The sequence below is a fragment of the Streptosporangium carneum genome (assembly GCF_027922005.1).
GTDB classification, from domain to species: domain Bacteria; phylum Actinomycetota; class Actinomycetes; order Streptosporangiales; family Streptosporangiaceae; genus Streptosporangium; species Streptosporangium carneum.
In genome coordinates this window covers 1-57,671 of record NZ_BSEV01000012.1, presented here as the reverse complement: position 1 = coordinate 57,671, position 57,671 = coordinate 1, and the positions used below count along the sequence as shown (strand labels likewise).

General features: G+C 70.9%; 45 protein-coding genes, 1 tRNA gene and 1 pseudogene. 20 read left to right on the top strand and 27 right to left on the bottom strand.

Annotated elements, in window-relative coordinates; translation table 11 throughout:
• Positions 1-78: 78 nt before the first annotated feature.
• Positions 79-1,356 carry a phosphopyruvate hydratase gene (eno, locus tag PKF00_RS24455; RefSeq protein ID WP_271219965.1) on the bottom strand — a complete coding sequence of 426 codons (1,278 nt, stop codon included), beginning with the start codon at positions 1,354-1,356 and terminating at the stop codon, positions 79-81.
• A 112-nt stretch (positions 1,357-1,468) separates the two neighbouring features.
• On the opposite strand from eno, the gene PKF00_RS24450 reads away from it, so the two are divergent.
• Complete coding sequence (locus tag PKF00_RS24450; protein WP_271219964.1) at positions 1,469-2,227, top strand: methyltransferase domain-containing protein; 759 nt, start codon at positions 1,469-1,471, stop codon at positions 2,225-2,227.
• Positions 2,228-2,259: 32 nt separating this feature from the next.
• Here the strand turns inward: PKF00_RS24450 and PKF00_RS24445 are convergent, their stop codons facing one another.
• Genes PKF00_RS24445 through mfd form a run of 3 tightly spaced genes read right to left on the bottom strand, consistent with a single transcriptional unit; the run spans position 2,260 to position 7,419 of the window.
• Positions 2,260-3,231, bottom strand: a complete 972-nt coding sequence (locus PKF00_RS24445) for a nucleoside triphosphate pyrophosphohydrolase (protein WP_271219963.1) — start codon at positions 3,229-3,231, stop codon at positions 2,260-2,262.
• A gap of 10 nt (positions 3,232-3,241) precedes the next feature.
• Entirely contained in the window at positions 3,242-3,862 is a 621-nt protein-coding gene (locus PKF00_RS24440) for a SurA N-terminal domain-containing protein (protein ID WP_271219962.1), read from the bottom strand.
• A gap of 26 nt (positions 3,863-3,888) precedes the next feature.
• Positions 3,889-7,419 carry a transcription-repair coupling factor gene (mfd, locus tag PKF00_RS24435; protein ID WP_271219961.1) on the bottom strand — a complete coding sequence of 1,177 codons (3,531 nt, stop codon included), beginning with the start codon at positions 7,417-7,419 and terminating at the stop codon, positions 3,889-3,891.
• 151 nt (positions 7,420-7,570) lie between these two features.
• Here mfd and PKF00_RS24430 point away from each other — a divergent pair, with 151 nt between their 5' ends.
• The 3 genes from PKF00_RS24430 to PKF00_RS24420 all read left to right on the top strand — a co-directional run bounded on the left by PKF00_RS24430 (position 7,571) and on the right by PKF00_RS24420 (position 10,690).
• The gene (locus PKF00_RS24430) at positions 7,571-8,299 is read left to right on the top strand and encodes a methyltransferase domain-containing protein (RefSeq protein ID WP_271219960.1); all 729 of its coding nucleotides are present in this window, start codon (positions 7,571-7,573) and stop codon (positions 8,297-8,299) included.
• 78 nt (positions 8,300-8,377) lie between these two features.
• A complete protein-coding gene (gene cysC / locus PKF00_RS24425) occupies positions 8,378-9,607 on the top strand; it encodes an adenylyl-sulfate kinase (RefSeq protein ID WP_271219959.1) in 1,230 nt (409 codons plus the stop codon).
• 111 nt (positions 9,608-9,718) lie between these two features.
• Complete coding sequence (locus PKF00_RS24420) at positions 9,719-10,690, top strand: sulfite exporter TauE/SafE family protein (protein WP_271219958.1); 972 nt, start codon at positions 9,719-9,721, stop codon at positions 10,688-10,690.
• On the opposite strand, the gene PKF00_RS24415 is transcribed toward PKF00_RS24420, so the two are convergent.
• Positions 10,574-11,515: a glycoside hydrolase family 26 protein gene (locus PKF00_RS24415; protein WP_271219957.1), complete on the bottom strand. Its 942-nt coding sequence runs from the start codon at positions 11,513-11,515 to the stop codon at positions 10,574-10,576. The two genes, PKF00_RS24420 and PKF00_RS24415, sit on opposite strands and share 117 nt — an antisense overlap.
• Before the next feature lie 539 nt (positions 11,516-12,054).
• Here PKF00_RS24415 and PKF00_RS24410 point away from each other — a divergent pair.
• The 6 genes from PKF00_RS24410 to PKF00_RS24385 all read left to right on the top strand — a co-directional run bounded on the left by PKF00_RS24410 (position 12,055) and on the right by PKF00_RS24385 (position 19,720).
• A complete protein-coding gene (locus PKF00_RS24410) occupies positions 12,055-13,287 on the top strand; it encodes a Wzz/FepE/Etk N-terminal domain-containing protein (protein WP_271219956.1) in 1,233 nt (410 codons plus the stop codon).
• On the top strand, positions 13,284-14,576 hold the full coding sequence (locus PKF00_RS24405) for an O-antigen ligase family protein (RefSeq protein WP_271219955.1): 1,293 nt from the start codon (positions 13,284-13,286) through the stop codon (positions 14,574-14,576). Before PKF00_RS24410 ends, PKF00_RS24405 begins: the two co-directional genes overlap by 4 nt.
• Complete coding sequence (locus tag PKF00_RS24400; protein WP_271219954.1) at positions 14,573-15,637, top strand: hypothetical protein; 1,065 nt, start codon at positions 14,573-14,575, stop codon at positions 15,635-15,637. Before PKF00_RS24405 ends, PKF00_RS24400 begins: the two co-directional genes overlap by 4 nt.
• A 265-nt stretch (positions 15,638-15,902) precedes the next feature.
• A complete protein-coding gene (locus PKF00_RS24395; protein WP_271219953.1) occupies positions 15,903-16,751 on the top strand; it encodes a sulfotransferase domain-containing protein in 849 nt (282 codons plus the stop codon).
• Between the two features lie 373 nt (positions 16,752-17,124).
• Positions 17,125-18,735, top strand: coding sequence for a lipopolysaccharide biosynthesis protein (locus PKF00_RS24390; RefSeq protein ID WP_271219952.1), 1,611 nt, complete (start codon positions 17,125-17,127; stop codon positions 18,733-18,735).
• A 31-nt stretch (positions 18,736-18,766) separates the two neighbouring features.
• Positions 18,767-19,720 (top strand): sulfotransferase, encoded by a 954-nt coding sequence (locus PKF00_RS24385; RefSeq protein WP_271219951.1) that lies wholly within the window; start codon positions 18,767-18,769, stop codon positions 19,718-19,720.
• Between the two features lie 71 nt (positions 19,721-19,791).
• Here PKF00_RS24385 and PKF00_RS24380 read toward each other — a convergent pair whose 3' ends face one another.
• The 7 genes from PKF00_RS24380 to PKF00_RS24350 all read right to left on the bottom strand — a co-directional run bounded on the left by PKF00_RS24380 (position 19,792) and on the right by PKF00_RS24350 (position 27,398).
• Positions 19,792-20,655, bottom strand: coding sequence for a WecB/TagA/CpsF family glycosyltransferase (locus tag PKF00_RS24380; RefSeq protein WP_271219950.1), 864 nt, complete (start codon positions 20,653-20,655; stop codon positions 19,792-19,794).
• Positions 20,655-21,596 (bottom strand): glycosyltransferase family 2 protein, encoded by a 942-nt coding sequence (locus PKF00_RS24375; RefSeq protein ID WP_271219949.1) that lies wholly within the window; start codon positions 21,594-21,596, stop codon positions 20,655-20,657. The genes PKF00_RS24380 and PKF00_RS24375 overlap by 1 nt, the downstream gene beginning before the upstream one ends.
• Entirely contained in the window at positions 21,593-22,552 is a 960-nt protein-coding gene (locus PKF00_RS24370; RefSeq protein ID WP_271219948.1) for a sulfotransferase family protein, read from the bottom strand. Before PKF00_RS24370 ends, PKF00_RS24375 begins: the two co-directional genes overlap by 4 nt.
• A 252-nt stretch (positions 22,553-22,804) precedes the next feature.
• Positions 22,805-24,067: a sulfate adenylyltransferase subunit CysN gene (cysN, locus tag PKF00_RS24365; protein WP_271219947.1), complete on the bottom strand. Its 1,263-nt coding sequence runs from the start codon at positions 24,065-24,067 to the stop codon at positions 22,805-22,807.
• Positions 24,068-24,260: 193 nt separating this feature from the next.
• On the bottom strand, positions 24,261-25,175 hold the full coding sequence (cysD, locus tag PKF00_RS24360; RefSeq protein ID WP_271219946.1) for a sulfate adenylyltransferase subunit CysD: 915 nt from the start codon (positions 25,173-25,175) through the stop codon (positions 24,261-24,263).
• A gap of 19 nt (positions 25,176-25,194) precedes the next feature.
• Positions 25,195-25,962: a 3'(2'),5'-bisphosphate nucleotidase CysQ gene (locus tag PKF00_RS24355; RefSeq protein ID WP_271219945.1), complete on the bottom strand. Its 768-nt coding sequence runs from the start codon at positions 25,960-25,962 to the stop codon at positions 25,195-25,197.
• Entirely contained in the window at positions 25,962-27,398 is a 1,437-nt protein-coding gene (locus PKF00_RS24350) for a sugar transferase (RefSeq protein ID WP_271220131.1), read from the bottom strand. The genes PKF00_RS24355 and PKF00_RS24350 overlap by 1 nt, the downstream gene beginning before the upstream one ends.
• Positions 27,399-27,479: 81 nt before the next feature.
• Between PKF00_RS24350 and PKF00_RS24345 the strand changes: the two genes are divergently transcribed.
• Positions 27,480-28,055 carry a 3'-5' exonuclease gene (locus PKF00_RS24345; RefSeq protein WP_271219944.1) on the top strand — a complete coding sequence of 192 codons (576 nt, stop codon included), beginning with the start codon at positions 27,480-27,482 and terminating at the stop codon, positions 28,053-28,055.
• Between the two features lie 75 nt (positions 28,056-28,130).
• Here the strand turns inward: PKF00_RS24345 and pth are convergent, their stop codons facing one another.
• From pth to PKF00_RS24320, 5 genes are all read right to left on the bottom strand, one after another.
• Entirely contained in the window at positions 28,131-28,727 is a 597-nt protein-coding gene (gene pth / locus PKF00_RS24340) for an aminoacyl-tRNA hydrolase (RefSeq protein WP_271219943.1), read from the bottom strand.
• A gap of 316 nt (positions 28,728-29,043) precedes the next feature.
• Complete coding sequence (locus tag PKF00_RS24335; RefSeq protein ID WP_271219942.1) at positions 29,044-29,661, bottom strand: 50S ribosomal protein L25/general stress protein Ctc; 618 nt, start codon at positions 29,659-29,661, stop codon at positions 29,044-29,046.
• Positions 29,662-29,828: 167 nt separating this feature from the next.
• Entirely contained in the window at positions 29,829-30,806 is a 978-nt protein-coding gene (locus PKF00_RS24330; protein WP_271219941.1) for a ribose-phosphate diphosphokinase, read from the bottom strand.
• 76 nt (positions 30,807-30,882) lie between these two features.
• The gene (gene glmU, locus PKF00_RS24325; protein WP_271219940.1) at positions 30,883-32,334 is read right to left on the bottom strand and encodes a bifunctional UDP-N-acetylglucosamine diphosphorylase/glucosamine-1-phosphate N-acetyltransferase GlmU; all 1,452 of its coding nucleotides are present in this window, start codon (positions 32,332-32,334) and stop codon (positions 30,883-30,885) included.
• Positions 32,335-32,500: 166 nt separating this feature from the next.
• Positions 32,501-32,572: transfer RNA gene (locus PKF00_RS24320), tRNA-Gln, on the bottom strand.
• Between the two features lie 322 nt (positions 32,573-32,894).
• Here PKF00_RS24320 and PKF00_RS24315 point away from each other — a divergent pair.
• Entirely contained in the window at positions 32,895-33,836 is a 942-nt protein-coding gene (locus PKF00_RS24315) for an acyl-CoA desaturase (protein WP_271219939.1), read from the top strand.
• Positions 33,837-33,839: 3 nt separating this feature from the next.
• Here the strand turns inward: PKF00_RS24315 and PKF00_RS24310 are convergent, their stop codons facing one another.
• Positions 33,840-34,049 carry a hypothetical protein gene (locus tag PKF00_RS24310; RefSeq protein WP_271219938.1) on the bottom strand — a complete coding sequence of 70 codons (210 nt, stop codon included), beginning with the start codon at positions 34,047-34,049 and terminating at the stop codon, positions 33,840-33,842.
• A gap of 58 nt (positions 34,050-34,107) precedes the next feature.
• On the opposite strand from PKF00_RS24310, the gene PKF00_RS24305 reads away from it, so the two are divergent.
• The 3 genes from PKF00_RS24305 to PKF00_RS24295 all read left to right on the top strand — a co-directional run bounded on the left by PKF00_RS24305 (position 34,108) and on the right by PKF00_RS24295 (position 38,178).
• A complete protein-coding gene (locus PKF00_RS24305; RefSeq protein WP_271219937.1) occupies positions 34,108-35,181 on the top strand; it encodes a TetR family transcriptional regulator in 1,074 nt (357 codons plus the stop codon).
• Between the two features lie 62 nt (positions 35,182-35,243).
• Complete coding sequence (locus tag PKF00_RS24300; protein WP_271219936.1) at positions 35,244-37,307, top strand: RNA degradosome polyphosphate kinase; 2,064 nt, start codon at positions 35,244-35,246, stop codon at positions 37,305-37,307.
• Positions 37,300-38,178, top strand: a complete 879-nt coding sequence (locus PKF00_RS24295; RefSeq protein WP_271219935.1) for an NUDIX hydrolase — start codon at positions 37,300-37,302, stop codon at positions 38,176-38,178. Before PKF00_RS24300 ends, PKF00_RS24295 begins: the two co-directional genes overlap by 8 nt.
• 41 nt (positions 38,179-38,219) lie before the next feature.
• Here PKF00_RS24295 and PKF00_RS24290 read toward each other — a convergent pair whose 3' ends face one another.
• Together PKF00_RS24290 and PKF00_RS24285 are read right to left on the bottom strand one after the other, a co-directional pair.
• Positions 38,220-39,695: a CYTH and CHAD domain-containing protein gene (locus PKF00_RS24290; RefSeq protein ID WP_271219934.1), complete on the bottom strand. Its 1,476-nt coding sequence runs from the start codon at positions 39,693-39,695 to the stop codon at positions 38,220-38,222.
• A gap of 154 nt (positions 39,696-39,849) precedes the next feature.
• Positions 39,850-40,629 (bottom strand): trans-aconitate 2-methyltransferase, encoded by a 780-nt coding sequence (locus tag PKF00_RS24285; RefSeq protein ID WP_271219933.1) that lies wholly within the window; start codon positions 40,627-40,629, stop codon positions 39,850-39,852.
• A gap of 237 nt (positions 40,630-40,866) precedes the next feature.
• Between PKF00_RS24285 and PKF00_RS24280 the strand changes: the two genes are divergently transcribed.
• A complete protein-coding gene (locus PKF00_RS24280; RefSeq protein ID WP_271219932.1) occupies positions 40,867-41,409 on the top strand; it encodes a MarR family winged helix-turn-helix transcriptional regulator in 543 nt (180 codons plus the stop codon).
• Positions 41,410-41,456: 47 nt separating this feature from the next.
• On the opposite strand, the gene PKF00_RS24275 is transcribed toward PKF00_RS24280, so the two are convergent.
• The 3 genes from PKF00_RS24275 to rsmA form a co-directional block, all read right to left on the bottom strand.
• The gene (locus PKF00_RS24275; protein ID WP_271219931.1) at positions 41,457-43,265 is read right to left on the bottom strand and encodes an ABC-F family ATP-binding cassette domain-containing protein; all 1,809 of its coding nucleotides are present in this window, start codon (positions 43,263-43,265) and stop codon (positions 41,457-41,459) included.
• 27 nt (positions 43,266-43,292) lie between these two features.
• The gene (locus PKF00_RS24270) at positions 43,293-44,195 is read right to left on the bottom strand and encodes a 4-(cytidine 5'-diphospho)-2-C-methyl-D-erythritol kinase (RefSeq protein WP_271219930.1); all 903 of its coding nucleotides are present in this window, start codon (positions 44,193-44,195) and stop codon (positions 43,293-43,295) included.
• Between the two features lie 91 nt (positions 44,196-44,286).
• Positions 44,287-45,132 (bottom strand): 16S rRNA (adenine(1518)-N(6)/adenine(1519)-N(6))-dimethyltransferase RsmA, encoded by an 846-nt coding sequence (gene rsmA / locus PKF00_RS24265; protein WP_271219929.1) that lies wholly within the window; start codon positions 45,130-45,132, stop codon positions 44,287-44,289.
• Between the two features lie 2,789 nt (positions 45,133-47,921).
• Here rsmA and PKF00_RS24260 point away from each other — a divergent pair.
• The 3 genes from PKF00_RS24260 to PKF00_RS24250 all read left to right on the top strand — a co-directional run bounded on the left by PKF00_RS24260 (position 47,922) and on the right by PKF00_RS24250 (position 51,504).
• Positions 47,922-48,068, top strand: a complete 147-nt coding sequence (locus PKF00_RS24260) for a hypothetical protein (protein WP_271219928.1) — start codon at positions 47,922-47,924, stop codon at positions 48,066-48,068.
• Positions 48,069-48,559: 491 nt separating this feature from the next.
• Positions 48,560-50,119: a serine/threonine-protein kinase gene (locus PKF00_RS24255; protein WP_271219927.1), complete on the top strand. Its 1,560-nt coding sequence runs from the start codon at positions 48,560-48,562 to the stop codon at positions 50,117-50,119.
• Complete coding sequence (locus PKF00_RS24250) at positions 50,119-51,504, top strand: FG-GAP repeat protein (RefSeq protein ID WP_271219926.1); 1,386 nt, start codon at positions 50,119-50,121, stop codon at positions 51,502-51,504. Before PKF00_RS24255 ends, PKF00_RS24250 begins: the two co-directional genes overlap by 1 nt.
• A 139-nt stretch (positions 51,505-51,643) precedes the next feature.
• On the opposite strand, the gene PKF00_RS24245 is transcribed toward PKF00_RS24250, so the two are convergent.
• The 3 genes from PKF00_RS24245 to PKF00_RS24235 form a co-directional block, all read right to left on the bottom strand.
• Complete coding sequence (locus tag PKF00_RS24245; protein ID WP_271219925.1) at positions 51,644-52,504, bottom strand: TatD family hydrolase; 861 nt, start codon at positions 52,502-52,504, stop codon at positions 51,644-51,646.
• A 105-nt stretch (positions 52,505-52,609) separates the two neighbouring features.
• Positions 52,610-54,391, bottom strand: a complete 1,782-nt coding sequence (metG, locus tag PKF00_RS24240) for a methionine--tRNA ligase (protein ID WP_271219924.1) — start codon at positions 54,389-54,391, stop codon at positions 52,610-52,612.
• A 35-nt stretch (positions 54,392-54,426) separates the two neighbouring features.
• Complete coding sequence (locus PKF00_RS24235; RefSeq protein WP_271219923.1) at positions 54,427-55,683, bottom strand: glycosyltransferase; 1,257 nt, start codon at positions 55,681-55,683, stop codon at positions 54,427-54,429.
• 101 nt (positions 55,684-55,784) lie between these two features.
• On the opposite strand from PKF00_RS24235, the gene PKF00_RS24230 reads away from it, so the two are divergent.
• A complete protein-coding gene (locus PKF00_RS24230; protein ID WP_271219922.1) occupies positions 55,785-57,347 on the top strand; it encodes a hypothetical protein in 1,563 nt (520 codons plus the stop codon).
• Here the strand turns inward: PKF00_RS24230 and PKF00_RS24225 are convergent.
• Positions 57,295-57,671, bottom strand: a pseudogene (locus PKF00_RS24225) (phospholipid carrier-dependent glycosyltransferase); the annotation flags it as partial. The gene PKF00_RS24230 and the pseudogene PKF00_RS24225 sit on opposite strands and share 53 nt — an antisense overlap.

The following is a 57,671-nucleotide window of genomic DNA, read 5'->3' as shown; positions in this document are numbered from 1 at the left end:
CCCCGGCGGTCCCGGTTCGCCTGCCCCGCGGTGCGGCCCGCGCCCGATTTGGCCGGGCGCGAGCCGTACCGTGCGAAACTACCGCTGGAAGCGCGGGAAGGCCGCACGACCCGCGTAGCGGGCGGCGTCGTCGAGAAGCTCCTCGATGCGGAGCAGCTGGTTGTACTTGGCCACGCGGTCGGAGCGGGCCGGGGCGCCGGTCTTGATCTGACCGCAGTTGGTGGCCACGGCGAGGTCGGCGATCGTGGTGTCCTCGGTCTCGCCGGAACGGTGGCTCATCATGCAGCGGTAGCCGTTGCGGTGCGCCAGGTCGACCGCGTCGAGGGTCTCGGTCAGGGTGCCGATCTGGTTGACCTTGACCAGCAGCGCGTTCGCGGTGCCCTCGGCGATGCCGCGGGCCAGACGCTCGGGGTTGGTCACGAACAGGTCGTCGCCGACGAGCTGGACCTTGTCGCCGAGCGCCCTGGTGATGGCGTTCCAGCCCTCCCAGTCGTCCTCGTTCAGCGGGTCCTCGATGGAGACCAGCGGGTAGTTCGCGACCAGGTCCTCGTAGAAGGCGACCAGCTCGGCGGAGGACAGGCCCTTGCCGTCGATGGTGTAGACGCCGTCGGAGTGGAACTCGGAGGCCGCCACGTCGAGCGCCAGCGCGACGTCCTCGCCCGGCACGTAACCGGCCTTCTCGATGGCGATCAGGATCAGGTCGAGCGCGTCACGGTTGGACGGCAGGTTGGGCGCGAAACCGCCCTCGTCGCCCAGGCCCGTGGCGTAGCCCTTCTCCTTCAGCACGGCCTTGAGCGCGTGGTAGACCTCGGTCCCCATCCGCACGGCCTCACGGAACGACTCGGCGCCGATCGGCGCGATCATGAACTCCTGGATGTCCACGTTGGTGTCGGCGTGCGCGCCACCGTTGAGGATGTTCATCATCGGGACGGGCAGCACGTGGGCGTTCGGCCCGCCGAGGTAACGGAACAGCGGCAGCTCGGCGCTCGCGGCCGCGGCCTTGGCCACGGCGAGAGAGACGCCCAGGATGGCGTTGGCGCCCAGGCGGGCCTTGTTCGGCGTGCCGTCCAGATCGATCATGACCTGGTCGATGCTGCGCTGCTCGGCCGCGTCGAACCCCAGGATCTCGTCGGCGATCTCGTCGGTCACGCCGAGAACCGCCTTCTCGACGCCCTTGCCGCCGTAACGCTCGTCGCCGTCACGCAGCTCCACGGCCTCGAACTGGCCGGTGGACGCGCCGCTCGGAACCGCTGCCCGACCCTCGCTGCCGTCGTCCAACAGGATGTCGACCTCGACCGTCGGGTTGCCCCTGGAGTCAAGGATCTCGCGGGCGGTGACGCCCTCGATGGAAGCCACGAAGCGCTCCTAAAGTCACAGGACAGTTTGCCTCAGAAGCCTATCGAGGCCCACCACCCGGTACGGCGGGCGGCTTCCTCTTCGGTGTCACGCGTGTGTTCAAATCGAAGACATGAGTGATGCCGCGGCCCTCGAACGGGTCCGTGAGCTACTGGATCCCGCCCTGCTCGACCTGGCGGGACGGAGGCCTCCGGGAGACGGTTACCTGGACCTCCTCGACGACGAGCCCGTCGAGGAGTCTCCCGTGCAGTGGCTCATGCGTTCGTCGTTCCTGCCGAGGATCTACGAGCGGGTGTGGCGGCCCGCGGTGCTCGGCACGCTGAAGGGCCCCTTCGGGCCGAGCACCGCGCAGGAGACCGCGCTGGTCCGGCGGATGCTCGAACTCGGCCCCGGCGACCTGGTGCTGGACGTGGCCTGCGGGCCGGGCAACGTGACGCGGACACTGGCCCAGGCGATCGGCGAGGACGGGCTTGCGGTCGGGATCGACGCGTCGGCGACGATGCTCACCCGCGCGGTGCGCGACACCGCGTCGGGAAACGTCGTGTACGTTCGGGGCGACGCCGTGAACCTGCCCTTCCTGCCCGGCCTGTTCGACGCGGTGTGCTGCCTGGCGGCGCTCTACCTCTTCGACCGCCCCTTCGACGCCCTGGCGGGGATGGCGCGGGCGCTCAGGCCCGGCGGCCGAATCGCCGTCATGACGACCCGGCGACTGCCTCTCGGCGGCCCGCTCAACGACCTCGTCGGCACCGCCTCGGGAGTCCGCCTCTTCGGCGACGAGGAGGTCACCGAAGCCCTCGCCCGCCTCGGCTTCTCCGGAATCCGCCACCGTGCCTACGGCCTCGTGCAGTTCATCGGCGGCCGTCTGGTCTGAGGCGTGTTCCCTTGTGGACCAGGCAGCCGCCCTCAGGAGCCGTGACCGCCGGACTCCCAGGCGCGGACCCGGTCGCGGTAGCGGCGGGCGGCGGCGCGCAGTTCCGCTTCGGGGTCGAGGCCGGCCTCGTGCGCCTGCCGTACGAGAGCGAGCAGCCGGACGCCCAGATCGGCGGTGTCCTCAGGGTCGGGCAGGAGCTCCGCGGGTGCGCCGACGCGTTCGGCCCGCCTGATGAGCTGGGCGGCGAGGGAGAGGGCCGGCTGGCCCATCGGGACCCCGTCGACGACGGAGCCCGAGTCGCCGCCGTTCTTGGCCGCGCGCTCGGCGGCCTTGATCGTCTCCCAGTTGTCGCTGACCTCCTCCGCGCCCTCGACCCTGGTGTCGGCGAACACGTGCGGGTGGCGGCGGACGAGCTTCGCGACGATCCCCTCGGCCACGTCGTCGATGTCGAAGCCGCCCGCGTCCTCGGGGCGGTCGTGGGCGACGCGGGCGTGGAAGGCGACCTGGAGGAGCAGGTCGCCGAGCTCCTCGCGCAGGGCGGCGTGGTCGCCCTCCTCGATGGTCTCCAGCACCTCGTAGGCCTCTTCGATGAGGTACGGCGCCAGCGACTCGTGGGTCTGCCGGGCGTCCCACGGGCAGTTCACCCTGAGACGGTCCATCACCGCGACGAGGTCGAGCACCCGCGCTCCCGGCAGGTCGTACGAGCCCGGCACGACCTCGATCACCGGCGGGTCGTCCAGCGCGAGCGCGGCGTGGCCGACGGCGCGCATCAGCGCCTCGTCGGCCTCGAACCACACGACGGTCCCGTCGCGGGCCTCGCGGACCAGGGCGGCCGGGTCCGGTGTGACGACCTCGACGGCCACCCCCGCCTCCGCGAGGTAGGGCAGGTGCGGATGGTCCGCGGACCCGGTGCGCACCGGCCCTTCCTCGAGGACCCGCCACGCGTGACGGCTGAGCAGCCCCGGGGCGACCCGGGGCGAGGTGGTGACGACGATCAGGGGCATGCCCCCGAGGTTACTGGGCCTGCGCGGCGGCGGGGATCGCGCCGAAACGGCCCGCGTCGACGAACAGGCTCGGCGCCTGCTCGCTCCGCTGCGTGTTGAGCGTGCCGTAACGCGGGTTCCAGGTGACCTTCACGGCCTGCAGGTCCTTGATCGCCTGCGCCTGGCCGCGCTGGAGGGCGGCCTCGTCGCTGCCGCCGCCGTACTGGGCCATGAGCTTGGTGAGCAGCAGGCCCGCCTTGGTGAACTCGCGTGCGTGCGACGGTGCGACGGCCTGCTGGAGCATCTGCTGCTCGTGCTGGGCCTCACCGCCGGAGGCGGCGATCACCTGGTCGATCTCACCGTCGGTGACCGTGATGCCCTTGCGCTCGGCCGCCTGGGTGTACTGCTTGGCGGTGGCGAGCTGGAACAGCACGACCTGCGGGACGCTGCCGGGGAACTGCAGCTGCGAGGCCGAGACGTTGGCCTTGGCCAGCGCGCCTTCGTACTCCCGCACGCTGCTCTCCAGCTCGCTGGAACTGATCCGGTCGCCGCCGACGATGGCGGCGGTCCCTGCCTGCCCCGGAGAGCAGGCGGTCAGCGCGGCCCCGGCGGCGGCGACCGCCAGGATGACACGCAGTCGAGTCGACTTCACTTGCGATCCCTTCACGACAGACGCGCCTACTTTACCGGCACGTTCTCGAGGAACATCGCCTGAACCAGATCTCCGCACCACCTGAGCAGGTCCAGGTCGCGCAGCGGCTGGCCGCCGAGCGGCCTGGTCTTCGGCACGGGCACCAGCAACGTACCGGCCGCCTGCTTCAGCAGCGCCTTCGGGTACAGCCTCTGCAGCCTGACCTGCTGGGAGTCTCTGAGCTCCACGGGGGCGAACCTGATGTTCTGGCCCTGGAGGGTGACGTCGGTCAGCCCCGCCCTGCGGGCGCTGATGCGGAAGCGGGCGACCTCCAGCAGGTTCTCGACCGGCTGGGGCGGCCTGCCGTACCGGTCGACGAGTTCCTCGCGCACCGCGGCGACCTGGTCGTCGGAGTCGACCGCCGCGATCCGCTTGTACGCCTCGAGCCGCAGCCGCTCCGAGGTCACGTAGTCGTGCGGGATGTGCGCGTTGATCGGCAGCTCGACCTTGACGTCGGGCCGCTCCTCCGCGACGAGGGCGCCGGACAGCTTCGCCTTCTGCTCCTGCACGGCCTCGGCCATCATCCGCACGTAGAGGTCGAAGCCGACGCCCGCGATGAAGCCCGACTGCTCCGCGCCCAGGATGTTGCCCGCGCCGCGGATCTCCAGGTCCTTCATCGCGACGTACATGCCCGCGCCCATCTCGGTGTGCTGGGAGATGGTGGCCAGGCGCTCGTGGGCGGTCTCGGTGAGCGGCTTCTCCGGCGGATACAGGAAGTAGGCGTACCCGCGCTCGCGACCCCGGCCGACCCGGCCTCGCAGCTGGTGGAGCTGGGACAGGCCGTAGTTGTCCGCCCTGTCCACGATCAACGTGTTGGCGTTCGGCACGTCGAGGCCGGACTCCACGATCGTGGTCGAGACGAGCACGTCGAACTCGCGCTCCCAGAAGCCCACCATGATCTTCTCAAGCTGGTGTTCCTGCATCTGGCCGTGCGCGACGGCGATCCTGGCCTCGGGCACCAGCTCGTGCAGCATGGCCGCGACCTTGTTGATGCTCGCGACGCGGTTGTGGACGAAGAACACCTGGCCGTCGCGCATCAGCTCGCGTCTGATGGCGGCGGCGATCTGCTTGTCGTCGTAGGGGCCGACGAAGGTGAGGATCGGGTGCCGCTCCTCCGGCGGGGTGAGGATCGTCGACATCTCACGGATGCCGGTGAGCCCCATCTCCAGCGTGCGCGGGATCGGCGTGGCGGACATGGCCAGCACGTCGACCTGCGTCCGCAGGTGCTTCATGGCCTCCTTGTGCTCGACGCCGAAACGCTGCTCCTCGTCGATGATGATCAGCCCGAGCTCCTTGAACCTGATCTCCGGCGAGAAGAGCCTGTGCGTGCCGATGACCACGTCGACCGACCCTTCGCGCAGGCCCTCCATCGTCAGCTTGACCTCGGAGTCGCTCTGGAAGCGCGACAGCGGTTTGACGTTCAGCGGGAACCCGGAGAAACGCTCGGCGAAGGTGGACAGGTGCTGCTGGACCAGCAGCGTGGTCGGCACCAGCACCGCGACCTGCTTGCCGTCCTGCACGGCCTTGAACGCCGCCCGCACCGCGATCTCGGTCTTGCCGTAGCCGACGTCGCCGCAGATCAGCCTGTCCATCGGGATCGCGCGCTCCATGTCGCGCTTGACCTCGTCGATGGCCTCGAGCTGGTCGCCGGTCTCGGCGTAGGGGAAGGCGTCCTCCATCTCCCGCTGCCACGGCGTGTCGGCGCCGAAGGCGTGCCCCGGCGAGGCCATCCTGGCCGAGTAGAGGCGGATCAGCTCCCCGGCGATCTCCTTGACCGCCTTCTTCGCCTTGGTCTTCGCCTTGGCCCAGTCGGCGCCGCCCATCCGGTTGAGCGTCGGCGCCTCGCCGCCGACGTAGCGGGTGACCTCGTCGAGCTGGTCGGTCGGCACGTAGAGTCTGTCGCCCTTGGCGTACTCGATCACGAGGTACTCGCGCGTCGCGCCCTGCACGGTCCGCTGCGCCATCTCGACGTAGCGGCCGACGCCGTGCTGCTCGTGCACCACGTGGTCGCCGACCTTGAGCTGGAGGGGGTCGACCATGTTGCGCCGCTTGGAGGGCAGCCTGCGCATGTCCTTGGTCGACGCCTTCTGGCCGACCAGGTCCAGATGGGTGAGCACGGCCAGCCCCTGGCTGACGAAGCCGTGCTCGACCAGGCCCGTGGTGACGTGGACGACCCTGGGGTCGGGCGCCGTCTCGAGGCCGCGTTCGAGGCGCGCGGGCAGGTCGACGCCTTTGAGCAGTTCGACCATCCGCTCAGCCGGGCCGTGGCCCTCGCTGAGCAGCACGACGACCTTGTCCTCCTCGAGCCAGCCCTTGATGTCGCCGAGCGCCCGCTGGGTGTCGCCCCGGTAGGCCTCCGCCTCGCGCGCCTGCAGGATCAGCCCGTCGCCCAGGTCGTCGCCGCCGAACGGCGCGATCGACCACCAGGGCTGGCCGAGCTCCCGCGCGTGGTCGCGGACCTCCTCCAGGGTGCGGAAGGCCGCGGCCCCCAGGTCGATGGGCGCCTCCCCGCCCGCCGCCGCGTTGATCCAGGACGCCTCGAGGAACTCCTGGCTGGTGCGCACCAGCTCGTCGGCACGGCCCCGGATGCGCTCCGGGTCGCACACGAACACCGCCGCCCGCGCGGGCAGGTGGTCGATCAGCAGGTCCATCTCCCCGGCGAGCACCGGCGCGAACGCCTCCATGCCCTCCATCGGGACGCCCTCGGCCAGCTGGTCCAGGATCTCGGCCAGCGCGGGGTGCTGGGCGGCGAGCCGTCTGGCGTTCTCCCTGACCTCGTCGGTCAGCAGCAGCTCGCGGCAGGGGGCCGCGAAGAGCCCGCCCTCGGCCACCTCGAGCGAGCGCTGGTCGGCGACCTTGAACCAGCGGATCTCCTCGACGGTGTCGCCCCAGAACTCAAGGCGCAGCGGGTGCTCCTCCGTGGGCGGGAAGACGTCCAGCAGGCCGCCCCTGACGGCGACCTCGCCGCGCTTCTCCACCATGTCGACCCGGCTGTAGCCGTTCTCGACGAGCCTGGCGACGACGCCTTCGAGCTCGGCGTCGTCTCCGGCGTGCAGCCGTACGGGGCTCAGGTCGCCCAGGCCCCGCACGATCGGCTGGAGCACGGCCCTGACCGGCGCGACGATCACGCGCAGCGGCCCGGCGGCGACGTCGCCCCTGATCGGGTGGGCCAGCCTGCGCAGCACGGCCAGGCGCTGGCCGACGGTGTCGCTGCGCGGGGAGAGGCGCTCGTGCGGCAGCGTCTCCCAGGCGGGGAAGACCGCGACCGAGTTGTCGTCCAGGAGGCTGGTCAGCGCCGCGGCGAGGTCCTCCGCCTCGCGTCCGGTCGCGGTCAGTGCGAGGACGGTCCGCGCTCCGTCCTCCGCGCCGTCCCTGGCCAGCGCGGCCACGGTGAACGGCCGCAGCGCGGGAGGCGCGATCAGTGAGACGTCGGAGAGGTCGCCTCCTCGCACGTCACGCAGAGCGGAGGCCAGTTTCGGCTCTCCAACGACAAGGTCAAGTAGTCCGGAAAGGCTCATCAGATTCGCCCACAGCCCCACGACGGCAACACGACAGGCCCCCGGCCGGCGCGGCACGGGGGTTCCCCCAAGGCTACTTCCACCGCGACCGTCGTCGGCGGCGAGTGGGAAATGCGCGACGAATCGTGCGGACTTGACTACTGTCAGTCACATGTCTGAGGTACGGTCGGTCGTCTCGCGAGACGACATATTCAGCCGACGGGTCCGCGAGCAGTGGACGGGGCAGTCGGGCCGGCGGCTCGACATCCTGGTCGCCGGGTGCGGATGGCCGGATCCGCTGGACCTGGAGCGGATCGAGGCGCGGGTCACCGGCATCGACGAGGACCTCCCCGCGCTGCGGGCGAGCACGTCCGCGCGCAAGGATCTCGACTCCTGGACGCTGGGGGACCTGCGCTCGGTGCCGGTGCCGCCCCGCGCGTTCGACATCGTCCACGTGCCGTTCCTGCTGGAGCGCATCGAGCACGCGGAGCTGGTGCTCGACCGTCTGCTCACCGGGTTGCGCCCCGGCGGTCTGCTGCTGCTGCGGATGCGCGACCGGGCCTCGGCGTACGGCACGTGCGACCGCCTGCTGCCTCCCGCGCTGCGACGGCTGCTGTGGCACGGCTTCGCGCCGGAGGGCGCCGTCGGCCCGCTGACCCCCTTCTACGGGGAGCTCACCTCTCGTGAGGGGATGCACTCCTTCTGCCTGACGCGCGGCCTGATGGTGACCGACGACGTGTCGGCGAGGAGCGGGCCCGCGCTGCACGGACCGAGGGGCGGGCTCGCCCGCCTCGCCTGCCTGGCGGTCGAGACGGCCTCGAGGGGACGACGGTCCGCCTCGCATGACGAGATCATCATGGTGGTGCGCAAGCCGCAGAGCCATTTCGCCCGTCTGATATGAGGCCCCGGGGTTGGTGTGGGAGAACTGGAGTAGGTAAGGTAATGAAATCCGACTAAGTCGATCGGGATTGTGGAGCAGATGACGGCCTCTTTCGAGTGGACCCCCGACGCCCGTGAGCTGGCCGACCTCGAGTTGCTGCTCTCCGGCGCCTTCCAGCCGCTGACCGGCTTCCTGAGTTCGGCCGACGCGCACGCCGTCGACGCGCACGGCGCCCTGGCCGACGGCACGCGCTGGCCGGCGCCCGTCACCTTCACGCTGCCCGACGACCACCCCGCCGTCCCCGGCGACCGGATCACCCTGCGCGACCCCGAGGGCGCCGCGCTGGCCGTGCTCACGGTCACCGATCGGCGCGACGGTTTCGTCGCCGGTCCCGTCGAGGGGCTCGACGCCCCCGAGCACGGTCCCTTCGCCCGGCTCCGTCTCACCCCCGCCGAGATCCGCAAGGAGCTTGCGGGCCGCGACACCCTGGCGGTCACCATGCGCGGGCCGCTGGACGACCTCGACGAGGTCAGGGCGACCGCCGAGGAGCTGGACGCCGCGATCCTGCTGCTGCCGCTGGCGTTCGGGGAGGAGGGTCCCGCGGTGGTGCGCGCCGCGCTCAGGGCGCGTGAGCGGCTGCCCGAGGGCACGCTCGTGGCGGTGGTCCCGCTCGCGCCGCGAGAGGACCCCAGCATCGACCTGGAGTTGCGCGAGCACGTGGCCGGGGCCTACGGCGCGACGGAGCACCTGGCGGGCCCCGAGCCCGTGACGCTTCCCGGGCCGCCGCACCGGCGCGGCCTCGTGGTCTTCTTCACCGGCCTGTCCGGCTCGGGCAAGTCGACCGTCGCCAGGGGGCTGCGCGACGCGCTGCTCGAGCGCGGCAGCCGTACGGTCACCTATCTCGACGGCGACGTCGTCCGGCGGCTGCTGTCGGCGGGGCTGACCTTCTCCAAGGAGGACCGCGACCTCAACATCCGGCGGATCGGGTTCGTCGCCGCCGAGGCCGCCAGACACGGCGGGCTGGCGATCTGCGCGCCGATCGCGCCGTACGCCGCGACCCGCGACGAGGTCAGGGCGATGGTCGAGGCCGTCGGAGCCGACTTCCTGCTCGTCCACGTGGCCACACCGCTCGAGGAGTGCGAGCGCCGCGACCGCAAGGGGCTCTACGCCAAGGCGCGGGCGGGCCTCATCCCCGAGTTCACCGGCGTCTCCGACCCGTACGAGGAGCCGGACGACGCCGACCTGGTCATCGACACCACCTCGATCAGCGTGGACCGGGCGGTCCACCAGGTGCTGGACCCGCTGGTCCAGGGAGGTTGGGTCCGCTGATCCGGAACGGAAGACCGGGTCCGCCGGCGCCGGGAAGGGCCGGCTTTCGTTCGAAGGGGCGTCAAGGCACGTCCGCCGCCCACGCAGTGCTCGAGAAATGGTGAACGACCGATGGCCATCGACATCCCCCTCGCCGCCGGATCCTTCTTCGTCGCGATCATCGTCGGGCTGACCGGCATGGGCGGCGGCGCGCTGATGACGCCGATGATGATGCTGTTCTTCAACGTGCCGCCCCTGGCGGCCGTCTCCAGCGATCTCGTCGCCTCCGCCGTGATGAAGCCCGTCGGCGGGTTCGTGCACCTGCGGCGCGGCACCGTCAACCTGCGGCTGGTCGGCTGGCTGTGCGCGGGGTCGGTGCCTGCGGCCTTCTGCGGGGTGTTCGTCGCCAGGGCGTTCGGGGACGGCGAGCAGGTCCAGGAGACGATCAAGTACGCCCTGGGCGTCGCCCTGCTGCTGGCCGTGGCCGGGCTGGGAGCCAAGGCCTGGATGTCGCGCGGGGACGCGACCGCCGGGCGTCAGGAGGTCGCCGCCGCGGGTCTGGACGACATCGTCGTGCGCCCAATTCCGACCTTACTGGTCGGTATGATCGGCGGCCTGGTCGTCGGCATCTCGTCCGTCGGCTCGGGATCGCTCATCATCGTGGCGCTGCTCGCGCTCTACCCCGCGCTGAAGGCCAACCAGCTCGTCGGCACCGACCTGGTGCAGGCCGTGCCGCTGGTCGCGTCCGCGGCCCTGGGGCACCTGCTGTTCGGCGACTTCCAACTCGCCGTCACCACCTCGCTGCTGGTCGGCTCGATCCCCGGCGTCTACCTGGGCGCCCGGATCTCCGCGTGGGCGCCCGGCGGCGTCATCCGCGTGCTGCTCGCGGTGGTGCTGCTGGCCTCGGCTCTGAAGCTCCTGGGGGTCGGCAACACGGCCATGCTCTGGATCCTCGCCGGAGCGGTCGCGGCGGGCGTGGCGGCGTGGTCACTGCTGTGGAACCGCGGCGGCGCTCAGGTAGGGGTCGCTGGCGAGGTCCCCGAAGGCCTTCAGACCACCGGGAGTGGTGTCGAAACGGGTGTCCCCCCGAGGGGCCCGCGGTGAGTCGAAGTAGACCAGCGCCTTGATGCGGGGGTAGGCGCGCATCTCCCCGCGCACGGCGGAGAAGAACGACTCCTTGAAGCCTGGGCCTTCTGGACGCTCGAACACGCCCCACTCGGCGACCATGACGGGCTTGGCCGGGCGGCGCGACCGCGCCCAGCTGTAGAACCCCGGCCAGTCCGCGAACTCCTCGCGGGTCTTGTCGACCAGGCCGCCGAAGGTCTGGACCCTGTCGTCGACGTAGGGGTCCGCGGCCACCCAGTCGACCACGTCGTCACCGGGATAGAGCCTGTCGAACCAGGGCCTGGCCGCCCAGTTCGGCGCGCCCATGTAGGTCATGACCGTGACCGCGTTGTCCACACCCCCGCGGCGCAGGCGGAGCACCACGTGGCGGAACATCGCGGCGTAGTCGTCCGCGGTCATCCCCGAGCCGGGGCTCTCCCGTACGTCGTCCTCGGGCTCGTGGTGCACGGTGAGGAAGAACCTCTCGGGGAAGCTCCTGACGATGTGGGCGGCCAGCCGGTCGATGCGCCCGTCCAGCGCGCCCCCGGCGATCTCCGCCCAGGTGTGGTCGAAGGACGGCTTCCAGTTGATCAGCAGGAGCCTGCGCCCGCCGGGGTCGCGCGCGATCAGCCGTTCCTCGGAGGTCGGGAAGAGCTCCGATCCCCGGTGGTAGAGGTGCACGATGTCCGCCCTGCGCCCCATGCGCCGCTCCGCGCGCGCCAGCGCCCGCCGGGGAGGCCTGCCCGTGAAGACCTCGGGAGCGATCCCCCACCAGGCTCCGCAGACGGGAACGAGTTTGGCGGCGACCCCGCAGGAGGGGCTCACCGCCCGCCCCCGGGAGCCCGCGGTGTGCCCGGGAGGATCCACACCCCGCCCGGGGGATTCGCCTCCTCCGACCGAGGAGTCCGCGCCGTGCCGGGGAGAGTCAGCGGCAGGCCCGGGGAAATCACGGGAAACGCCGTGAAACCGAGCGCACGCTCCCGTTCCCAGCACCAAGGCGAAACCCGTTACGGCGATTGTCACCTTCCGGGAAATCCACTTTTCTGCGACGTTTATCCGATGCACTGATTCCCCCCAGATGGTCCACTCGCACGCCTGTCCGTCTTCACCGGACTCCACCTTCCCATCGGCTGGACGTGCCGCGTCACGGACTTCGCCGGTTCACCGGGGGACTCCCCGCGAGCGCCGACGCCCCACAGGTGAGATATCGGATAAATGGCAAATATTTCCCCATGATCGCCATCATGGTTCTCATGAAAATCTTGCGTATCGGATGGGGAAAACGGTGAGCAGATCTATAGTTCCTAGGGTTCGGAATCGCCTACTCCCCCACGTCGAAACCGCCCGAAAGGGACCCACAACGCATGAACCCGTCGCCGGACATCCCCGTCCGCCGCTCCGGCGGAGACCTGACGGATTACGCGTCCCTTCTCCGGCGCAGATGGCCGACCGTCCTGCTCCTCATCGCCGCCGGAGTGGGCTCGGGCGCCGCCGCGCTCCGCCTCACCCCGCCCGCCTACACCGCCTCGACCCAGGTGCTGGTGACCTCGACAGGCCTGCAGGAGCAGACCAACCAGGTCACCAACCGGCAGCGTGAGGCGCTCAACCTCGACACGGAGGCCCAGATCGCCCGCTCCGCGATCGTCGCCAGAAAGGCCGGGGTCGCGCTCGGGAGCGCTCCCGGTCCCGCGGAGGTCTCCGTTCCGCCCAACACCTCGGTCCTGGAGATCTCCTACACCGCCGCCGACCCGAGGTCGGCGGCGACGGGCGCCGGCGCCTACGCCCAGGCCTACCTCGCCAACCGGCGCGAGGCCACGACCCGGGCGCTGGACATCCAGCTCAAGACGCTCCTGACCAAGCTGAAGCAGGTCAACGCGAGCCTGGCGACCGTCGTCGCCGCGCTGCCGGGACTGGCCAAAGGCACGGCGGAACGGACCATGGCCCTGCAACGGCAGAACGTTCTCAGCCGCCAGGTCTACAACCTCACCGTCAAGTACGACGCGCTGAGAACCGTCGCCGTCACCCCCGGCTCCGTGATCAGCGAGGCCGCCGTCCCCACCGCGCCGAGTCTCCCCAGCCCGCCCCTCTACCTGGGCAGCGGCCTGATGCTCGGCCTCCTGTCCGGAGTGGGCCTCGCCTGGCTCCGCGACCGCCCCCGCGCGCTCGGCGAGCCCCGGGACAGGAGGTTCGTGACCGCGATCGACGCTCTCGCGGGAGCCGTCCGCGCGATCCCCGGCGGCGAGGGAGCCGGCGCCCTGGCGGGCAGGCAGGGGGCGGTGCTCCTGGTCGGCGTGCCGGGAAGGTCGTCGCGCGGGGTGGCGCGGGCCGTGCGCAAGCTCAAGCGGCAGGGGGTCCCGGTGATCGGCGCGCTTCTCACGCCCCGGGAGGGAGCACAGACCACGGGTGCGCGGGAAGAGGAGAGACAGGGAGACAACCGGCTTCCGGCAGAGCGGGGGTTCCCCGAGCCGCCCTTCGGGGCTCTCCCCGGCTCGGCGCTCACCCCCCAGAACGGCGGGCCCGTCGTGGGCGGAGGCATGACCGCCACGCCGGTCAGCGGGACGTCCCCGGCAGGCGGCAGGAGGGTCTTCCCTCCGTGAGAGGCCTGGACCGGGCTGCCTGGCCGATCGCCGCGCTGCTCGTGGGTTACCCGTTCTGGTGGGCGCTCGGCTTCGGCGGGCTCTCGGTGATCGTGCTGGCCCCGTGGATGGCGCTGGTCCTGTGGCGGCGACGGCCCGTCCGGACCCCCCGAGGCTTCGGGCTCTGGCTGTTGCTGCTGGCGGGCTACCTGGTCAGCGCGTCCATGCTCGGCGAGATGCCGCCGCACACCTACGGCGACTTCGGCGCGGGGCGGGTGATCGGCTACCTGATGCGCCTGTTCCTCTACGTCTCGATGACGATCATGCTGCTCTACCTGGGCAATCTGACCGAGCGAGAGCTTCCCCAGCTCACCCTGACGCGCATGCTCGGCGCGCTGTTCGTCACGACCGTCGCGGGCGGCCTGCTGGGGGTGCTCGCCCCGCACGCCGGTTTCACCTCGCCGGTCGAGCTGCTGCTGCCCCGCTGGGTCAGTGAGAACGCCTTCGTCCACAACCTGATCCACCCGACCTCCGCGCAGGTGCAGAAGGTCCTCGGCCACGCCTCCCCGCGCCCCGAGGCCCCGTTCGAGTGGGCCAACGCCTGGGGCGGCAACCTCTCGGTGCTGCTCGTCTGGTTCGTGGTCGGCTGGTGGGTGTACGGCGGGCGGCGCAGCCGCCTGGCCGTGGCCCCGCTGCTCGCGCTGGCCTCGGTCCCCGTCGTCTACTCCCTGAACAGGGGCCTGTGGATCGGCCTCGGGGTCGCCGCCGTCTATCTCCTGCTGCGCCTGGGCACACGGGCCCGGCTCCTGGCCTGCTCCGCCGTCGCCGCGGGGGCGCTGGTGTTCCTTCTCAGCCCGCTGCGGACCATGGTGGCCCAGCGGCTGGACAACCCACACAGCAACGACATCCGCGCCTTCACGGTGTCGGCGACCGTCGCGGCGGCGCGCACCTCGCCGATCATCGGCTACGGCAACACCCGCAACGCGACGGGCAACCACCGCACGATCACCACCGGCAGGACCGACTGGTGCGACGGCTGCGGCCACCCTCCGCTGGGCAGCGACGGCCAACTCTGGCATCTGATGATCACTCAGGGCTTCGTCGGGGCCGGGCTCTACGTGGCGTTCTTCATCGGGGCGATCCGCCGCCACTGGCGTGACCGGAGCCCGATCGGCATGGCCGGAGTCCTGGTGATGATCCTGACCCTGCTCTACATGTTCGTCTACGACGGGCTGGTCACGCCGCTCAGCCTGTACCTGATCTCATTCGCGCTCCTGTGGAGGAACTCGATGGTGAGCGGGACCGCATGAACGACGCCCGCGCCCGGCTGCGCTACCTCGCCCAGACGGTCGACCTGCTGTTCCCCGGTGACGGCGAGGCCCGCCCCTACTCCCTGCTCCCCCATCCCGCGCTTCCCCGCAGGCTGGCCCCCCGGGCGTGGTGGCATCCCGGCGTGCGGGTCATGGTCCCCTCGGGGGAGGCGACGATCGAGACCTGCCTCAGCGAGGCGCTGGGCGTCCCGATCCGGGTCGTGCTGCACGTCCGCCCCGCGGGGCGCGCCAACCGCAAGCCGATCCTGGAGGCCCACTCCCCCGACGGGCTGACCGCCTTCGTGAAGATCGGCGACACCGCGCGGGTCCGCGAACTCGTCGCGCACGAGGCCCGGACGCTCAACCTGCTCGCCGACACCCCGCTGAAGACCGTCGTCCCGCCCGCCGTGCTCCACCACGGGTCATGGCGCGGCCTGTCCGTGCTCGCGCTGACCCCTCTCCCCGTACGGCGAGGCATCCGGCGGGGCCCCGTCCCCGATCGTCTCCTCACCGACGCGATCGACGAGATCAGCCGGATCCCCGGCCCCCCACCCGCCATCCCCCCTGACGACCCTGACGACGCCCCCACCCCGACGCCCGGCCACCCACCCGTCAGCACCCCCGACCCGACTCCCGGCGCCCACCCCGACGACGGCCCCCACCGGCTCCCCCGCCGGGCGCCCGCCCGCTTCTCCGACTGCGGATTCGCCTGGCACGGGGACTTCTCCCCCTGGAACATCGCGTGCGCGGCCGACGGCAGGCTGCTGGTGTGGGACTGGGAGCGGTTCGCCACCGGGGTGCCGCTGGGCTTCGACGCCGTCCACCACTTCTTCCAGCGCGCCCTGCGTCGCGCCGATCCCGCCGTCGCGGCCAGGGCCTGTCTGGCTCAGGCCCTGAGGACGCTGGCCCCGTTCGGGCTGTCCGCCGCCGAGGCCAGAACGACCGCGATCCGCTACCTGATCGCGCTGGCGGACCGGCACGCCGCCGACGGGCACACTCCCCTCGGGCCGCCCGAGCACTGGCTCAACCCCGTCGTCGACTCCCAGGAGCTCCTGCTTTGACATCCTCCCGGCTCCAAAGGATCGGGATTCCCGGCCGAAGCCGGGTGGTTCGCGGTTCACAGCCCCGCCCAGCGGCTGGAGGGCTCCCCGCGCTGCCACCCCATGCCCTGGGGCGGTCACGCCACGTCGGCTTGGTTGTCGCCGACCCCGTCACCGCAACAAGGCCTCGCCGAGAAAATCCGGAGAACATCATGAGGGACCGTTCCACATTTCCTCCCCGCTCCGAAGGACGGAGCATCCATGCTGGAGGAACGTGGTGAAGCCCATGCTGAAGCGTTCTGTGCACGCCGTGTCGCGAACCGCCGGGCGTCTCACCGCCGGGGGCCGGGTGCTGCCGTCCTTCCTGATCGTCGGGGCGCAGCGATCGGGCACCACCTCGCTCTACCGCGCGCTGTCACAGCATCCGTTGATCCTCAAACCCGTGCTCCACAAGGGAGTCCACTACTTCGACGTGGCCTACGACCGGGGCCTGTCCTGGTACAGGGCGCACTTCCCGCTGCGGACGAGAGCGGCCAGGCTGGCCCGCCGGTACGGCTGCCGCCCCCAGGCCTTCGAGTCCTCGCCCTACTACCTGTTCCATCCGCTGGCCGGTCCCCGGATCGCCTGGGACCTGCCGGGTGTGAAGCTGATCGTCCTTGTGAGGGATCCGGTCGAACGCGCCCTCTCCGCGCACGCCCACGAGCTGGCCAGAGGCTTCGAGACCGAACGCTCCTTCGCCAGGGCGGTCGAGCTCGAGGAGGAACGGCTGACTGGGACCGTGGACGACCTGTGCGCCGCGCCCCATTCGACGAGCCACGCCCACCGCCACCACGCCTACCTGGCCAGGGGCCACTACGCCGAGCAGCTCACCCGGCTCGAGCCTCTGGTCGGCAGGGACCGGATGCTCGTGCTCGACAGCGGACGGTTCTTCGGCGAGCCGGAGATCGTCTATGACCGCGTGCTGGAGTTCCTCGGGCTGCCGCACATCGGCGATCCGGTGTTCGAACAGCACAACGCCCAGCCCCGGCCGGCTCCGATGCCCCGATCGCTCCGCCGCGAGCTCGCCGAGCGTTTCCAGGAGTCCGACGCCCTGCTGGTCAGATGGCTCGGCACGGAACCCTCATGGCGACGCTGACCACCCCCGCCCGAGCCATCCCCCCGAGCCGTCTCCCCGACCTCCCCGCCCGCAGACCCTTCCCTCCCTCCCGTCCACCGCCACTCCATCCATCCACAGCACCCTCGTCCCACCCACTCCGCCCCCAGTCCCTTCACCCCACCCGTCCACAGCACCCTCACCCCATCTACTCCCAATCGTCCCGCCTCCGTCCCACAGCGCCCTCGCCCATCCACTTCCTGACCGTCCCGCCTCCGTCCCACAGGACAGAACCAGCGCCGTGACACTCCCTCCCCGTCCTTTCCCCCACCATGACCCCCGCTGTGGCCTCAGCGGCCCCCACCGTGTCCCTCACGACGCCACAGCCCCATGAATCTCGCCCAAGGAAACCGCCATGGTGACCCTCATCTCCGCGCAGCTGGCCCGCCTGTCCGTGCTGTCTCGCCTCTTCGGTATGAGCGGGGTGGCCAGGGACGGGCTCGCGGGGCTGGCCGGGGCGGGAGCGGGGGCCGGCGCGCAGTTCCTGATGGTCGTGCTGGTCACCCGGGAGACGGGCAAGCAGACGGCCGGCGTCTTCTTCGGCGCGACGGCGCTCTGCCTGACCGTCGCCGGAATCCTGCGGATGGACGTGGGAAACGGCCTGATCCACGTCATCGCCAGAGCAGGAGCGTCCGGCCGCGCCTGCGCCCACGACCGCACCCCGGCCCATGTCCACGTCCGCCACCGTGCCTGCGCCTCTGCCCATGTCCATGCCCATGCCCATGCCCATGCCCGCGACTGTGCCTGTGCCTGTGCCTGTGCCCGCGACTGTGCCTGTGCTTGTGCCCGTGCCACCCCTTGTGCCCATGCCCGTGTCCGCGGCTACATGCGCGCGGCGCTGACACCGGTCGCGGCTCTTTCCCTGACCGTCGGGGCGGTCGTCGTCACCTGCGTCCCCGATCCCGTGTTCCGGGTGCTGGGAGCCGCGCTGCCGGTGGTGGTGTGCGCGGAGGTCATGGTGGCCGCGACACGCGGATTCGGCGCGATGTCGCCCACCGTGCTGCTGGAAGGCGTGCTGCTGCCGACGGCCCAGCTCGTCCTGGTCACGCTCGCGGTGCTGGCGGGGGGCGGGTCGGTTCCGGTCCTGGCGGCGGCGTGGGCCCTGCCGCATCTCGCGGTGCTGGCACTGGCCGCGCTCTGGCTGCGCGGGCGTCTGCCCCGCACGCCGTATGTCTCCGGCACCGCCGGAGACCTGTGGCGTCACACCTGGCCCCGATCGGCGGCGGCCGCCGTCCAGGCGGTGTTCCAGCGGCTCGACATCATGATCGTGGCGATGCTCGCGGGGCCGGCGGAGGCGGCGGTCTACACCGCGGCGACCCGTTTCAAGGTGGTCGGCCAGCTCGCCAACCGAGGGCTGGCCCAGGCGGCGCAGCCGAGGCTGGTCGCGGCACTGGCCGCGCGCGACCTGCCTCGCGCCCGCGAGCTGTACCAGTCCGCGACCGTGTGGCTGGTCCTGCTGACCTGGCCCGTCTGGCTGGGATACGCGGTCTTCGCCCCCTGGTTGCTCGGCCTCTTCGGCGGGGGCTACGCCTCAGGGACCCCGGTGGCACTGGTGCTCGCCGCGACGATGATGCTCGCCTGTGCCTGCGGCATGGTCGACGTGGTGCTGACCGCCGCGGGGCACACCGGCTCCAGCCTGGCCAACCTGGTCGCCGCCGTCGCGGTGACCGTGGCGCTGGGCGCGTGGTTGATCCCCTCCTGGGGAGCGCTCGGCGCCGCCCTCGGCTGGGCCGGGGGCACGCTGGTCAAGAACCTGCTGCCGCTGTGGCAGATCCACCGCCGCTACGGCCTGCGCCCCTTCGGCTCCCACAGCCTGACGGCCCTGACATGGTGGCGGACCCGTCGCCCCGCACGGGAAGAGACCGGACAAGAGGCCAGAAGACGCACCCGGGGAGAAGCCGAGCAGGAGACCGCAGCACACCCCCGGGGAGAAGCCGAGCAGGAGACCGGGAGACAGACGCGGTGACCGACGTGGGGCGGACACGAGGACGGGCCCGGTGAGGGACACGGAGCCGGGCACGGCGGCGGGCACGGCGGCGGGCACGGGCAGGCCCGTCCTGGTGACCGGCCTGCCCAGGAGCGGGACGAGCTGGACGGGCAAGATGCTGGCGGCGGGCGGCGGGCTGGTCTACGTCAACGAGCCGCTGAACCCCCAGCACCCGCCAGGACGGTGCCCCGGAGTGCTGAACGCCCACGTCACCCACCGCTTCCAGTACATCTGCCAGGACAACGAGGAAGCCTGGCTGCCCGCCTTCACCGACACCGTCGCCCTGCGTTACCGGTTCCTGGCCGAGCTGCGGCGCAACCGCTCGCCGTACGACCTGGCGAGGATGGTCAGGTACGGCACGGCGTTCACGCTGGGGCGGCTGACAGGACGGAGGGCGCTGCTGGACGACCCGTTCGCGCTGTTCTCCGCCGGGTGGTTCGCCGAGCGGCTCGGCTGCCAGGTGGTCGTTCTGCTGCGCGACCCGGTGGCGTTCGTGGGAAGCTGGCAGCGCCTCGGCTGGACGGTCTACTTCCACGAGCTGCTCGAACAGCCGTTGCTGGTCAGGGATCATCCGCATCTGGAGGCGCTGCGCGGGCTCGTCGGCTCCCAGGACCGCCTCGCCAAAGCCGTCGCCCTGTGGCGGGCGGCCAGGACCGTCGCCGCCGACCTGGCGGCCAGACACCCCGGGATCTTGCTGGTCGACTACGAGGCCCTGGCCGCCGATCCCGGAGAGGGCTTCCGCCGGCTGTACGGCCTGCTCGGCCTGACCTGGTCCTCCCGCGCACAGGAACGGGTTTCCAGGGCGTGCACCGCGTCCGCGGGAAGCGCAGGCGGCTTCGCCTGGAGCGGCCTGTCCCGTACGGCCTATCGCCCCATGGACTCCCGCCAGGCCCTGACCACGGCGGCCAACCGGCTGAGCCCGGAGGATGCCGGCCGCGTCAGAAGACTGGCCGGCCTCCGGTAGGCCCACCGGCGCCTCGTCTTCCACCGTCCGGCAGGCCTGCCTTTCCGGGACCCTGGAGCCCCAGGGCGGGTTCAGGAGAACAGGCGACGGAACAGGCAGGTTGTGAGCAGGACGAGGGCGAACGGCAGGTCGTGCAGCAGGTAGCGGCGGGCCAGCCTGCCTGGCTCGTTGAGCAGCCGGAAGAGCCACTCCAGCCCGGCTCGCCGCATCCACATCGGCGCTCTGCGCACCGCGCCCGCCGCGAACGTGATCGCCGCGCCGCAGCCGACGAACCAGGTGGTGGGCAGGTCCTCTCGGAGGCGTGCGATGAGGCGGTCCTGTTTGGGAAAGCCGAGGCCGACGAAGACCAGCCGGGGCGCGGCGGCCAGCAGGGCGTCCTTGACCCTCGCGTAGCCCTCCTGGGTGGTCTCGAACCCGTGCGGCGGGGCGTCCGCGCCCACGACGAGCAGGCGGGGATGGCGCTCCCTGAGCCTGTCGGCCGCCTGCCTGGCCACTCCCGGCGGACCGCCCAGCAGATAGACGGGATGGTGGTAGAAGGCGGCGGCCTCGGACAGGGACCAGACCAGGTCCGCGCCGGTGACACGGCCCGGCACGGGGGTGCCGAGCAGTTTCGCCGCCCACACCAGCGGCATGCCGTCCGCGACCACGAGGTCGGCGCGCTCGATGATTTCGCGTGCCTCGGGGTCACGGGCGGCGGCCCAGCAGATGTCCACGTTCGGAGTGACCAGATGGCCGCCCTCACCGCGCTTCAACGCGGCGACCACGTGGTCGACCACCTCGCCCTCGGTCATCGGGTCGACGGCGAGACCGGCCACCCGCACCCTGCGGCGCAGCCTCCTGCGGGTCGCCTTGTCAGGGTGAGGTTCAGGGCGCGGTTCAGGACGTGGGGTCCCGGGCGTGGCGTCGGTGGCCTCCCTGGCGGTTCTGAGCGCCATCAGATGCCGTGCCCACGGTGGTGCAGGGCGCTGAGCACCGTCTGGGCCGACACCAGGCCCGCCGCCACAGCGAGCGCGATGGGCGCGCGGGGCTCGCCGCGCCGTGCGGCGAACGCCCGCCACGCCCAGCGCCCCGCCTCCCTCCTGCGGCCCAGGGCCGCGTGGTGGAAGGCGAGCTGACCGTAGACCCGCGCCGCGCCGCGCGGATCCACGGCCAGATCGGGGTGCCGGGCGAGCATCCACTCCAGCCCGGCGATCCGGTCGGCCCAGCGGGTGCTGTACAGCGAGCCGCCCCAGCGGACGCGCGCCAGCGGGCGGTCGACGTGCACGATGGGACGGCGGGCCGCGGCGCGCAGCGCCAGGTCCCAGTCCTCGTTCTGGCCGTTCGGCGCGCTCTCGTCCACCCAGAACGCGCCACGCCTGAACAGGAACGTCGAGGAGTGCGCCATCACCATGCGCGAGCGCAACAGGTGGGCTCGGGTGATCTCGGAGGTGCCCGCCAGGCGCGGGACGCGGCGTGAGCCGTACTCGACCTCGATGGCGCAGCTGGAGAACTCCGCGCCCGGCTCGGCCAGCAGCGCCGCGATCTGGGCGTCGAGCTTTCCCTGCGACCACAGGTCGTCGTCGTCGCAGAAGGCGACCAGGTCGGTGTCGAGTGCCGCGATGCCCGTGTTGCGGGCGCCCGGCAGACCGGGACTGAGGCGGTTGGCCACCACCCTGACCCGACGCGGGAGCGGCTGCGTCTCGCCCGCCGCCATGGCCCCGCTGACCAGCAGGTCGGCCACCTGGTCGATGACCGGGGCGAGGGCCGCGCCGTCCACGACGACGACGACCTCGACGGCGCCGGGGTGGTCCTGGTCGAGTGCGGCGAGCACGGCGGCGCGCAGGTGTTCCGGCCGTCGCCCCTTCGTGGGAATGACCACGCCCACCGATGGACTCACGCGAGCCTCCCGCGATAGCCGTACTTGATCATCAGCGGCCAGGTCATCGTGGTGACCAGGCGTCGGTGCCTGGCCGGAGCCGCGGTGCGCCACGCGTCGTCGGAGACCAGCCCGACCGTGCCGACCGTGAAACGCATGGGATTGCCGGAGACCGTGTGCGTCCGGGAGAGGCGGGCCTGCCCGTCGGCCAGGAAGTCGAGGCGGGGAGGCAGGCCGATCCTGCCCAGCAGGCCTCTGAGGGTGTCCGCCGGGGCGTGGAGGAGGTCCTCGTAGCGGACCCTGGTGACGGGGACGCCCCTGCGGGCCAGGAGCTCCAGGCTGAGGTTCTGGGCCACCCAGTGCAGCGAGGTGCGGGCCGGTGACCAGCGGGTCATCGGGGAGCCGTCCTCGGGGCGCACGACCCGCCTGTCCCAGGAGTGCGCGACCGCCCTGGGGTCACGGACGACGTGCACGACGTGGACGTCGACCCCGGCCGCCGCCAGGCAGAAGGCCAGGGAGGCGTGTTTGCTGGAGTCCACCACGACCGGGCAGTCGGCGACCTCGCCCGCCGCGTCGTACAGGCGACGGTGCGCGGCGACGTACTCGCCCAGCTCGGCGGTCCGCGGCGACGGCCACCCGGCGGCGCCGATCCGCTCCTCGGCCAGGAGTTGGGCCAGGGTGAGGATCCGACGGGTGCGGTCGACCCTCCGCCCGAGCGCGAGGACCCGGTGGGCGAGCTCCGGCGACCATCCGCCGAAGGCGCGTTCCCCCACCTTGTGCCAGAACGGACATGTGCCGAACGGCTCGTGACATCCGCAGTCCTCGTCCGCCAGCACGCCTCTGGCCCAGAGGTGAACGACCTCGCCGAGCGGCGCGACGCCGGGCACCTCACCGAGGAGCCGCTCCAGCAGCGTGGTCCCGCTACGGCCGAGGCCCCCCAGGAAGACGACCCGGGCGGGGGACGGACTATCAGACACAGGCACGAATCCTTACCCGATGGATACGGAACGTGCCGAGGCTAGCGCGGAGAGTTACCGAAAGGACGGAGAACAGACAAAGGATCTACCTGGGAGACGTCATCCTCCCGGCATGCCCGCACAACACGACGGTCTCCTCCGTCACCCGCGTACGGCGGGCGTCGGAGGAGACCGTGTGAGACTCACCTGGTGTGCGGCGGTGGCCGCCGGAACCGGCCGCGCGATCCACCGCCAGGGGCTTCTCGGGAGGGGCTACCGCGCTTCGACGATCATCCCGGCGCCGACGGTGTTGTTGGTGGCCTCGTCCACGAGGATGAAGCCGCCGGTGAGGCGGTTTCTCGCGTAGTCGTCCACGAACAGGGGCTGGGTCACGCGGAGCGAGACGCGGCCGATCTCGTTCAGGCTGAGCGACTGGGCCGACTCGTCGCGGTGCAGGGTGTTGACGTCAAGGCGGTAGTGCAGGTCGCGGACCAGCGCACGGGCCGTGCGGGTGGTCTGCTTGATGGTCAGCTTGGTGCGCGGGCTGAGCTTGCTCGCGTCGGTCATCCAGCAGACCATCGCCTCGAGTTCCTGGGCGGCGTGCGGCTGGTTGTTCGGACGGCAGATCATGTCGCCGCGGGAGATGTCGATGTCGTCCTCGAGGCGGAGGGTCACCGCCATCGGCGGGAACGCCTCGTCCACCGGGCCGTCGTAGGTGTCGATCGAGGCGATGCGCGTGGTCAGCCCCGAGGGCAGGTGCATCACCTCGTCGCCGGGCTTCAGCACGCCGCCCGCGACCTGGCCCGCGTAGCCGCGGTAGTCGTGGAAGGCCGGGTCGGTGGCCCGCTGCGGCCTGATGACGTACTGCACCGGGAAGCGGACGTCGACCAGGTTCCGGTCGGAGGCGATGTGCAGGTGCTCGAGGTGGTGCAGCAGCGAGGAGCCGTTGTACCACGGCATGTTCTCCGAACGGGAGACCACGTTGTCGCCGTGCAGCGCGGAGATCGGGATGAACGTCAGGTCGGGGGCGTTCAGCTTGGAGGCGAACGCGGTGAACTCCTCACGGATCTCCTCGAACCGCTCCTGGGAGTAGTCGACCAGGTCCATCTTGTTGACCGCCAGCACCAGGTGCGGCACCCGCAGCAGCGTGGTCAGGAAGGCGTGCCGCCGCGACTGCTCCAGCACGCCCTTGCGCGCGTCGATCAGGACGATCGCCAGGTCCGCGGTGGAGGCGCCGGTGACCATGTTCCGGGTGTACTGGATGTGCCCCGGGGTGTCGGCGATGATGAACTTGCGCTTGGGCGTGGCGAAGTAGCGGTAGGCCACGTCGATGGTGATGCCCTGCTCCCGCTCGGCCCGCAGGCCGTCGGTGAGCAGCGACAGGTCGGTGTAGTCGGTGCCGCGGTCGCGGGAGGTGCGCTCGACGGCCTCGAGCTGGTCTTCGAAGATGGCCTTGGAGTCGAAGAGCAGCCGCCCGATGAGGGTCGACTTTCCGTCGTCGACGCTTCCCGCCGTGGCAAAGCGAAGGATGTCCATCAGAACTGCTCTCCAGAGGTCGTACGGCTTTCGCGGGAAGGCTGTGCCGGGAGCGTGCCCCGGACCACACGCGGTTGGGCTTGCACCGGCGGGAACGGCCGGCGCGACAGGGCGACGCCTGCGGGAAGTGCCCCCCGGACCACGCGTGCCCCCTCCCACGAGGGGACGGGCCGGTGCGACAGGACGTCACGCACTAGAAGTATCCCTCCCGCTTGCGGTCTTCCATCGACGCCTCGGAGGCCCGGTCGTCGGCGCGGGTCGCGCCGCGTTCGGTGAGCCGGGTCGCGGCGATCTCGTCGATGATCTCCTCGACCGTCGCGGCGGCGGACTGCACCGCGCCCGTGCAGGTCACGTCGCCCACCGTGCGGTAGCGGACCGTCATCTCCACGAGCTGCTCGTCCTCGTCGCGGGTGATGAACTCGCTGTCGGCCAGCAGCATGCCGTCGCGCTCGAACACCTTGCGCGTGTGGGCGTAGTAGATCGACGGGATCTCGATGCCCTCGCGGCGGATGTAGTCCCAGATGTCGAGCTCGGTCCAGTTGGACAGCGGGAACACCCGGATGTGCTCGCCCTTGCGGATCCGCGAGTTGTAGAGGTTCCACAGCTCGGGGCGCTGGTTCTTCGGGTCCCACTGGCCGAAGTCGTCGCGGAAGGAGAACACCCGCTCCTTGGCGCGGGCCTTCTCCTCGTCGCGGCGGGCTCCGCCGAACACGGCGTCGTACTCGTTGTCCTCGATCGCGTCCAGCAGGGTGGTGGTCTGCAGCCGGTTGCGGGAGGCCCTGCGCCCCGTCTCCTCGACCACGCGCCCGGCGTCGATGGAGTCCTGCACGCTCGCCACGACGAGACGGGCGCCCAGCTCCGCCGCCCTGCGGTCGCGGAACTCGATGACCTCGGCGAAGTTGTGCCCGGTGTCGACGTGCATCAGCGGGAACGGGATCGGCGCGGGCCAGAACGCCTTCTCCGCGATGCGGAGCATGACGATGGAGTCCTTCCCGCCGGAGAAGAGCAGACAGGGGCGCTCGAACTCAGCCGCGACCTCACGCATGATGTGAATGGCCTCTGCCTCGAGGACATCGAGCTGCGACGTGGTGTAGTCGCGCTGAAGCATCTGACTCTCCTAGCGGGGATTATCGGTGGAGATCCCGGATTCCGGCGAGCAACGTCGGCGCCAGTCCCGGTAGGGAAACAAGGATATCCGGCAGCGAGGGGTCGCCCTGGTTGTAGGTCAGGGGAGAACCGTCGACGCGGCTGGCATGGGCTCCGGAGGCGAGCGCGACGGCCACCGGGGCGGCGGAGTCCCATTCGTACTGGCCGCCCGCGTGCACGTAGGCCTCGACCTGTCCGGTGAGGACAGCGGAGATCTTGGCGCCCGCCGAGCCGATCGGCACCAGGTCGGCGCCCACGAGGTCGGCCAGTTCCCTGACGAACTCGGGCGGCCTGGTCCTGCTGACCGCGATCCGCGGCCTGGCGCCCGCCCTGAGCTCGGGCAACACGGGGGGTTCGAGGGTCGAGAGCGTCCTGCCCGCGGCGGGCAGCGCGACCGCTCCGGCGGTCAGCGCGCCGCGCTCCCAGAGCGCCACGTGGACCGCCCAGTCGGCGCGCCCCTCCTCGGCGAACTCGCGGGTGCCGTCCAGCGGGTCGACGATCCACACGCGCTCGGCCGTGAGGCGGCGGGGATCGAGACGCTCCGCCTGGGTCGCCTCCTCGGACAGCACACTGTCACCTGGGCGTGAGGCCGTCAGCGCCTCCATCAGAAACAGGTGGGAGGCGGTGTCGCCCTCGGCGCGGAGCGCGGACGGGTCGTCGAACCCCGTCTTCTCACGCAGCGCGAGGAGTCTTTCGCCCGCCTCGGTCGCCAGGTTCGCGGCGAGAATGTGATCGTCGCGAATCGTCATCAATATGCTCCAGCCCCTCGCGCGACAGCCGACCAGGTCTTCCACAGGATCTGCAGGTCCAGTGTCAGGGACCAGTTCTCCACATAACGCAGGTCTAACCGTACAGATTCCTCCCAAGAGAGGTCAGACCGCCCACTCACTTGCCACAGGCCTGTCATGCCCGGCTTGACCAACAGCCTGCGCCGGACATCGTCACCGTATCTGGCGACCTCCTCGGGCAGCGGCGGCCTCGGACCGACCAGCGACATCTGACCGAACACCACGTTGATCAGCTGCGGCAGCTCGTCCAGGGAGTGACGTCGCAGCCGGGCGCCCAGGGGAGTGATGCGCGGGTCATTCCGGATCTTGAACAGCATGCTCCGCCCGTCACCGGCGAGGTCGGCCCTGCGCCGCTCGGCGTCGACGGCCATCGTCCGGAACTTGTAGATCGTGAACTCGGCCCCGTCCCTGCCGACCCGCCTCTGGCGGAAGAACACCGGACCCGGGCTCGAGGCGCGCACGGCCACGGCCAGCACGGCGAACAGCGGCGCCAGGGCGACCAGCAGCAGCCCCGCCCCGACGCGGTCGAAGAGGTTCTTGAGCAGCTGGCGCAGACCCGCGAGCTCGGGATGGTCGACGTGCAGCAGCGGAAGCCCGGCCGCGGGACGGATCGTGATCCGGGGCCCCGCCACCTCCATCAGCGCCGGGGCGACCACCAGGTCGGTCGCGGTCCGCTCAAGACGCCAGGCGAGACGCCGCAGCGCGACCCCGTCCATCTCCGGACAGGCCAGCACCGCCACGGTGTCGGCGGAGAGCTGGGCGACCACGAGCGGGACGTCGGACATGCCACCCAGGACGGGCACGCCCTCCACGTCTCCCATGCCGTCGTAGGGCATGCAGACGCCGACGACCTCCATGCCGTGGTAGGGCTCCCTGCGGAAACGGCGGACCAGGTCGACGATCGCGGCGCGGTGGCCGACCGCCACGACCCTGCGCATGCACGCCCCCGCGGCCCGCCTGCGGTGCAGGGAGCGCCGCAGGCCGTACCTCGCGAGGATGGTGACCACCGTCGCCAGCGGAACGGCCAGCACCACGTAACCCCTGGCCACGTCGGTCTTGGTCACGTAGGCCCCGATGGCCAGCGCGGCGGTGAGCGTGAACCCGCACTGGAAGATCCGCTGGAACTCCTCGGCCCCGAGACCGATCAGGCGGGGCTCGTAGGCGCGGTTGACCCTGATCGCGCAGACCCAGACGAGGGGAAGCGCGGCGCTCAACATCACGTAGGGGGTCACATAGGGAGTAACCTCGCCGAATCGAACGAACAGGGCGAGCGCCCCGGCGAGAGAGGCGGAGCCGATGTCGGCGGCGACAGCCCGCGCCCTGTGCCGGCGGACCCAGCCGGGCACGCTCGGACGGCTCACGGGCACGGCCCTCGGCGTCGCCTGGACGACGGTCACGTCGCGCACACGCTCCCCCTGCGTAACCAGATGCCAACGGACAGTTACCGAATGCTAGCGGGAAGAACAGGGGCCCGAGGTTTGAAGACCGAAACGTACATCTCTGTGGACGTCGAGGCCGACGGCCCGATTCCCGGACCGTACTCGATGTCCAGCTTCGGCATGGTCGTGGCGGGGAGGATGACCGGTAGGGACTTCCAGCCGATCGACCCGCGGGCCCACACGTTCTACGCCGAGCTGCGTCCCATCAGCGACGACCACGTGCCGGAGGCGCTCGCCGTCAGCGGGCTCGACCGGGAGACGCTGGTCCGCGAGGGACTGGACCCGGCCGAGGCGATGAGGAACGCCGCCGTCTGGATCCGCGAGGTGTGCGGCAACAGCACACCGGTGCTGGCGGCGTATCCACTCTCCTACGACTGGATGTGGATGTACTGGTACTTCATGCGTTTCGCCGGAGCCTCGCCGTTCGGGCACTCCCGCTGCGTCGACATGAAGACGATGTACGCGGCGAAGGCGGGCGTGCCCGTCGGGTGGGCGACCAAACGGCAGATGCCCAAGCACCTGCTGTCGACGCGACCGCACACCCACAACGCCCTCGACGACGCGATGGAGCAGGCCGAGCTGCTCCAGAATCTCATGGTCTTCGGCGAGTCCTGAGATCCGAGCGTCAGGATCGGCCCCGCTCAGGCCCCGCTCAGGCCCCGCTCAGGCTCCGTGCGAAGCCCGGCGAGACTATCTGGGCGGGCCCGAGATGTTCAGGTCTCCCGTGTGGAAGGCGTTCTGCGTCGCCTCCAGGCCCGCCCTGATGAGGGACTCGACGACGTCGGCCGCCCTGTCGACCAGGAACGGCAGGTCCTTGCGCTCGGCGGTCGCGAAGTCGCGCAGGACGAAGGTCGCGGCGTCCATCCGGCCCGGCGGGCGGCCGATGCCGAACCGCACCCGCAGGTAGTCCTTGGTCGCCAGGGACTTGGTGATCGACTTCAGCCCGTTGTGGCCGTTGTCGCCACCGCCCAGCTTGGCCCTGAGCGCGCCGTACGGGATGTCCAGCTCGTCGTGGACGACGACCACCCTGGCGGGGTCCACCTTGTAGAAGTCGGTGAGGACCTTCACCGGGCCGCCGGAGAGGTTCATGAAGGACAGCGGCTTGGCCAGGACGGCCGGGACGCCCGCGAGCCGCCCCTCCAGCACCTCGGCCCGCGATCTGTGCGCCTTGAACCTGCCGCCGGCCCGCGCGGCGAGCTCGTCGAGCACCATGAAGCCCGCGTTGTGCCGGTTCCCGGCGTACTCGGCGCCGGGATTCCCCAGGCCCACGACCAACCAGCGGTCCACGGTCGGCTTCCCTTCTCGTGTTTATTGCGACGCCTGACGGCGTCGCGGGCCCTGCTTGTTTGCGACGCCTGGCGGCGTCGCGGGCTTGGGCGCTTCCGGGTCGGCGTCTTCCCTCGTCACTCCGTCGCTGCGCTCCTGCGTTCCTCAGTCCAGACACCGACGCGCCCAAGCCGACAACCGGTCCCGGCCACACGGGAGGTTGAGCACGTAGGCCAGACACCGACGCGCCCAAGCCGAACCCGTCCCTGACGGTCCCTCCGATGCGCGTCAGGGCAGCCCGGTCTCGGACTGCCCTGACAGGGTGTGGCGGAGAGGACTACTCGGCGGCCTCGGCGGCCTCAGCCTCGGCGGCCTCGCCCTCAGCGGCCTGCTCGCCCTCGGCGGCCTCGGCCTCCGGCTCGGCGGTCGGGGCGGCGGTGACGTGCAGGACCAGCGTCTCGGGGTCGGCGACCAGGGTCGTGCCCTTGGGAAGCTTCAGGTCGCCCGCGGTGATCTGGGCGCCGATCTCCAGGCCCTCGACGTCCACCTCGACGCCCGTCGGGATGTGGGTGGCCTCGGCCTCGACCGAGACGGAGACCAGCTGCTGGTCGAGGAGGCCGTCGGCGACCTCGCCGGTCACGGTGACGGGGATGTCGACGGTGACCTTCTCGCCGCGCTTGACGAGGAGGAGGTCGACGTGCTCGAGGAAGCCCTTGATCGGGTCACGCTGGACGCCCTTGGGCAGCGCCAGCTCGGTGACCGCGCCCTCGAGGCGGATCAGGACGTTCGGCGTGCGCAGGGCGAGCAGGAGCTCGTGGCCCGGCAGCGACAGGTGCCTGGGGTCCGTGCCGTGGCCGTAGAGGACGACGGGCACCTTGTGCTCGCGACGGATCTTGCGGGCGGCGCCCTTGCCGAAGTCGGAGCGGGACTCGGCGTTGATGACTACTTCGGACACGACTGATCTCCTAGGGATCTTCGGTGGAGGGCACGCTCTCCCTCACCCGCCCTAGCGGAAGGCGTTACGAGCGTGCAGAACCTGTACAGCTTATCGCGCGTGGCGACCGCACGGCCCGGTGAGCCGTGCGGGCCACCGGGCCGGGTTGTGGCGTGTGACCTCGAAGGTCAGCTGTCGCCCTCGAACAGGCTCGTCACGGAGCCGTCGCTGAACACCTCGGTGATCGCGCGGGCGATCAGCGGGGCGATCGACAGCACGGTGAGCTTGTCGAACCTCTTGTCCTCTTCGAGCGGCAGCGTGTTGGTGACGATCACTTCGGAGATCTTGGAGTTCTTCAGCCTGTCGACCGCGGGGTCGGAGAACACCGCGTGCGTCGCGGCGACGAGCACGTTGGTCGCGCCCTGCTCGTACAGCGCGTCGGCCGCCTTGCAGATCGTGCCCGCGGTGTCGATCATGTCGTCGATCAGCACGCAGGTGCGGCCCCGCACCTTGCCGACGACCTCGTTGACCTTCACCTGGTTGGCCACGTCGAGGTCGCGGCGCTTGTGGATGAAGGCCATCGGGGTGCCCAGCGTGTCGGCCCACCGCTCCGACAGCCGCACCCGGCCGGTGTCGGGCGAGACGATGGTGGTGTTCTCCAGGTCCAGCTTGTCCTTGAGGTAGTTGACCAGCACGGGCATGGCGAACAGGTGGTCGACGGGACCGTCGAAGAAGCCCTGGATCTGGGAGGTGTGCAGGTCGATCGACATCAGCCGGTCGGCGCCCGCGGTCTTGAACAGGTCCGCCATCAGGCGGGCGGTGATGGGCTCGCGCCCCCGCCCCTTCTTGTCCTGGCGGGCGTAGCCGAAGAACGGCATGATCACGGTGATCCGCTTGGCGGAGGCGCGCTTGAGCGCGTCCACCATGATCAGCTGCTCCATGATCCACTTGTTGATGGGGCCGGTGTGACTCTGGATCACGAAGGCGTCGCAACCCCGCACCGACTCCCGGTAGCGGGCGTAGATCTCCCCGTTGGCGAAGTCACGCAGCGTGGTCGGCGTCGTGTCGACGCCGAGGTGACTGGCCACCTCCTCGGCCAGTTCCGGGTACGCGCGCCCGGAGAAGAACATCAGGTTCTTCTCACCGGTCTGCTTGATGCCGCTCATGCCGTCCTCCCGTTGTGACGGCCAACCGTTGCATTAGCGACGCCGCCGCGCCCACTGGCCCGCTCGCTTCGCTCGCTCACGTCTTGCTCCCCTGCTGGTTCTCGGCCTCGGCGGCCCGCAGCGCCGCGTCGGCCGACTTGGTGCCCGCGCGCTTGCGCGCGACCCACCCTTCAATGTTGCGCTGCTGTCCACGGGCCACGCCGATCGCCCCCGGGGGGACGTCGTTGGTGATGACCGAGCCCGCGGCAGTGAATGCGCCGTCGCCGATGTTCACCGGCGCGACGAGCATGGTGTCGCACCCGACGAAGGCGTGCTCGCCGATCGTCGTCTGGTGCTTGTCGACCCCGTCGTAGTTGACGAAGATCGCCGAGGCGCCGATGTTCGATCCCGCGCCGATGACCGCGTCGCCGACATAGGTGAGGTGCGGCACCTTGGCGCCCTCGCCGACCCGCGCGTTCTTCATCTCGACGTAGGTCCCGGCCTTGGCCTTGCGGGCCAGCACGGTGCCGGGGCGCAGGTAGGCGTACGGCCCGACGAGCGCCTGGGGCCCGATCTCGGCCTCGAGGCAGACCGCGTTGCGCACCACCGCCCCCTCGCCGACGACCGTGTCGGTCAGCGTGGAGGCCGGGCCGATCTCCGCGCCCTCCGCGACCGCCGTACGGCCGTGCAGCTGGGTGCCGGGGTGGATCACCACGTCCTGTTCCAGGGTCACGTCCACGTCGACCCACGTGCTGTCGGGGTCGATCACGGTGACCCCCGCGCGCATGTGCGCCTCCAGCAACCGGGCGTTGAGGACCTTGCGGGCGAAGGCGAGCTGCACCCGGTCGTTGACGCCCTCGACCTCGACGTGGTCGGCCGCGACGTGCGCGCCGACCCGGTGGCCGTCCTCCCGCAGGATGGACAGGACGTCGGTGAGGTACTCCTCGCCCTGGGCGTTGGAGGTGGAGACCCGCTTGACCGCGTCGGCCAGCAGGGCCCCGTCGAAGGCGTAGACGCCGGAGTTCATCTCCCTGATCGCCCGCTGCTGAGGAGTGGCGTCCTTCTCCTCGACGATCTGCAGGACCGCTCCAGTGGTGTCGCGCACGATCCGGCCGTAGCCGTACGGGTCGGGAACCTCGGCGGTGAGCACGGTGACGGCGTTGCCGTCGGCGCCGTGCTGCTCCAGGAGCCCGGCGAGGGTCTCGGAGCGCAGCAGCGGGGTGTCCCCGTAGGTGACCAGGACGGTGCCGTCGATCGCGCCGACCTGCTCCAGCACGACCCTGACCGCGTGACCGGTCCCCCTCTGCTCGGTCTGCACGACGGCTTGGGCGTCGGGGCTGGTCCGCGACAGGTGCGCCTGGACCCGATCTCGTTCGTGGCCGATGACAACAATGAGCCGCCCGGGTTCGAGTCCTCGGGCGGCTGTGAGCATGTGGTCGACCAGGGTGCGGCCGCACAGCTCGTGCAAGATCTTGGGCGTTTTCGATTTCATCCGGGTGCCCTCACCTGCGGCGAGGACGATGACGGCGGCCGGGCGCGGCACACTCACGGACGAGGCTCCCTCGGCGTCGCGGCTGAGACATGACGAAGTGGAGTGAGGTACGGCTACCGCCTGGAAACCGTCCCGTCACCCACTCGACAACGTGAGGATACCTGCCCGCCTGCGAATCCACCCAGCCGACCAGCCGAGTTGCCAAACAAGACAGAAGAGACAGCTCCGGCACCAGGACTCGAACCTGGACAACAAGGACCAAAACCTTGCGGGCTGCCAATTACCCAATGCCGGATCAGCCTGGCGGTTCGGTCTCAATCCGAACGCCCGGCCCCCCTACGATACCGACCCCTTGATATCAAACGCGCCTCGTTTTGAGACCTCGTCGGGCACGGGGCCCGCCTCTCTCCGCCCTGGACACGGGCGCGCCACGCCGAGGACGTCGTTTAGCAGGTGAGGGTGGTGGTACACAAGTCATGAAACCCCTACGGGTCCAGCCGCAGAGAGTCACCTTCCCCACATTCGATGCTTAGGGATTCCTAACTTACGATGGCGTAGGTTACGGTTGCGTAGCCAGACAAAAGCCCACCTCCCTCCAAGCCCACGCGAGGTAGTGCATGACCGTCATCGAAGACCGCCCCGCTCCGGGCCCCAAACCGGACGTCGACCCCGAGCCGAAGACGACCCCCGAGATCATCACCTTCGGAGTGGTCGTCGCCGCGCCGCTGATCGCCCTGATCGCCGCCGTCCCGTTCGCCTGGGGGTGGGGGCTCGGCTGGAGCGACGTGGTGATCGCCTCCGTGTTCTACGTGATCACCGGGCTGGGCGTGACCGTCGGCCTGCACCGCTACTTCACCCACGGCTCGTTCAAGGCCAAGCGCCCGATGAAGATCGCGCTCGGCATCGCGGGCAGCCTCTCGCTGGAGATGTCGGTGCTCGACTGGGTGGCCACCCACCGCAAGCACCACAAGTTCTCCGACAAGGAGGGTGACCCGCACTCGCCGTGGCGGTTCGGCACCGGTTTCCTGCCGGTGACCAAGGGGTTGCTGTGGGCGCACATGGGCTGGCTCTTCGAGGCGGACAGGGCGAACCGCGAGAAGTACGCGCCCGACCTCGTCAAGGACCCCGACATCATCAAGCTCCACAAGCTCTTCCCCGTGATGGCGATCACCTCCATGGTGCTGCCCGCGGTGCTGGGCGGCCTGCTGTCGTGGTCGTGGTGGGGCATGCTCACCGGGTTCTTCTGGGGCACGCTGGTCCGCATCGGGCTGCTGCACCACGTGACCTGGTCGATCAACTCCATCTGCCACGTCTTCGGCGAAGAGGTCTTCGAGTCGCGTGACAAGTCACGCAACGTGTGGTGGCTGGCCATCCCGTCCTTCGGCGAGTCCTGGCACAACCTGCACCACTCCGACCCGACCTGCGCCCGGCACGGCGCGCTCAAGGGTCAGATCGACCTCAGCGCGGGCGTCATCCGCTGGTTCGAGAAGGCGGGCTGGGTCCACGACGTCCGCTGGCCGACGCCGGAACGACTGGCGGCGAAGCGCATTGCCGCCTGACAGTCACCCGAGGGCCGCCCCGGCGGCCCGCGTGGTCACGGCGCCTTCCACGACACGTTCGCCGTCCTCTTCCGCCTCCTCCCCCGACGCTCCCCCCGACGCTCCCCGCGGCGCCGTCTCCCCGGCCCGCGCGGCCACGAAGCCGTCCGGCCCCCGCGTGGGCGTCACCTCGGCGAACACCTCCGCCGCGGCCGTCGGCCGGGCCTCCGTCACGGGGGCGGGCCGGAATATGGTTCCCGTTTCGCGATCGGGGAGCGCCATTATTAGAGACGTGAGCGAACCCCGACGACGCATGTCAGGCAAGGAACGCCGGGAGCAGCTGATCCAGATCAGCCGGACCCTGTTCGCGGAGAAAGGGTTCGACGGCACCTCGGTGGAGGAGATCGCGGCGACCGCCAACGTCTCCAAACCCGTGGTCTACGAGCACTTCGGCGGCAAGGAGGGCGTCTACGCGGTCGTCGTCGACCGTGAGATGCAGAAGCTGCTCGGCATGGTGACCGAGGCCCTGTCCGCCTCCCACGCGCTGATCAAGCTGGAGCGGGCGGCCCTGGCCCTGCTGGCCTACGTGGAGGAGAACAGCGAGGGCTTCCGCATCCTGGTCCGCGACTCCCACGCGGCCTCGGGGACGGGCACGTTCGCCAGCCTGATCAACGACATCGCGAGCCAGGTCGAGGACGTGATGGTCGACCAGTTCGCCGAGCGGGGCTACGACCCGAAGCTCGCGCCGATGTACGCGCAGATGCTGGTCGGCATGGTGGCGCTGACCGGTCAGTGGTGGCTGGACGTGCGCAGGCCCTCACGCGAGGAGGTGGCCGCGCATCTGGTCAACCTGGCGTGGAACGGTCTCACCGGCCTGGCCCCCACCCCCCGCCTGACCTCCTCCTCCCACCTCCTGGAGCAGCGTCAGGCCGCGCTCCTCACCCCTCCCTCTCCCCCGCCCTCCCCTGCTCCTGCCCCTGCCGCGCGACCGACGGACAAGGAGGCGCGCGAGGCGGAGAAGGCCCGCGAGCGGGAGCTCAAGGAACAGGAGAAGGCCCGCGAACGCGAGCTCAAGGAGCAGGAGAAGATCCGCGAACGCGAGCTCAAGGAGCAGGAGAAGATCCGCGAACGCGAGCGGCGCGAGGCGGAGAAGCTGGCGCGGGAGCAGGAGAAGGCGCGGGCGCGGGAGCAGCGCGAGCGGGAGCGACTGCTCAAGGAGCAGGAGAGGATCCGCGAGCGGGAGCTCAAGGAACAGGAGAAGATCCGCGCCAAGGAGGCCAGGACCGCCGGCAGACAGGCTGTGCAACAGGCCCAGCCGTCCGGTTGGAGCGGTGAGGATCGGGGAAAACTTGAACCTAGCGAGTAAGCAACAGCGGCCGTTGATCCTAAATTAACGTTCCGTTCAACCAAAGCGGGCATTCTGGTCATATGTCCGCCGAACCCGCGCACCCCACCTCCGAAGGAATCCCCCTTCCACAAGAACGCTTCCTCAACCGTGAGGAGAGCTGGTTGCAGTTCAACCAGCGGGTTCTGGAGCTTGCCGAAGACCCTTCGCTGCCGCTGCTGGAGAGGGTCAAGTTCCTGGCCATCTTCGCCAGCAACCTGGATGAGTTCTTCCGGGTCCGGGTGGCCGGTCTCAAGCGCCGGATGGCCACCGGCCTGCTGCTTCGCACCAAGAGCGGACTGAAGCCCCGCGAGGAGCTGGCCAGGATCGCCGCGATCGCCGACGACCTCGCGCAGCGGCACTCGACCTGCTTCCACGAGAGGCTGCGGCCGCAACTGGCCGCGGAGGGCATCGAGATCGTGCGCTGGGACGACCTCGGCAGGGATGAGCGCACCGAGATGCGCAAGCTGTTCCGGGAACGGATTCGGCCCGTCCTGACGCCGCTTGCGGTCGATCCCGCCCATCCTTTTCCCTATATTTCGGGCTTGTCTCTCAACCTTGCCGTTACCGTCCGAAATCCCGTGAGCGGCAACACCGTGTTCGCCAGGGTGAAGGTGCCCAGCCAGCTTCCCCGCTTCGTCGCGGCGTCCAAGGACCGCTTCGTCCCGCTGGAAGACGTGATCGCCGCCCACCTGGGCCAGCTCTTCAAGGGCATGGAGGTCGTGGAACACCACGTCTTCCGGGTGACCCGCAACGAGGACCTGGACGTGGACGAGGACGTCACGGAGAACCTCATGCAGGCGTTGGAGCGGGAGCTGCTCAAGCGCCGCTTCGGCCCGCCGGTGCGGCTCGAGGTCGAGGACAGCATCACGCACGAGGTGCTCGAACTGCTGGTCGACGAGCTCGGCGTGGCCCAGCACGAGATCTACCGGCTGCCCGGCCCGCTGGACCTGACCGGCCTGCACGCGATCGCCGACCTGGACCGGGGGGAGCTCGGCTTCCGCCCCTTCGTCCCCGCCGAGGTGGTCCACGTCGAGGACGACATCTTCGCGGTCCTCCGCGAGCGGGACGTGCTGCTGCACCACCCGTACGACTCGTTCTCCACGAGCGTGCAGCGCTTCATCGAGCAGGCGGCGGCCGACCCCAACGTGCTGGCCATCAAGCAGACGCTCTACCGGACCAGCGGCGACTCGCCGATCGTGGACGCGTTGATCGACGCGGCCGAGGCCGGCAAGCAGGTCGTCGTGGTCGTGGAGATCAAGGCGCGGTTCGACGAGCACGCCAACATCACCTGGGCGCGCAAGCTGGAGCGGGCCGGATGCCACGTGGTCTACGGGGTGGTCGGCCTCAAGACCCACTGCAAGCTCGCCCTCGTCGTACGGCAGGAGCCCTCGGGCGAGCTGCGCAGCTACTGCCACATCGGCACGGGCAACTACAACCCCAAGACGGCCAGGCACTACGAGGACCTGGGCCTGCTGACCGCGGACCCGCTGGTCGGCGAGGACGTCACGGACCTGTTCATCCACCTGACCGGATACTCCAACCACTCGGCCTACCGGCGGCTGCTGGTCGCCCCGCACTCGCTGCGCGGCGGCCTCGTGGCCAGGATCGAGCGGGAGATCTCCCACCAGGAGGCGGGACGTCCGGCCAGCATCAGGATGAAGACCAACTCCCTGGTGGACGAGCTGGTCATCGACGCCCTCTACCGCGCCTCGCAGGCGGGTGTCCCGGTCGACCTGTGGGTGCGCGGGGTGTGCACGCTCCGGCCGGGGATCCCCGGCCTTTCGGAGAACATCAGGGTCAGGAGCGTCCTCGGCCGCTTCCTCGAGCACTCACGGATCTACGAGTTCGGTCACGGCCGCAGACCGGAGGTCTGGATCGGCAGCGCCGACCTGATGCGGCGCAACCTCGAGCGCCGCGTCGAGGCACTGGTAAAGGTCACCAGCCAGCAGCAGCGGGTCTACCTCAGCGCCCTCCTCGACAGGGCGATGTCGGAGGAGACCTCCACCTGGTGGCTCAACGCGGACGGGAGCTGGGCCCGGCATCCCGGCGAGGACCTGCAGAACCATCTGGTCAGCACTCGGCGGTGGAGAACGATCGATGACTGAACTGGACGTCCATCCCACAGACATGATCCGAGCGGCAGGGGCGGTGGTGTGGCGGGGGGCGGAGTCTGCGCCCGAGGTCGCGCTCGTCCACCGGCCGAAGTACGACGACTGGACCTTCCCCAAGGGGAAGCTGAAGCCCGGCGAGCACGTCATCGCCGGGGCGCTGCGCGAGGTGGCGGAGGAGACCGGGATCACCGCGATGCTCGGCCGGTCGCTGCCGCCGATCCACTACCTGAAGGGCAAGCGGCTCAAGCGCGTCGACTACTGGGCGGCCAGGGTGGTCTCCGGGGAGAGCTACACCGACGTCGAGGAGGTGGACGAGGTGGTCTGGCTGCCGCTGAAGGAGGCGAAGCGGCGGCTGACCTACGAGTGGGACGCGGGCCTGCTGCGCGCGCTCACCGCGGTGCCGCTGGCGACCACTCCGCTGGTCCTGGTCAGGCACGGCCTGGCGGGCTCGCGCCAGGACTGGGAGGGCGACGACGACGAGCGTCCGCTGGACGAGATCGGCAGGACGCAGGCCGAGGTCCTCGCGGACGCCCTGGCGGGCTACCGTCCCGTGGAGCTGATCAGCTCCACGAGCAGGCGGTGCGTGGAGACCCTCGAACCGTACGCGGAGAGCTCCGGCCTGGAGATCCGTCAGGAGCGGCTGCTGACGGAGACCCACTACGACCCGCGGGCCGCTCTGCGACTGGTCTCCAAGGCCATCGCCTCCGACCGGTCCGCGGTGCTGTGCAGCCACGGCAAGGTGCTCCCCGAGCTGATCGCGGGAGTCATCGACCGGCCCGGGGACGTGCAGCTGCGCAAGGGCGCGTTCATGGTGCTGCACCACACCGACGGCAAGATCGTCGGTGTGGACCGCTACATCACCTGAGCGCGCCTCACCGCGACTCACCGCTCAGGCGGCGCGTCGGCTCACAGCAGCGCGTCGACCGCCTCCGCGGTCTCGGCCCAGACCCGGGGGAACTCCTCCCAGGCCCGCTCCGCGCCCGCCCGCTCCAGGCCGGTCAGCACGCCGTAGGTGAAGGTGTCCTCCCCCGCGAGCCTGGCGTTCGCCGCCTCGGCCGCCAGGCGCTCCTGGGCGACGACGCCGTCCTGGTGGGTGCCCAGCACCTCCTGCACGGCCTCGGCACGCTTGGCCAGTTTGCTCATGCCGAGCACCTCGGCCGTGTAACGCGCCCGCTTGGCGGCCTTGCGCACGTCGTGCATGGCGGTCTCACGGTCGGCGCCCTCGACCGCCTGCGCCACGGCGTAGGCCCGGGTGACCCGGCGCCAGCCCTTGGCCGCGACGGCGTCGAGGGTGTCGGCGGGCTTCTTCGCGGCCTTGGTGAGCACGGGGGTCGCCACCAGGTCGTCCAGGGCGTCGAGCAGGGCGAAGTACCGCTCCCCGCCGAGCGCCTCCCTGATCCGGTCGTAGGCCTCGTGCTCGGCGTCCAGCAGGTCGGAGCTGAGACGGGTGCCGACCGGGCCGACGATCAGCTCCGAGTCGAGGGTCTCCAGCCTGTGGGCGAAGCGCTCCCTGATGACCTCGAGGTCACGGGCCTCGCCGAGGACGCCCGCCAGCCACTTGAGCTCCTCCTGGAGGGCCTCGGTCCCCTCGACGATCGTCTTGAAGGACTTCAGCGCGCTGCGGAGCCGCCTGGAGGCGACCCGCATCTGGTGGACCGCGTCCTCCTCCGCACGCCGTACCCGGGGGTCCTGCGCCAGGAGGGCGGCCACCTGGGCGTTGAGATAGCCGACGACGACCTCGCCCGCCGACCCGGCCCTGGTCTCGGCGAGCCGCACCTCGGGGACGGGGGCCACGGCGTTGAGCACGCGGGACAGCTTGCTGGCCGAGTCGGCGGCGGACGCGCCCGCCTTCACCAGCCGCTTGCCGACCTTGCCGAGCAGTCTCTCGTCGCCCTCGATCAGCTCGGCCTCGACCTCGCGCCAGCGCTCGACGTGCGGCTGGTCGCCGAGCACGGTGCCCTTGACCCGGTCGTCGGCGATCTCCACCAGCCGCACCCCCGCGCCGTTGACCAGCTGGGTCACCGAGCGGCGGGTGTCCAGCTCGGCGACGGGCGCGAGGGGGACCCCACGGGTGTAGGCGAGCACGAGGTCGGCCAGCTCGGAGGGGACGATCTTCGTGCTGCGGGTCAGCGGGTGGGTGATCTCCTGCCGGACGCCCTTGGCCTTGGGAAGCTTGAGGTGCCAGCCTGGATCGGTCCCGCCCCGGCGCCGCCGCAGAGTGATCCCACGAGCGGCCAGCCTCAGGTCAGGGGTGTCGAAGTACAGCGCGACGAGCTGGTGGGTCTTGGGGCCGACGGCCTCCGAGCACCCCGGCAGATCGGCCAGTTCCGGAAGCTCGTAGTCCGCCGGGACGTCGAACTTGTCCTCTATTTCTATAGCCACAGGCCATCCCCTGACTTGCCCAGTTATCTACGCGTCCTTGCAGTATTTATTGATGCCCGGTTACTCGTCCAGAAACTCCGGACGATTGCCCCGTAACCCCCCATCTAGCAGCGATGCTGCCGCCACACCAGCCCTTCTTTTGTTCATGAGACGTTCATTCTTCGGTCACTTTTCGAGCCACCGCGAAGACCCTCCGGAAGGGGAACAGCGTGCCGTGCGGACCGCGAGGATAGGCCTCGTCGAGCAGGGCGGCGCAGTCGCCGAGAAAGGCGTCCGCCTCCGCGGAGTCCAGCCGGTCGAGCATGGGACGCAGCGCCGCGCCCGTGATCCACCCGAGAACGGTGTCGTCGCCGGTGAGCACGTGCAGGTAGGTGGTCTCCCAGGCGTCCACCTCGCACCCCGCGCCCGCCAGCAGTTCGTGATACTCCGCGGGGTCGCCGACCGGCGCCTCCCTGACCAGGTCCGCGAGCCGGTCGCGCCATCTCTCGGTACGGCACAGCCCGCGGACCAGCGCGTGACTGGGGGCGTCGAAGTTGCCGGGAACCTGGAAGGCGAGCCAGCCGCCGGGAGCGAGCGCCCCGACCCAGCGCGACAGCACCTCACGATGGCCGGGCACCCACTGCAGGACGGCGTTCGACACGATCACGTCGACCGGGGCCTCGGGACGCCACCGTGTGACGTCCTCGACGGAGAAGGTCAGCCTGTCCCCCGCGACCGCCCCGCCGATCATCGCGGGCGAGGAGTCGAACCCGTGAACGTCGGCGCCGGGCCAGCGCCTGGCCAGCTCCGCGGTGAGCTCACCCGTCCCGCAGCCCGCGTCGACCACCCGCCGGGGCCGCTCCGCGGCTATCCTGGCGACGAGATCGAAGAAGGCCCGCGACCGCTCACCCGCATGGCGGCCGTAGACCGCCGGATCCCACACGTCCCGTGACATCGATCCTCCTGTGAAGTCGCTTCTCGGCGCGACGCGGCGGCGGCCTCCCCGACAGTGGGTCGCCCTCCTAAGCGCCTCCCGGACCGGCTTTCCGCGAGGACGCGCCGGTGTCCGGACCGAGGGAGCGCGGCGACCGGGCGACGAGGAAGGACGCCGGCTCCGTGGCGCCCGAGCCCGCCGGGCGTCGGCCCGGCAGTGCACACAGTATCTCGATGTCAAGACAGATAGACTCGCGGCATGACCCTGCACCACGCGGACAACGACGCCGAGCGACCCTCCGACGAGGTGGATCGGCTGGTCGCCGCCTGGCGCCAGGAACGGCCCGACCTGGACGTCGAGCCGCTCCAGGTGCTGAGCCGGGTCTCCCGGCTGGCCCGTCATCTCGACCGCGCCCGCCGGGCCGCCTTCGCCGAACACCACCTCGAGAACTGGGAGTTCGACGTCCTCACCGCGCTGCGGCGGGCCGGCGAGCCGTACGAGCTGAGCCCGGGAGCCCTGCTGCGCGCGACCCTGGTGACCTCGGGGACGATGACCAACCGGATCGACAGGCTCACCGCCGCCGGGCTGGTGCGGCGCCGTCCCGATCCCGAGGACAGGCGCGGGGTGCTGGTCTCCCTGACGGACGCCGGGCGGGCCAGGGTCGACAACGCCTTCGCCGACCTGCTCCGCCGTGAGCGCGACCTGCTCGCTGGTCTCGGAAAACATGAACAGCAGGCCCTTTCGGGCCTGCTGCGCACGCTACTCGTCCCTTTTGACGCGACCGACACCGGAGCGCACTGATTGTCTGCCCCGACAGAGAGGGATAAACCGATCAGGGGCGACGATCTTCACTCACCGAGGCGGTCGGCCACTTCGAGCCACTCGCTCTCGACGGCCTCCTTCTCCGCGACGACGTCCTTGAGCTCGGCGTCGAGTGAGGCCAGTCGGCCGTAGTCGGCGGCGGCGTCCGCCATGGAGGCGTGCAGTTTCGCCTCGCGGGCGCTCAGCTTGTCGAGCTGGCGCTCGAGGCGGGAGAGCTCCTTGCGAAGCTCGCGCTCCTCCTTCGCGGACAGGCCCGGCTCCGCGACCGCCGGAGCCGCGGCCGCCTGGTCGCCGTCCGAGGACGCCGCTCCCGAGGCGGCCCTGGCCGACAGAGCCCCGCCCGAGGCGCGCCGCGAGAGGTACTCGTCGACGCCGCCGGGAAGCATCGACAGCCTGCCGTCTCCCAGCAGGGCGACGGTCCTGTCGGAGACCCGCTCGAGGAAGTAGCGGTCGTGACTCACCACGATCAGCGTGCCGGGCCAGCCGTCGAGCAGGTCCTCCAGCTCGTTCAGCGTCTCGATGTCGAGGTCGTTGGTCGGCTCGTCGAGCAGCAGCACGTTGGGGTCGTCCATCAGCAGGCGCAGGAGCTGCAGACGGCGGCGCTCGCCGCCGGACAGGTCGCCGACCACCTTCCACTGGGCGTCGCCCTTGAAACCGAGGCGCTCCAGCAGCTGGGAGGCGGTCCACTCCTTCTTGCCGACCTGGATGAACTTGCGGATCTCCTCGACCGTCTCCAGCACCCTGCGTGTGGGGTCGAGCTCGCCCAGCTCCTGGGACAGGTGGGCCAGGCGGACCGTCTTGCCCCGCACGACCCGCCCCGAGTCGGGCTTGACGGTGTCGGCGAGCAGACGGAGCACCGATGACTTGCCCGAACCGTTCACCCCGATCAGGCCGATCCGGTCACCGGGCCCGAACTGCCAGGTGGAGCGGTCGAGGACCAGCGGGCCCTGCCCGGGACCGCCCGCGTGCAGGGTGACCTCCTCGAGGTCGTAGACCGTACGGCCGAGCCTGGCCGCGGCGAACTTGACCAGCTCGACGCTCTCCCTGGCGGGAGGCTCGTCCGCGATCAGCGCCTGGGCCGCCTCGATGCGGAACTTGGGCTTCGAGGTGCGCGCGGGCGGGCCCCGGCGCAGCCAGGCGATCTCCTTGCGCATGAGGTTCTGGCGGCGGGCCTCGGAGGCGGCGGCGATCCGGGCGCGCTCGGCCTTGGCCAGCACGTAGGCGGCGTAGCCCCCCTCGTAGCGCTCGACGGAGCCGTCGACGACCTCCCACGTCCTGGTCGAGACCGCGTCCAGGAACCACCGGTCGTGGGTGACGACGAGCAGCGCGGTCCTGCGCCCTGACAGGTGCCTGGCCAGCCAGTCGATGGCCTCGATGTCCAGGTGGTTGGTCGGCTCGTCCAGGATGATCAGATCGTGCTCGTCGATGAGCAGCTTCGCCAGCGCCGTACGGCGCCGCTCGCCGCCTGACAGGCTCCCGGCGAGCGCGTCCAGGTCGATGTCGCCGAGCAGGTTGGCGAGAATCTCGCGGATGCCCGCGTCGCCCGCCCACTCGTGCTCCGCCTTGCCACCGAGGACGATGTCGCGAACCGAGCGCGCGGGGTCGAGGTCGTCGCCCTGGGACAGCGACCCCACGTGCAGGCCCCGGTTGTGGGTGACCCGCCCGGCGTTCGGCCTGAGCGTGCCGGAGATCACCGAGATGAGCGTGGTCTTGCCGCCGCCGTTGCGGCCGACGACGCCGATGCGGTCGCCCGCCTCGATGCCGAGGGAGACGTCGCTGAGCAGCGGCTTGGGACCGTAGGAGTGGGAGACCGACTCAAGATTGACCAGATTCATCGCGACACAAGCGTATCCGGTCCCGGCCTACACCACCGTCGGACCGGGAACGGGACCGTGGGCGGTGATGACGTCGCGGGCCACCCCCGCGCCCCTGAGCGACAGGGCCAGCTCCGCGGCGTGGGCCTCGGACTCGGCGAGGAAGGCGCAGGTGGGGCCGGAACCCGAGACGACGGCGCCCAGGGCGCCGTGTTCGCGCCCCGCGTCGAGGGTCCTGGCGAGAGAACGGCGGAGCAGCACGGCGGCGGGCTGCAGGTCGTTGGCCAGCTCCGCGCCCAGAGCCTTGGCGTTCCCCTCGCGAAGCGCGGCCAGCAGCGGGTCGGAGGCCCGGGGCCAGGCGACCTTCTCCCCGACCGCCTCACGCATGCGGTCGCACTCGGCGTAGACCTTCGCCGTCGACAGGCCTCCGTCCGCGAGGGCGAACACCCAGTGGAACGTGCCACCCGCCCGCAGGGGCGTCAGCTGTTCCCCCCTGCCGGTGCCGACGGCCGTGCCGCCGAGCAGCGCGAAGGGGACGTCGCTGCCGAGATCGGCGGCGATCTCCATCAGGTCCTCGGCGGGCAGGCCGAGCCCCCACAGCTCGTTGCAGGCGACCAGCGCCGCGGCGGCGTCCGCGCTGCCGCCCGCCATGCCCCCCGCGACCGGGATCGACTTGCGGATGACCAGGCTGACGCCGTACGTCCTGCCCGCGTGCCTGGCCAGCGCGAGGGCGGCCTGGATGGCGAGGTTGTCGGCGTCCTCGGGAACCTGGTCGGCCGACTCGCCCTCGACCCTGACGCGCATCCCGGTCTCGGCGACGGCCGTCACCTCGTCGAAGATCGACACGGCGTGGAAGACGTTGACCAGGTCGTGGAAGCCGTCGTCACGCAGCGGCCCGACCGCCAGTTGCAGGTTGACCTTGGCGGGCACGCGGACGGTCACGGAGTTCATGTGTCCCTCATATGCGCTCGCTCACTCGTCACGGTCCCCGATCGTAACGGGGTCTCCGTCCCTCTCCGTGCAGGCTCCCCACCATATGGACTCATACGCGGTTTTCGGCGATTCGTGCGAAATCTTCGACAGAGAGCTGTTCACCGCGTTCTGTGGGATCGATTCCCGCGGCCCGGAGCGCCTGCTCCGCGGCGGCGGCCGTACCGGCCCATGACGCCAGGGCGGCCCGCAGAGTCTTGCGCCGCTGGGCGAAGGCGGCGTCGATCACCGCGAAGACCTCCTCTCGGGAGGCGCTCGTCGAGGGAGGCTCCCTGCGGGTCATCGCGACGAGCCCCGAGTCCACGTTGGGCACCGGCCAGAAGACCGTCCGCCCGACAGGGCCCGCCCTGCGGACGTCGGCGTACCACGCGGCCTTGAGCGACGGAATGCCGTAGATCTTGGAACCCGGCGTCGCGGCGAGCCGGTCGGCGACCTCCGACTGGACCATGACCAGGATGCCGCGCAGGGACGGCAACGTCTCCAGCAGGTGCAGCACCACGGGAACGGACACGTTGTAGGGAAGGTTGGCGACCAGGGCGGTCGGCTTCTCCTCCGGCAGGTCGCCGGGAAGGACCCGCATGGCGTCCGCGAGCACGACCGTGAGGCGGTCGGCGAACTCGGGGGCGTGCGCGGCGACGGTCAACGGAAGCTGCGCCGCCAGAACCGGGTCGATCTCCACCGCCACCACGCCGCGGACCTCGGGAAGCAGCGCGAGGGTGAGCGAGCCGAGACCGGGGCCGACCTCGATGACGACGTCGTCGGGACGCAGCTCGGCGACCCGGACGATCCGGCGGACCGTGCCCCCGTCGATCACGAAGTTCTGGCCGAGTTTCTTGGTCGGGCGGACGTCGAGCCTGCCCGCCAGCTCCCGGATCTCCACCGGCCCGAGAAGGCTCATGCCCGCTTCACCTCCAGCGGCCGGAACCCGGCGCCCACCAGGTGGCCGTATCCGCCGACTTGTCCGCTGCGCTCGCTCACGGCTGCACTCCCCACGTCATCAGACAAGTTTCGCGCATAGAACCCCCTGCGACGACGCCCCGACCCCGCCCCCGCACCCCGCACCCCGCTGGAGCGTCCCCCATAAGGCGCCGGTACGGCCAGCGGTGACGCAAACCTGACCGGCGCCCACACACGGCGCGAAACCCGGGGCACTCGCGGGCACCCAAGACATTCACCCGGCCAAGGCACTCACACGGCGCACAGGGCGTCGAACCGTCTGATCATCGGATCAGAGGTTCCGCATGCGGCGGATCGCACCCGGAAAGCGCGAGGAGGTGCGGGCGTCGCCGCCCGCACCTCCTGCTGTCTCATCCTTGTCCGTCCGGCCTGCCCGACCTCCCAGACCTTGGCGTCTCAGCCCTCAAAACGCCTGTCACGACCCGGGAGGCCGGTCACAGTCGGCAGCGGACGCCGGGATCACCCGGCGAACCTCGCCACACCGCCACCGGCCGGGCCGGGAGGACCCTGTGGGCCCTCGGGACCGACCGGGCCCTGGGGGCCTTCGGGACCGACCGGGCCCTGAGGTCCTGCCGGACCCTGGGGACCGGTGGGACCTGCCGGGCCCTGCGGACCTTCGGGGCCCTCGGGCCCTGCCGGACCCGCGGGACCGTCGGCGCCGGCCGGGCCGGTCGCCCCCGCCGGACCGGCAGCGCCGTCGGCGCCCGCCGGACCGGTCGCGCCCGCGGGGCCCTCGGGACCAGCCGGACCCTCGGGACCAGCAGGGCCGGTCGCGCCCGCCGGACCCGCCGGGCCGACCAGACCCTCAGGACCAGCCGGACCGGTCGCGCCCGCCGGACCCGCCGGGCCGGCCGGACCCTCAGGACCGGTGGCGCCGTCAGCGCCCGCCGGACCGACCGGGCCAGCCGGACCAGCGGGGCCCTCGGGACCGGTGGCGCCGTCAGCGCCCGCCGGACCGACCGGACCCTCAGGACCGGTGGTGCCGATCGGACCCTGCGGACCGACCGGACCCTGCGGACCGTCAGCACCCGCCGGACCCGCCGGACCAGCGGGGCCCTCGGGACCGGTGGCGCCGTCAGCGCCCGCCGGACCGGCCGGGCCGGCCGGACCCTCAGGACCGGTGGCGCCGTCGGCGCCCGCCGGACCCTGCGGACCTGCCGGACCCTCAGGACCTGCCGGGCCTGCCGGACCTTCGGGACCGGTGGCGCCGTCGGCGCCCACTGGACCGACCGGACCCTGCGGACCGGTGGTGCCGATCGGACCCTGCGGACCGACCGGACCCTGCGGACCAGCCGGACCCTCAGGACCGGCCGGGCCAGTGGGACCCTCGGCACCCGCCGGACCCTGCAGACCGGTGTCGCCGATCGGACCCTGCGGACCGACCGGACCCTGCGGACCAGTCGGACCCTCAGGACCAGCCGGGCCTGCGGGACCCTCAGGACCGGCAGCACCGTCGGCACCCGCCGGACCGACCGGACCTGCCGGGCCTGCGGGGCCCTCGGGACCGGTGGCGCCGTCGGCGCCCGCCGGACCGACCGGGCCGGCCGGACCCTCAGGACCTGCCGGGCCAGCCGGACCCTCGGGACCGGTGGCGCCGTCGGCGCCCGCCGGACCCTGCAGACCGGTGTCGCCGATCGGACCCTGCGGACCGACCGGACCCTGCGGACCGTCGGCGCCCGCCGGACCAACCGGACCAGCGGGACCCTCGGGACCGGCAGCACCGTCGGCACCCGCCGGACCAACCGGACCAGCCGGACCGGCCGGGCCTGCCGGACCCTCGGGACCAGGAGCACCGTCGGTGCCCGCCGGACCGGCCGGGCCTGCCGGACCCTCAGGACCTGCGGGACCTGCCGGACCCGCGGGCCCGTCGGCGCCGTCGGCACCCGCCGGACCCTCAGGACCTGCCGGGCCTGTGGGCCCGGCGGGGCCCTGCGGGCCTGCCGGGCCTGCCGGGCCTGCCGGGCCGGTGACGCCGGGGGCGCCGTCAGCGCCCACCGGACCGACCGGTCCCCTCGCGCCTGTGGGGCCGACCGGGCCGGCGGGACCCACGGGGCCGGTGGCGCCGTCAGCGCCCGCCGGGCCCTGGGGGCCCCTCGGGCCGGTCGGGCCGGTCGGGCCCGCGGGGCCCCTCGGGCCTGCGGGTCCCGCGGGGCCCTCGGGAACTTCACAGAGGGACACCGGCAGGTGGAGCCACCTGCACAGCGGGATGTAGACCGGCTCCTGGCGGAGCTCCGCCGCCGGCTTGGCGCGTTCCGGTTTGTCGGTGCGCGCCTTCTTCGAGACGGAACGGGATGTGGTGGAGGCCCGGAAGGGCTTCACTTTGAAGGAAACGCCGGCCGGCCTGCCCAGAGCGGTGCCGCTCACCTGGGAGTGAGCGATCCGCTGAGCTGAGAGCCCGGTCGACGTCGTGTCGGCTCCTGCTGGAGCAGGGGAACAAACAAGAACGGCCCCGGCGAGAGCGCCACCCACCAGGGTCCGTTTCATAAAGGTAGCCACGGGCGATTTTCTCCCCCAGGACATATGTGAAAAACGCCGGACCGAACCTTTTGAGACACCAGAAGACCTCTGGAAACAGTAGCCGCAAAACATTGTTCGCACATTGGCCGAGAAACGCGCGTTTTTTTACTCGCCCTTCGGCCAAAACGCTTCATAAAACACCTATTCCAGCATTGCCATGATTAAAACGGATCAAGTGCCCTCCGTGCGAACCAACGACGCCGGAGACCCGGGGTGATCCGCACCGCCTCGGCCGCCGCCGAGCTCGCCGCCCCGACGCCGCTCGGCATGGAGTCCCGGAGCGGACACGGACACGCCCTTGAGAACGCCGCGAAGGCGAGCGCCGCCCGTTCCTGCCCCGAGCGGAAGACAACCGCCTGAAATGACATGGCGTTCCCGCATTGTCACGTTCGACGGCTCAGCACATATATGTTCGACGACTGCACGCATATATGTACAACAAAGAAATAGCGCATGCGTCCCGAGAAAATCCACAGACAACACACCTGTCGAAGGTTTCGTTTTTATCCGGAAGCCATTGCCGCGGTCACCGAAAAAGCGAAGCGGCCCTCGGACGGCTCGCGGTCGATGGACCGTGACGCTCTGCGGCCGACGTCGTGAGCCACGCCCGTCCGGGCGGAGGACCTACACCTGGACGAGCGGAGGGCTCTGCCCGGATGGGAAAATCCTCCTCTCCCGGACAGGGACCGAGCCCCTTCCTGAGCGGGAAACGGGTTTCGCGGTTCGCAGCGGGAGCCGCCGTCTGGCAGGAGTATGGGAGTACCCGTTCGCCCGGCGGCGAGCCGCCGTGTTCCAGCCCGATACCGTTGGCCGTACGGGGGATCGTCGGCGAGGAAGGAATCCACCCCGTGATGGACGTCAACCAGCCCGGTGTCGAGGGGCTACGTCCCGGCGACCCCGAGCGGATCGGGGACTACCGGCTCGTCGGGCGTCTGGGCGAGGGCGGCATGGGCACCGTCTATCTGGCGACGGCCCCCGCCGGACGGGCCGTGGCGGTGAAGGTGATCAAGCCTGAGGTCGCGATCGAGGACGGCTTCGCCGCACGCTTCCACGCGGAGGTGCGAAACGCCAGGCGGGTCGCGTCGTTCTGCACCGCCCAGGTGCTCGACAACGGCAACGCCGAGGACGGCAGGCCGTACATGGTCACCGAGTACATCGCGGGCACGCCCCTGTCGCGCCAGATAAGCACGTACGGCGCGCTCGAACCCGCCCAGTTGCACGGCGTGGCCCTCGGGGTGGCCGCCGCGCTGGCCGCCATCCACGTCGCCGGGCTGGTCCACCGCGACCTCAAGCCCGCCAACGTGGTGCTGTCCCTGTCGGGGCCTCGTGTGATCGACTTCGGCATCGCCAGGGCACTGGACTCCACCCACAGCTTCACCCGCTCCGGCGAGCTGCTCGGCAGCCCGGGGTGGTGGGCTCCCGAGCAGGTCCGCGGCCTCGAGGTCACCCCGGCCGCCGACATCTTCGCCTGGGGCTGCATGATCGCCTACGCGGGAAACGGCCGCCACCCCTACGGCACGGGCAACCTGATCACGATGGCGACCCGGCTGCTGAACAGCCGGCCCGACCTGGGCACGCTTCCCGCCCCGCTCGACGACCTGGTCCGCAGGGCGACCGCGATGGACCCCCGGGCACGGCCGACGGCCCAGGACCTGCTGATCGCCCTGGTGGGCGGCGGCATCGCGGCGCCCGCCACGGCCGCGTCCCCGGCGGACCCACCGACCCTGATCTCCGACAGCGTGCTCAGCGACTCGTGGAGCCCCCCGGCCAATGTGGAACCGGACTCCACGCAGGTCCTCAGCGTGCTGAGGCGAGGAACCCCGTCGGCGGCCTCCGGATCTCCCGCCCCGCCTCGTCCTGACACCCAGCCTCCGCCCACGCCCGCCACGGCTTCCGCGGCCCCTGCCCGGCGGCGCTGGCTGCTCGCCGGCCTCGCCGTGGCGGCGGCGCTGGCCGTCACGGTCGCGGTGCTGCTCAGCACGGGCGAGGGAGGCGGCGGCCAGGCGCGGCCCGGGACCGCCGTGGCCGACGGCGTCACCGACGTGGGCAGGCGGATCGCGACCGGCTCCCTGATCGGGGATCCGCAACTGATCGTCCCGCGCCCGCCTCGATGCGGGCTGACCTCCTACGAAGGCGCCGCCGCGAAACGCGGCCAACTGTGCGTGATCGGAGTGACCGTGCTCAACACCGGCGGCGAGCGGACGCCTCTCAGCCGAGTTCCGCTCAGTCTGGTCGACGACCTCGGCGCCTCCCACGCCCCGGCGGTCACCCCGGCGGGTTCGCCGGACGGTCTGGCTCCCGGCGGCAGGGTGGACGGGATCCTGGTCTACGACCTGCCCCAGGGGCGCAGACCGGCGAAGCTGGTCGGCCGGGTGACCGAGGGCGGGCGGAAGATCGAGGTCAGGTTGTGATGAGGCTTCCCATCTCCTTGCTGGTGTCGGCCCTGCTCCTTCCCCCCCTCGCCTCCCCCCTTTCCGCAGGGTTTCCCGCCGCGCCTGCCGCCGACTGCGCCGGGGCCGGTTCGAACGACTTCGACGGCGACGGCGTGGACGACACGGTCGTCGGCGACCCGTTCGCCGCCCCGGGCGGGCACGGGGGCGCGGGAGCCGTGCACCTGCTGTTCGGCAAGGGCGAGCGCGGGAAGGTCGTGAGCGCGCCCTCACCCGAGGCGGGCGAGGGGTTCGGCTGGTCGGTGAAGCTGACCCGTCTCGACGCCGACCGTTGCGCGGACCTGCTGATCGGCGCGCCGTACGCGGACGTGGCGGGGCAGCGGGACGCGGGCGCCGTCTACGCCGTGTACGGCGGGGCGGAGCGGAAACCGGTGCGTCTGGTCTCCTCGACCCCCGAGGCCGACGCCCACTTCGGCTGGTCCCTGGCCTCCGACGGCGCCGTGATCGCCGTCGGCGCCCCGCACGAGGACGCCGACGGGGTCGAGGACGCGGGCGCGGTCCACCTGTTCGACTCCGGCTCGCTCGCCGGGGAACGGCGGATCTCCCAGGACACGGAGGGGGTGCCCGGCAGCAGCGAGGTCGGTGACATGTTCGGCTGGTCCCTGGCGGTAGGCAGGCTCGGCGGAGCCCTCGACGAGCCGGATCTCGCGGTCGGCGCGCCGTACGACAACGACGACGGGCGGGGACGGCAGAGCGGGGAGGGGAAACGGGACGCCGGGTCGATCGCCGTGCTCTTCGACGTGCGCGAACCGAAGCAGGAGTACGCCGCCAAAGACTGGGACCTCCACGAGATCGTGCCCACCGACGCGGGCGACCGGCTCGGCTACGCGATGGCCTACGGCCAGGAGGGCGACGTGGGGTACCTCGCGGTGAGCGCGCCGCTCGGCGACGGCGGCCAGGTGAAGGACTCGGGGCTGGTCCGGCTCTTCCGCGCCTCGGGAACCGAGGAGGTCGCGCCCCTTGCCACCCTCGACCAGGGGGCGGATGGTGCGGCGGGTGAGGGCTACGGCTTCTCACTGGCCTTCACGGGTGAGGGCGGGACCCGGCTGGCCGTGGGGGTTCCGTTCGACGGGCCGGACCAGCGGGGCGGCGTGCGGCTGGTGCCGGTACGGGACCCGGCGAGGGCCCAGCTGGTCGCCCTGGGCGGGGCGGGCGACCACTTCGGCTGGTCGGTGGCCTTCAGCGGCAACCGCCTGGTGGTCGGCGCGCCGGACCACGGCCGGTCGGGAGCGGTGGCGCTGCTGGGCCGCAACGACGGCACCGGCACCCTGCTGTCACCGGGGACCGGTGAGGTGCCCGCCCTGAGCGAGGGGGACTCCGCCGACTTCGGCGCCACCGTGGGCTGAGAACCCGCGTGAGCGCGGATGAGGCGCTCACGCGGAACCGCGCTCCGAGAACCCGCGGAACCACAGGGGAACAGCCCGTGCGGACCGTGGGTCCTCCCCCTGCGAAACCGTGGGCGGAGACGCCCCGTGCGGGGGCGGTTCACCAGGCGCCGAAGACGGCCTCCCCGTTCGCGCTGATGGCGGAGGCGAGCTCCGCGGGATCGGCCTGCTTGACCTCGGCGAGACAGCGCAGCGTGAGAGGGATCAGGTAGGGGGCGTTCGGCTTGCCGCGGTGCGGCGTCGGCGGGAGGTAGGGGGCGTCGGTCTCGACGAGCATCAGCTCCTTCGGCGCGACCGCGGCGGCCTCACGGAGATAGCCCGCGTTCTTGTAGGTGACCGGCCCGGAGAAGGACATGAAGTAACCGGCGTCCACGCACTTCTTCGCCATCTCGGCGTCGCCGGAGAAGCTGTGGAAGACCACGATCTCCGGAGCCCCCTGGTCGGCGAGCACGCGCAGCACGTCGTCGTGGGCCTCCCGGTCGTGGATCACCAGGGCCTTGCCGGTCCTTTTGGCGATCTCGATGTGCGCCCTGAAGCTGGCGTGCTGGTCGTCCTTGGAAGCCCAGTCACGGTAGTAGTCGAGCCCCGTCTCCCCGACCGCCCTGACGTGCGGCAGGCGGGCCAGCTCCTCGATCTCGGCGAGGACCTCCGGCGTCGAGGCGTGCGCCTCGTTGGGGTGGATCGCCACTCCGGCGTAGACGTCGGAGTGCAGCTCGGCCGTACGGGCGTTCCACCGGGACGACGGCAGGTCGTAGCCGATCGTGACCAGGCGGGTCACCCCCACGGAGCGAGCCTGGTCGAGGATGCCCTCGATGCTCGCCTGGGCCGCCTGGGCGGCCTGCGCGACGGGGTCTCCTGAGGACGCCTGACGGTTGCCCACCATGATGTCGAGGTGGCAGTGGCTGTCGAACACCTCGGCGGCCAGGGGCTCGGGGACTGCGGGAAGCTTCGTCGTGCTCACCCGACCAACCTACCGAGACCCCGCGACGCCTCGGGCCCGCTGAAACCCACAGCGGGCCCACAGCGGGCCCGGCGCGGCCCGCGCGGAACGCGGGCCGCGGACGTCTCACTCGCCCAGGCGGGCGAGCTCCTCGTCGACGATCTTCGGGTCGAGCTTCGCGAACAGCGGGGTCGGGGGCGCGAGCGGAGCTCCCACCCGCAGCGGCGTGTGCTCCCAGCGTGCGCCGTCCTCGTAGGAGCCGGTGATGATGGGGTACTGCCTGCCGCTCTCCTCGTCGACCTCCTTGATCTCCGGCATTCCCGACCACACGCCGGTGCCGCCGAGCATCGCGTGGATCTTGTTGGAGGAGGAGGGCAGAATCGGGGTGAGCAGGGTCTTGGCGTCGTCGACGACCTGCAGGGCCACGTGGAGGATCGACTTGACCCGCTCGGGGTCGTCCTTGATCTTCCAGGGCTCCTGCTCCGCGAGGTACTTGTTGGCCTCACGGATGACGTCGAACGCCTCGTTCGTGGCGTTCTTGAACCGGGAGCGTTCGAGCTCGGCGCCGACCTTCGGGAAGGCCTCGCGGCTGCGCAGCAGCATGGCGCGGTCGGCGTCGGTGAGGTCGCCCGCCTCGGGGATGGCGCCGAAGTTCTTCGCGGCCATCGAGATCGAACGGTTGACCAGGTTGCCCCACGCCGCGACCAGCTCGCCGTTGTTGCGGTTGAGGAACTCCGACCAGGTGAAGTCGGTGTCCTGGTTCTCGGGGCCCGCGACCGCGATGTAGTAGCGCAGCGCGTCGGCGTCGTAGCGGGCCAGGAAGTCGCGGACGTAGATGACGACCTGGCGGGAGGAGGAGAACTTGCGTCCCTCCATGGTCAGGAACTCGCTGGAGACGACCTCGGACGGGAGGTTCAGCGCGCCGAGTGCCCCGGGACGGCCGTCCCTCGCGCCCTGGCCGTTGTAGCCCAGCAGCAGCGCGGGCCAGATCTCGGCGTGGAAGACGATGTTGTCCTTGCCCATGAAGTAGTAGCCACGGGCGTCGGGGTTCTGCCACCACTGCCGCCACGCGTCGGGGTCGCCGGAGCGGCGGGCCCACTCGATGGAGGCGCTGAGGTAGCCGATGACGGCGTCGAACCAGACGTAGAGCCGCTTGTTCGGCTGGTCGCGCCAGCCGTCCAGCGGGATCGGCACGCCCCAGTCGAGGTCGCGGGTGATCGCGCGGGGCTGCAGGTCGCCCAGCAGGTTGAGGGCGAACTTCAGCACGTTGGGCCGCCAGTCGCCCTGCTTGGACTGCAGCCAGCCGCCGAGGACCTCGGCGAAGGCGGGCAGGTCGAGCATGAAGTGCTCGGTCTCGACGAAGACCGGGGTCTCGCCGTTGATCCTGCTGACCGGGTTGATCAGCTGGATCGGGTCGAGCTGGTTGCCGCAGTTGTCACACTGGTCGCCGCGCGCGCCGTCGTAGCCGCAGATCGGGCAGGTGCCCTCGATGTAGCGGTCGGGCAGGGTGCGCCCCGTGGAGGGCGAGATGGCGCCCATCGTGGTCTTGGGGAAGACGTAGCCGTTGTCGTAGAGGCCCTTGAAGATCTCCTGGGCCACGGCGTAGTGGCTGTCCGTCGTGGTCCGGGTGAACAGGTCGTAGGACAGCCCGAGAGCCTGGAGGTCCTCGGCGATCACCCGGTTGTAACGGTCGGCGAGTTGGCGGGCGGTCAGCCCCTCCTTGTCGGCCTGCACCTGGATGGGCGTGCCGTGCTCGTCGGTCCCGCTCACCATCAGGACCTTGTTGCCCGCCATCCGCTGGTAGCGGCTGAAGATGTCGGACGGCACGCCGAATCCGGAGACGTGCCCGATGTGGCGGGGGCCGTTGGCGTAGGGCCACGCGACCGCGGTCAGGATGTGCTGGGACATGATGCCAAGCCTAAGGGACGCCCAGGGGGTGCGGCTCAGGCCTTGGTGCTCTCCCTCGGGACGGATTGCGGCTCCTCCTCGCCACCGTCCAGGCTGACGGCTTGGGCAGCCTCCTCTGCGGCGGAGGCGGCCACGTCGATCGGCGTCTCCTTCGTACGACGGATGCCCAGGATGCTGATGAACAGCGCGGCGAAGATGGTCTGGAAGCTCATGATCAGCGCGGTGGCCGAGGGAACGACCAGGCGCAGCGACTCCGACGGGATCAGCGGACCGAAGCTGCGGGTCTGCCAGTGGACCAGAGACGCGACCAGACCGGCGAGACCGGCCAGGGCCAGCAGGCCTCCGGCGATCAGGCCCTTCTCCAGGGTCACGATGTCGACGAGCTTGCGCACCCGCCTGTCCTCCGGCAGGAAGCCCTCCTCCGCGGCGTACACCTTGGTGAACAGGGCGAAGAGCGCCGCCTGGAAACCGATCACCACCGCCGCCGACGCGCCCACCAGGGTGTCGACGTCGAAGGCGAGGTTGCCGATGTAGACCGGGCCGAAGGTGAGGGCGGCGCCCGCGACCAGGCCGAGGGTCATCAGGATCAGGCCGGGGATGAAGAACAGCCAGCGCGGGCTGTACAGCAGCAGGAAGCGCAGGTGACGCCAGCCGTCGCGCCAGGAGCGCAGGTGCGGCGGGCGGGAGCGGCCGTCGGGCGACAGCGTGGTCGCCACCTCGCGCACGTCGAGGCCCGACAGCGTCGAGCGCACCACCATCTCGCTGGCGAACTCCATGCCGCCGGTCTGCAGGCCCAGCTTGAGGATCGAGTCGCGCCGGAAACCGCGCAGCCCGCAGTGGAAGTCGCCGATGGCGCTGGGGAAGAACAGGCGGCCGATGAAGGAGAGCACCGGGTTGCCGAGGTAGCGGTGGAGCGGGGGCATGGCGCCGGGGGCGATGCCGCCCTTGAACCGGTTGCCCATCACCAGGTCGGCTCCGTCGCGCAGCTGCTCGACGAAGGGCAGCAGCGCGGTGAAGTCATAGGAGTCGTCGGCGTCGCCCATGATGACGTACTTGCCACGGGCGGCCCTGATTCCGCCCATGAGGGCGTTTCCGTACCCCTTGGCGTCCACGTGCACGACACGGGCTCCCGCGTCGCGTGCGAGCTGCTGGGAGCCGTCCGTGCTGCCGTTGTCGGCTATCAGGACTTCTCCGTCGATCCCGTGCTCCCGCATGCAGGCCAGTGCCTTGCGTACGCAGGTCTCCACGGTCTCCGCCTCGTTCAAACAAGGCATGACCACGGTCAGTTCCACGTCTCAACCTTTCAGTTACGGCACAGCCCAACCTCATCATGATGCCCTCTATCGTCTACCGTCCGGGTCAACTCCGTGAAACGACTGGCATCCTGTAATGCATGGTGACCGTCACCGAACCACCGCGCCTGGACGCGCCCGCGACGGGCGTGGCCACACGCGTGTGGGAGTTCCTCGGGCGCCACCGGCTGTTCGTCGCCGCCGTGGTGCTGGCATTCGTGCTGCGTGTCGTCACCATGCTCGGCTACGGCCCGGCACTGTGGTTCAACGACTCCTTCGGGTACGTCTCAGGGGCGGTCAACCCCGACAGACCCAATGCCCTGCGCCCCAACGGCTACTCCTTCTGGATGCTGTTGCTGAGGCCGCTGCACAGCTTCGCCCTCCTGGTCTTCACCCAGCACCTGATGGGCCTGGGCATCGCGACGCTGGTCTACGCGCTGCTGCGCAGGAAGTTCGGCCTGCCCGGCTGGGGGGCGACGCTGGCCGCGCTGCCGGTGCTGTTCGACGCCTACCAGATCCAGCTCGAGCACCTGGTCATGTCGGACACGATGTTCATGCTGCTCGTCGTCGGCGTCGTGACGCTGGTGCTGTGGCACAGGAAGATGTCGTGGCGGCTCGGCGCCGTGATCGGGCTGCTGCTGGCGCTCACCGCGCTGACCAGGTCGATCGGACTGCCGATCCTGGCGCTGGTCGTGGCCTACATGTTCGTCAAGCGGACCGGCTGGAAACCGATCGTGGCCATGGTCACCGCGTGCGGGATCCCGGTGATCGGCTACATGGCCTGGTTCGCCACGGCGCACGGCAACTTCGCGATGACCACCAGCGACGGCGCCATCCTCTACATGCGGACCGCGCTGTTCGCCGACTGCACGAAGATGAAGATCGACCCGCGCAAGGAGCTGGAGCTCGCGCTGCTGTGCATCAGCGCCCCGCCGAGCGAGCGTCACTTCTCCGGGCAGAAGTACCTCTGGTGGGCCCAGCCGGGTCAGCGCTTCCACGCTTTCGGCCCTGACAGCGCCTTCACCCCCGACATCAACCAGGCGGCGGGAACGTTCGCCAAGCGCGCCATCCTCGCCCAGCCGCTCGACTATCTCGGTGTCATGGCCGGAGACTTCTTCCGCGCCTTCCGCTGGGACCGGCCGCAGTTCCCCGACGCCAACACCTACCGGCAGTACGAGTTCCTGCCCGAGGGCAAGGTCCTGCCCACCTGGCCCTCCTACCGGGGCACCAGCGACCGTGACGCCCAGATCTACGACCCGAGCCTGCCGACCGCGCAGATCCGCGGCAAGCCCGGTGTCATCGGCACCCAGGTCCACGACCCGTGGGCGGCGTTCATGCAGGGCTACCAGAAGACGATCAGACTGCCGGGCATCGTGGTCGGCGTCCTGCTCCTGATCGGCCTGGCCGGCGTCGTGGTGCGCTGGCGTGCGCTGGGCGGCCCGGTCCTCCTGCCGTGGCTGGGCGCCTTCGGGCTCATCCTGGCCCCGGCCGCGACGGCCGAGTTCGACTACCGCTACGTCCTGCCCGCCGTCCCGCTGGCCTGCCTCGCCGCCGCGATCTCGTTGCGGCACGGGCTCACCCTGCGGCGCCGTCCCGCCGGATCCACCGCCGCTAGATCCACCGCCGCAGAAGCATCCGCAGAGACCACTGCGAGTACGGAATGACCTCGGCGGTGAGCACCGGGTGGAGCCACCAGAGGTTGGCCAGCGCGAGGAGGGCGAAGGCGCCGACCAGCGAGGCCCCGACCGCCCTGCGGTTGGGCGCGGCGGACGCCTTCCCCATGACGAGTCCCGCGGCGAGGGTGAGCGCCAGGATCATGAACGGGACCATGACGACGGCGTAGAACAAGTACATCGTGCGGTCGTCGGCGACGGCCCAATAGAACCAGGGCAGCCATCCGGCGGCGTAGGCGAGCAGGACGGCCCCGGCCCGCCAGTCGCGGGTGGCGACGTACCAGGCGATCATCGCGACGAGGGCGACGAGCCCGC

What these genes read in the sequence shown, in the direction of transcription:
- PKF00_RS24410 (WP_271219956.1), top strand. Translation starts at nt 12,055, where the DNA reads ATGAACCCGTCGCCGGACATCCCCGTCCGCCGCTCCGGCGGAGACCTG.
- PKF00_RS24395 (WP_271219953.1), top strand. Translation starts at nt 15,903, where the DNA reads ATGCTGAAGCGTTCTGTGCACGCCGTGTCGCGAACCGCCGGGCGTCTC.
- cysC (WP_271219959.1), top strand. Translation starts at nt 8,378, where the DNA reads ATGACGGCCTCTTTCGAGTGGACCCCCGACGCCCGTGAGCTGGCCGAC.
- PKF00_RS24420 (WP_271219958.1), top strand. Translation starts at nt 9,719, where the DNA reads ATGGCCATCGACATCCCCCTCGCCGCCGGATCCTTCTTCGTCGCGATC.
- PKF00_RS24330 (WP_271219941.1), bottom strand. Translation starts at nt 30,806, where the DNA reads ATGAGCGGCATCAAGCAGACCGGTGAGAAGAACCTGATGTTCTTCTCC.
- metG (WP_271219924.1), bottom strand. Translation starts at nt 54,391, where the DNA reads ATGTCCCAGCACATCCTGACCGCGGTCGCGTGGCCCTACGCCAACGGC.
- PKF00_RS24450 (WP_271219964.1), top strand. Translation starts at nt 1,469, where the DNA reads ATGAGTGATGCCGCGGCCCTCGAACGGGTCCGTGAGCTACTGGATCCC.
- PKF00_RS24355 (WP_271219945.1), bottom strand. Translation starts at nt 25,962, where the DNA reads ATGACGATTCGCGACGATCACATTCTCGCCGCGAACCTGGCGACCGAG.
- rsmA (WP_271219929.1), bottom strand. Translation starts at nt 45,132, where the DNA reads ATGAGCCTTCTCGGGCCGGTGGAGATCCGGGAGCTGGCGGGCAGGCTC.
- PKF00_RS24255 (WP_271219927.1), top strand. Translation starts at nt 48,560, where the DNA reads ATGGACGTCAACCAGCCCGGTGTCGAGGGGCTACGTCCCGGCGACCCC.
- cysD (WP_271219946.1), bottom strand. Translation starts at nt 25,175, where the DNA reads ATGCTTCAGCGCGACTACACCACGTCGCAGCTCGATGTCCTCGAGGCA.
- PKF00_RS24380 (WP_271219950.1), bottom strand. Translation starts at nt 20,655, where the DNA reads ATGGCGCTCAGAACCGCCAGGGAGGCCACCGACGCCACGCCCGGGACC.
- PKF00_RS24250 (WP_271219926.1), top strand. Translation starts at nt 50,119, where the DNA reads ATGAGGCTTCCCATCTCCTTGCTGGTGTCGGCCCTGCTCCTTCCCCCC.
- PKF00_RS24270 (WP_271219930.1), bottom strand. Translation starts at nt 44,195, where the DNA reads ATGAACTCCGTGACCGTCCGCGTGCCCGCCAAGGTCAACCTGCAACTG.
- PKF00_RS24430 (WP_271219960.1), top strand. Translation starts at nt 7,571, where the DNA reads ATGTCTGAGGTACGGTCGGTCGTCTCGCGAGACGACATATTCAGCCGA.
- PKF00_RS24445 (WP_271219963.1), bottom strand. Translation starts at nt 3,231, where the DNA reads ATGCCCCTGATCGTCGTCACCACCTCGCCCCGGGTCGCCCCGGGGCTG.
- PKF00_RS24230 (WP_271219922.1), top strand. Translation starts at nt 55,785, where the DNA reads ATGGTGACCGTCACCGAACCACCGCGCCTGGACGCGCCCGCGACGGGC.
- PKF00_RS24275 (WP_271219931.1), bottom strand. Translation starts at nt 43,265, where the DNA reads ATGAATCTGGTCAATCTTGAGTCGGTCTCCCACTCCTACGGTCCCAAG.
- PKF00_RS24390 (WP_271219952.1), top strand. Translation starts at nt 17,125, where the DNA reads ATGGTGACCCTCATCTCCGCGCAGCTGGCCCGCCTGTCCGTGCTGTCT.
- mfd (WP_271219961.1), bottom strand. Translation starts at nt 7,419, where the DNA reads ATGAGCCTTTCCGGACTACTTGACCTTGTCGTTGGAGAGCCGAAACTG.
- PKF00_RS24300 (WP_271219936.1), top strand. Translation starts at nt 35,244, where the DNA reads ATGTCCGCCGAACCCGCGCACCCCACCTCCGAAGGAATCCCCCTTCCA.
- PKF00_RS24315 (WP_271219939.1), top strand. Translation starts at nt 32,895, where the DNA reads ATGACCGTCATCGAAGACCGCCCCGCTCCGGGCCCCAAACCGGACGTC.
- cysN (WP_271219947.1), bottom strand. Translation starts at nt 24,067, where the DNA reads ATGGACATCCTTCGCTTTGCCACGGCGGGAAGCGTCGACGACGGAAAG.
- PKF00_RS24400 (WP_271219954.1), top strand. Translation starts at nt 14,573, where the DNA reads ATGAACGACGCCCGCGCCCGGCTGCGCTACCTCGCCCAGACGGTCGAC.
- PKF00_RS24295 (WP_271219935.1), top strand. Translation starts at nt 37,300, where the DNA reads ATGACTGAACTGGACGTCCATCCCACAGACATGATCCGAGCGGCAGGG.
- PKF00_RS24285 (WP_271219933.1), bottom strand. Translation starts at nt 40,629, where the DNA reads ATGTCACGGGACGTGTGGGATCCGGCGGTCTACGGCCGCCATGCGGGT.
- PKF00_RS24280 (WP_271219932.1), top strand. Translation starts at nt 40,867, where the DNA reads ATGACCCTGCACCACGCGGACAACGACGCCGAGCGACCCTCCGACGAG.